Source organism: Micromonospora sp. NPDC048842 (assembly GCF_040649935.1).
Lineage (GTDB): Bacteria > Actinomycetota > Actinomycetes > Mycobacteriales > Micromonosporaceae > Micromonospora > Micromonospora hortensis.
Genome location: NZ_JBEZGK010000012.1, coordinates 113,069 through 167,478, shown reverse-complemented (window position 1 = coordinate 167,478; position 54,410 = coordinate 113,069). Strand labels below are relative to the sequence as shown.

59 protein-coding genes (1 of these 59 cut by a window edge) are annotated in these 54,410 nt (G+C 71.9%); 35 read left to right on the top strand and 24 right to left on the bottom strand.

Translation table 11 applies throughout. The features are described from left to right. Nucleotides 1–79: 79 nt before the first annotated feature. Nucleotides 80–670: a hypothetical protein gene (locus AB0C19_RS19095; RefSeq protein WP_357186880.1), complete on the top strand. Its 591-nt coding sequence runs from the start codon at nt 80–82 to the stop codon at nt 668–670. Between the two features lie 88 nt (nt 671–758). Here the strand turns inward: AB0C19_RS19095 and AB0C19_RS19090 are convergent, their stop codons facing one another. Both AB0C19_RS19090 and AB0C19_RS19085 read right to left on the bottom strand, forming a co-directional pair. Then, entirely contained in the window at nt 759–959 is a 201-nt protein-coding gene (locus AB0C19_RS19090) for a hypothetical protein (RefSeq protein WP_357186877.1), read from the bottom strand. A gap of 489 nt (nt 960–1,448) precedes the next feature. Continuing rightward, nucleotides 1,449–2,165: a carbonic anhydrase gene (locus AB0C19_RS19085; RefSeq protein ID WP_357186874.1), complete on the bottom strand. Its 717-nt coding sequence runs from the start codon at nt 2,163–2,165 to the stop codon at nt 1,449–1,451. A 259-nt stretch (nt 2,166–2,424) separates the two neighbouring features. Here AB0C19_RS19085 and AB0C19_RS19080 point away from each other — a divergent pair, with 259 nt between their 5' ends. The 3 genes from AB0C19_RS19080 to AB0C19_RS19070 all read left to right on the top strand — a co-directional run bounded on the left by AB0C19_RS19080 (nt 2,425) and on the right by AB0C19_RS19070 (nt 4,669). Then, on the top strand, nt 2,425–3,063 hold the full coding sequence (locus tag AB0C19_RS19080; protein WP_357187055.1) for a HEAT repeat domain-containing protein: 639 nt from the start codon (nt 2,425–2,427) through the stop codon (nt 3,061–3,063). Between the two features lie 6 nt (nt 3,064–3,069). Beyond that, nucleotides 3,070–4,080, top strand: a complete 1,011-nt coding sequence (locus AB0C19_RS19075; protein WP_357186871.1) for a HEAT repeat domain-containing protein — start codon at nt 3,070–3,072, stop codon at nt 4,078–4,080. Between the two features lie 109 nt (nt 4,081–4,189). Further along, the gene (locus AB0C19_RS19070) at nt 4,190–4,669 is read left to right on the top strand and encodes a hypothetical protein (RefSeq protein WP_357186868.1); all 480 of its coding nucleotides are present in this window, start codon (nt 4,190–4,192) and stop codon (nt 4,667–4,669) included. An 86-nt stretch (nt 4,670–4,755) separates the two neighbouring features. Here the strand turns inward: AB0C19_RS19070 and AB0C19_RS19065 are convergent, their stop codons facing one another. Beyond that, the gene (locus AB0C19_RS19065) at nt 4,756–6,270 is read right to left on the bottom strand and encodes a DUF1996 domain-containing protein (protein WP_357186865.1); all 1,515 of its coding nucleotides are present in this window, start codon (nt 6,268–6,270) and stop codon (nt 4,756–4,758) included. Between the two features lie 248 nt (nt 6,271–6,518). Continuing rightward, nucleotides 6,519–7,529 (bottom strand): saccharopine dehydrogenase NADP-binding domain-containing protein, encoded by a 1,011-nt coding sequence (locus AB0C19_RS19060; protein WP_357186862.1) that lies wholly within the window; start codon nt 7,527–7,529, stop codon nt 6,519–6,521. Between the two features lie 94 nt (nt 7,530–7,623). Between AB0C19_RS19060 and AB0C19_RS19055 the strand changes: the two genes are divergently transcribed. Continuing rightward, a complete protein-coding gene (locus AB0C19_RS19055) occupies nt 7,624–8,577 on the top strand; it encodes a helix-turn-helix domain-containing protein (protein WP_357186859.1) in 954 nt (317 codons plus the stop codon). A gap of 52 nt (nt 8,578–8,629) precedes the next feature. Continuing rightward, a complete protein-coding gene (locus AB0C19_RS19050; protein ID WP_357186856.1) occupies nt 8,630–9,187 on the top strand; it encodes a hypothetical protein in 558 nt (185 codons plus the stop codon). A gap of 8 nt (nt 9,188–9,195) precedes the next feature. Here the strand turns inward: AB0C19_RS19050 and AB0C19_RS19045 are convergent, their stop codons facing one another. From AB0C19_RS19045 to AB0C19_RS19020, 6 genes are all read right to left on the bottom strand, one after another. Beyond that, nucleotides 9,196–11,247 carry a glycogen debranching N-terminal domain-containing protein gene (locus AB0C19_RS19045; RefSeq protein ID WP_357186853.1) on the bottom strand — a complete coding sequence of 684 codons (2,052 nt, stop codon included), beginning with the start codon at nt 11,245–11,247 and terminating at the stop codon, nt 9,196–9,198. A 3-nt stretch (nt 11,248–11,250) separates the two neighbouring features. Beyond that, the gene (locus AB0C19_RS19040) at nt 11,251–11,613 is read right to left on the bottom strand and encodes an SCP2 sterol-binding domain-containing protein (protein WP_238685908.1); all 363 of its coding nucleotides are present in this window, start codon (nt 11,611–11,613) and stop codon (nt 11,251–11,253) included. 58 nt (nt 11,614–11,671) lie between these two features. Next, the gene (locus AB0C19_RS19035) at nt 11,672–12,904 is read right to left on the bottom strand and encodes a hypothetical protein (RefSeq protein ID WP_357186849.1); all 1,233 of its coding nucleotides are present in this window, start codon (nt 12,902–12,904) and stop codon (nt 11,672–11,674) included. Next, nucleotides 12,891–13,028, bottom strand: a complete 138-nt coding sequence (locus AB0C19_RS19030; protein ID WP_357186845.1) for a sigma factor-like helix-turn-helix DNA-binding protein — start codon at nt 13,026–13,028, stop codon at nt 12,891–12,893. The genes AB0C19_RS19035 and AB0C19_RS19030 overlap by 14 nt, the downstream gene beginning before the upstream one ends. A gap of 15 nt (nt 13,029–13,043) precedes the next feature. Beyond that, entirely contained in the window at nt 13,044–13,409 is a 366-nt protein-coding gene (locus AB0C19_RS19025; protein ID WP_357186842.1) for a sigma factor, read from the bottom strand. Between the two features lie 65 nt (nt 13,410–13,474). Beyond that, a complete protein-coding gene (locus tag AB0C19_RS19020; RefSeq protein WP_357186839.1) occupies nt 13,475–14,485 on the bottom strand; it encodes a carboxypeptidase regulatory-like domain-containing protein in 1,011 nt (336 codons plus the stop codon). Between the two features lie 242 nt (nt 14,486–14,727). Here AB0C19_RS19020 and AB0C19_RS19015 point away from each other — a divergent pair, with 242 nt between their 5' ends. Both AB0C19_RS19015 and AB0C19_RS19010 read left to right on the top strand, forming a co-directional pair. Beyond that, nucleotides 14,728–15,678, top strand: coding sequence for an SRPBCC family protein (locus AB0C19_RS19015; RefSeq protein ID WP_357186837.1), 951 nt, complete (start codon nt 14,728–14,730; stop codon nt 15,676–15,678). 28 nt (nt 15,679–15,706) lie between these two features. After that, entirely contained in the window at nt 15,707–16,879 is a 1,173-nt protein-coding gene (locus AB0C19_RS19010; RefSeq protein WP_357186834.1) for a zinc-dependent alcohol dehydrogenase, read from the top strand. 251 nt (nt 16,880–17,130) lie between these two features. Here the strand turns inward: AB0C19_RS19010 and AB0C19_RS19005 are convergent, their stop codons facing one another. Next, entirely contained in the window at nt 17,131–17,823 is a 693-nt protein-coding gene (locus AB0C19_RS19005) for a DUF6348 family protein (RefSeq protein ID WP_357186831.1), read from the bottom strand. A 64-nt stretch (nt 17,824–17,887) separates the two neighbouring features. Continuing rightward, the gene (locus AB0C19_RS19000) at nt 17,888–18,907 is read right to left on the bottom strand and encodes an LD-carboxypeptidase (RefSeq protein WP_357186828.1); all 1,020 of its coding nucleotides are present in this window, start codon (nt 18,905–18,907) and stop codon (nt 17,888–17,890) included. A gap of 335 nt (nt 18,908–19,242) precedes the next feature. Here AB0C19_RS19000 and AB0C19_RS18995 point away from each other — a divergent pair, with 335 nt between their 5' ends. Continuing rightward, a complete protein-coding gene (locus AB0C19_RS18995) occupies nt 19,243–19,629 on the top strand; it encodes a DUF2267 domain-containing protein (protein WP_357186825.1) in 387 nt (128 codons plus the stop codon). Nucleotides 19,630–19,663: 34 nt separating this feature from the next. Here the strand turns inward: AB0C19_RS18995 and AB0C19_RS18990 are convergent, their stop codons facing one another. Beyond that, the gene (locus AB0C19_RS18990) at nt 19,664–21,142 is read right to left on the bottom strand and encodes a glutamate--cysteine ligase (protein ID WP_357186822.1); all 1,479 of its coding nucleotides are present in this window, start codon (nt 21,140–21,142) and stop codon (nt 19,664–19,666) included. 153 nt (nt 21,143–21,295) lie between these two features. On the opposite strand from AB0C19_RS18990, the gene AB0C19_RS18985 reads away from it, so the two are divergent. Beyond that, on the top strand, nt 21,296–21,634 hold the full coding sequence (locus AB0C19_RS18985) for a DUF3817 domain-containing protein (RefSeq protein ID WP_357187052.1): 339 nt from the start codon (nt 21,296–21,298) through the stop codon (nt 21,632–21,634). A 48-nt stretch (nt 21,635–21,682) separates the two neighbouring features. On the opposite strand, the gene AB0C19_RS18980 is transcribed toward AB0C19_RS18985, so the two are convergent. Further along, a complete protein-coding gene (locus AB0C19_RS18980; RefSeq protein WP_357187049.1) occupies nt 21,683–22,231 on the bottom strand; it encodes a hypothetical protein in 549 nt (182 codons plus the stop codon). 142 nt (nt 22,232–22,373) lie between these two features. Here AB0C19_RS18980 and AB0C19_RS18975 point away from each other — a divergent pair, with 142 nt between their 5' ends. Genes AB0C19_RS18975 through AB0C19_RS18965 form a run of 3 tightly spaced genes read left to right on the top strand, consistent with a single transcriptional unit; the run spans nt 22,374 to nt 26,383 of the window. Further along, a complete protein-coding gene (locus AB0C19_RS18975; RefSeq protein ID WP_357186819.1) occupies nt 22,374–23,498 on the top strand; it encodes a Vms1/Ankzf1 family peptidyl-tRNA hydrolase in 1,125 nt (374 codons plus the stop codon). Further along, nucleotides 23,491–25,245, top strand: coding sequence for a thiamine pyrophosphate-binding protein (locus AB0C19_RS18970; protein ID WP_357186816.1), 1,755 nt, complete (start codon nt 23,491–23,493; stop codon nt 25,243–25,245). Before AB0C19_RS18975 ends, AB0C19_RS18970 begins: the two co-directional genes overlap by 8 nt. Nucleotides 25,246–25,294: 49 nt before the next feature. Further along, a complete protein-coding gene (locus AB0C19_RS18965) occupies nt 25,295–26,383 on the top strand; it encodes an iron-containing redox enzyme family protein (protein ID WP_357186813.1) in 1,089 nt (362 codons plus the stop codon). Nucleotides 26,384–26,520: 137 nt separating this feature from the next. Here AB0C19_RS18965 and AB0C19_RS18960 read toward each other — a convergent pair whose 3' ends face one another. Beyond that, entirely contained in the window at nt 26,521–26,751 is a 231-nt protein-coding gene (locus AB0C19_RS18960) for a CDGSH iron-sulfur domain-containing protein (protein ID WP_357186810.1), read from the bottom strand. Between the two features lie 145 nt (nt 26,752–26,896). Here AB0C19_RS18960 and AB0C19_RS18955 point away from each other — a divergent pair, with 145 nt between their 5' ends. After that, nucleotides 26,897–28,339: a hypothetical protein gene (locus AB0C19_RS18955; protein WP_357186806.1), complete on the top strand. Its 1,443-nt coding sequence runs from the start codon at nt 26,897–26,899 to the stop codon at nt 28,337–28,339. 222 nt (nt 28,340–28,561) lie between these two features. Continuing rightward, complete coding sequence (locus tag AB0C19_RS18950) at nt 28,562–29,710, top strand: SigB/SigF/SigG family RNA polymerase sigma factor (RefSeq protein ID WP_210784335.1); 1,149 nt, start codon at nt 28,562–28,564, stop codon at nt 29,708–29,710. Nucleotides 29,711–29,774: 64 nt separating this feature from the next. On the opposite strand, the gene ctaD is transcribed toward AB0C19_RS18950, so the two are convergent. From ctaD to AB0C19_RS18925, 5 genes are all read right to left on the bottom strand, one after another. Continuing rightward, nucleotides 29,775–31,766 carry a cytochrome c oxidase subunit I gene (ctaD, locus tag AB0C19_RS18945; RefSeq protein ID WP_357186803.1) on the bottom strand — a complete coding sequence of 664 codons (1,992 nt, stop codon included), beginning with the start codon at nt 31,764–31,766 and terminating at the stop codon, nt 29,775–29,777. 125 nt (nt 31,767–31,891) lie between these two features. Continuing rightward, a complete protein-coding gene (locus tag AB0C19_RS18940) occupies nt 31,892–32,620 on the bottom strand; it encodes an ATP-binding protein (RefSeq protein WP_357186800.1) in 729 nt (242 codons plus the stop codon). Nucleotides 32,621–32,767: 147 nt separating this feature from the next. Then, nucleotides 32,768–33,226: a DUF4383 domain-containing protein gene (locus AB0C19_RS18935; RefSeq protein ID WP_357186797.1), complete on the bottom strand. Its 459-nt coding sequence runs from the start codon at nt 33,224–33,226 to the stop codon at nt 32,768–32,770. An 84-nt stretch (nt 33,227–33,310) separates the two neighbouring features. After that, nucleotides 33,311–34,450 (bottom strand): glycosyltransferase, encoded by a 1,140-nt coding sequence (locus AB0C19_RS18930; protein WP_357187046.1) that lies wholly within the window; start codon nt 34,448–34,450, stop codon nt 33,311–33,313. A gap of 23 nt (nt 34,451–34,473) precedes the next feature. Beyond that, entirely contained in the window at nt 34,474–35,490 is a 1,017-nt protein-coding gene (locus AB0C19_RS18925; RefSeq protein ID WP_357186794.1) for a glucosyl-3-phosphoglycerate synthase, read from the bottom strand. Nucleotides 35,491–35,684: 194 nt separating this feature from the next. Between AB0C19_RS18925 and AB0C19_RS18920 the strand changes: the two genes are divergently transcribed. From AB0C19_RS18920 to AB0C19_RS18885, 8 genes are all read left to right on the top strand, one after another. Next, nucleotides 35,685–36,695, top strand: coding sequence for a Gfo/Idh/MocA family oxidoreductase (locus AB0C19_RS18920; protein ID WP_357186791.1), 1,011 nt, complete (start codon nt 35,685–35,687; stop codon nt 36,693–36,695). After that, nucleotides 36,688–37,776 carry a zinc-binding alcohol dehydrogenase gene (locus AB0C19_RS18915; RefSeq protein WP_357186788.1) on the top strand — a complete coding sequence of 363 codons (1,089 nt, stop codon included), beginning with the start codon at nt 36,688–36,690 and terminating at the stop codon, nt 37,774–37,776. Before AB0C19_RS18920 ends, AB0C19_RS18915 begins: the two co-directional genes overlap by 8 nt. A gap of 41 nt (nt 37,777–37,817) precedes the next feature. Continuing rightward, nucleotides 37,818–39,626 carry an ABC transporter ATP-binding protein gene (locus AB0C19_RS18910; RefSeq protein WP_357186785.1) on the top strand — a complete coding sequence of 603 codons (1,809 nt, stop codon included), beginning with the start codon at nt 37,818–37,820 and terminating at the stop codon, nt 39,624–39,626. Nucleotides 39,627–39,701: 75 nt separating this feature from the next. Further along, nucleotides 39,702–41,993, top strand: coding sequence for an accessory Sec system translocase SecA2 (secA2, locus tag AB0C19_RS18905; RefSeq protein WP_357186782.1), 2,292 nt, complete (start codon nt 39,702–39,704; stop codon nt 41,991–41,993). Nucleotides 41,994–42,174: 181 nt separating this feature from the next. Further along, nucleotides 42,175–42,915, top strand: a complete 741-nt coding sequence (locus tag AB0C19_RS18900; protein ID WP_357186779.1) for a GAF and ANTAR domain-containing protein — start codon at nt 42,175–42,177, stop codon at nt 42,913–42,915. Nucleotides 42,916–43,076: 161 nt separating this feature from the next. Next, nucleotides 43,077–43,562 (top strand): DUF2231 domain-containing protein, encoded by a 486-nt coding sequence (locus tag AB0C19_RS18895; protein WP_357186777.1) that lies wholly within the window; start codon nt 43,077–43,079, stop codon nt 43,560–43,562. 127 nt (nt 43,563–43,689) lie between these two features. After that, on the top strand, nt 43,690–43,884 hold the full coding sequence (locus AB0C19_RS18890) for a helix-hairpin-helix domain-containing protein (protein ID WP_357186774.1): 195 nt from the start codon (nt 43,690–43,692) through the stop codon (nt 43,882–43,884). A gap of 75 nt (nt 43,885–43,959) precedes the next feature. Continuing rightward, nucleotides 43,960–44,718: a class I SAM-dependent methyltransferase gene (locus AB0C19_RS18885; protein WP_357186771.1), complete on the top strand. Its 759-nt coding sequence runs from the start codon at nt 43,960–43,962 to the stop codon at nt 44,716–44,718. Between the two features lie 173 nt (nt 44,719–44,891). Here the strand turns inward: AB0C19_RS18885 and AB0C19_RS18880 are convergent, their stop codons facing one another. After that, entirely contained in the window at nt 44,892–45,842 is a 951-nt protein-coding gene (locus tag AB0C19_RS18880) for a DUF3500 domain-containing protein (protein ID WP_357186768.1), read from the bottom strand. Nucleotides 45,843–45,873: 31 nt separating this feature from the next. Continuing rightward, entirely contained in the window at nt 45,874–46,266 is a 393-nt protein-coding gene (locus AB0C19_RS18875) for an ankyrin repeat domain-containing protein (protein WP_357186766.1), read from the bottom strand. Between the two features lie 178 nt (nt 46,267–46,444). Here AB0C19_RS18875 and AB0C19_RS18870 point away from each other — a divergent pair, with 178 nt between their 5' ends. From AB0C19_RS18870 to AB0C19_RS18835, 8 genes are all read left to right on the top strand, one after another. Continuing rightward, the gene (locus tag AB0C19_RS18870) at nt 46,445–46,822 is read left to right on the top strand and encodes a signal peptidase I (RefSeq protein WP_357186763.1); all 378 of its coding nucleotides are present in this window, start codon (nt 46,445–46,447) and stop codon (nt 46,820–46,822) included. A 112-nt stretch (nt 46,823–46,934) separates the two neighbouring features. Beyond that, nucleotides 46,935–47,390: a cysteine dioxygenase family protein gene (locus AB0C19_RS18865; protein ID WP_357186760.1), complete on the top strand. Its 456-nt coding sequence runs from the start codon at nt 46,935–46,937 to the stop codon at nt 47,388–47,390. Between the two features lie 41 nt (nt 47,391–47,431). After that, nucleotides 47,432–47,920, top strand: a complete 489-nt coding sequence (locus AB0C19_RS18860) for a rhodanese-like domain-containing protein (protein WP_357186757.1) — start codon at nt 47,432–47,434, stop codon at nt 47,918–47,920. 50 nt (nt 47,921–47,970) lie between these two features. Further along, the gene (locus tag AB0C19_RS18855; RefSeq protein ID WP_357186754.1) at nt 47,971–48,516 is read left to right on the top strand and encodes a winged helix-turn-helix domain-containing protein; all 546 of its coding nucleotides are present in this window, start codon (nt 47,971–47,973) and stop codon (nt 48,514–48,516) included. A 247-nt stretch (nt 48,517–48,763) separates the two neighbouring features. Next, nucleotides 48,764–49,369: a winged helix-turn-helix domain-containing protein gene (locus tag AB0C19_RS18850; RefSeq protein WP_238685878.1), complete on the top strand. Its 606-nt coding sequence runs from the start codon at nt 48,764–48,766 to the stop codon at nt 49,367–49,369. A gap of 41 nt (nt 49,370–49,410) precedes the next feature. After that, complete coding sequence (locus tag AB0C19_RS18845) at nt 49,411–50,073, top strand: uridine kinase (protein ID WP_357186751.1); 663 nt, start codon at nt 49,411–49,413, stop codon at nt 50,071–50,073. A 164-nt stretch (nt 50,074–50,237) separates the two neighbouring features. Beyond that, nucleotides 50,238–50,636 carry a TraR/DksA C4-type zinc finger protein gene (locus AB0C19_RS18840; protein WP_124823205.1) on the top strand — a complete coding sequence of 133 codons (399 nt, stop codon included), beginning with the start codon at nt 50,238–50,240 and terminating at the stop codon, nt 50,634–50,636. 48 nt (nt 50,637–50,684) lie between these two features. Further along, entirely contained in the window at nt 50,685–51,557 is an 873-nt protein-coding gene (locus AB0C19_RS18835; protein ID WP_357186748.1) for a DUF72 domain-containing protein, read from the top strand. 21 nt (nt 51,558–51,578) lie between these two features. Here AB0C19_RS18835 and AB0C19_RS18830 read toward each other — a convergent pair whose 3' ends face one another. Beyond that, the gene (locus AB0C19_RS18830) at nt 51,579–52,097 is read right to left on the bottom strand and encodes a hypothetical protein (protein ID WP_357186746.1); all 519 of its coding nucleotides are present in this window, start codon (nt 52,095–52,097) and stop codon (nt 51,579–51,581) included. Nucleotides 52,098–52,203: 106 nt separating this feature from the next. On the opposite strand from AB0C19_RS18830, the gene AB0C19_RS18825 reads away from it, so the two are divergent. Together AB0C19_RS18825 and AB0C19_RS18820 are read left to right on the top strand one after the other, a co-directional pair. Further along, nucleotides 52,204–52,389, top strand: coding sequence for a hypothetical protein (locus AB0C19_RS18825; protein WP_238685875.1), 186 nt, complete (start codon nt 52,204–52,206; stop codon nt 52,387–52,389). Next, a complete protein-coding gene (locus tag AB0C19_RS18820; RefSeq protein WP_357186743.1) occupies nt 52,382–52,810 on the top strand; it encodes a DUF2267 domain-containing protein in 429 nt (142 codons plus the stop codon). The genes AB0C19_RS18825 and AB0C19_RS18820 overlap by 8 nt, the downstream gene beginning before the upstream one ends. A gap of 42 nt (nt 52,811–52,852) precedes the next feature. Here the strand turns inward: AB0C19_RS18820 and AB0C19_RS18815 are convergent, their stop codons facing one another. After that, nucleotides 52,853–53,239 carry a DUF72 domain-containing protein gene (locus tag AB0C19_RS18815; protein ID WP_357186740.1) on the bottom strand — a complete coding sequence of 129 codons (387 nt, stop codon included), beginning with the start codon at nt 53,237–53,239 and terminating at the stop codon, nt 52,853–52,855. A gap of 290 nt (nt 53,240–53,529) precedes the next feature. Here AB0C19_RS18815 and AB0C19_RS18810 point away from each other — a divergent pair, with 290 nt between their 5' ends. Continuing rightward, complete coding sequence (locus tag AB0C19_RS18810) at nt 53,530–53,835, top strand: hypothetical protein (RefSeq protein ID WP_357186737.1); 306 nt, start codon at nt 53,530–53,532, stop codon at nt 53,833–53,835. Nucleotides 53,836–53,844: 9 nt separating this feature from the next. Further along, nucleotides 53,845–54,410, top strand: the beginning of a protein-coding gene (locus AB0C19_RS18805) for a cupin domain-containing protein (protein WP_357186734.1). 712 nt of this gene lie beyond the right edge of the window; the window shows 566 of its 1,278 coding nt (coding positions 1–566); its start codon is at nt 53,845–53,847; its stop codon lies off the right edge, out of view.

The window sequence follows — 54,410 nt, the reverse complement described above, 5'->3', positions numbered from 1 at the left end:
CGCGGCGATCCGCTCGCCGCGCCGTTCGGCGACGGTGATCTCAGAGGTGCCAACGCCCGCCGCTGATGGAGACGACGCCGTGACTCGAACACCACACACGAACGCCATGCCCGCCCCGCCGCCGCCCTGGGCCCGCCGAGCCGGGCACGTGGCCTGGATCGCCCCCGTACTGGGGTTCATCCCGCTGCACGTGCCCTGGATCCTCGGCATCCCGCTGTTCGCCAACCCCGGTCCGTTCCGCGAGTGGTACCACGGTCGGGGGCCCGGGGTGGGGGACCACCCCGTCGACGGTTTCCTGGGGCTGCCGGCCGGCGCGTTCTACCTGGGCCTCCTGTGCGTGCTCGCCGGGCTCGGCGGCGTACTGGCGCTGGGGCTCATTCAGGACTGGGGCGTGGTCTTCCCCCGGTGGGTGCCGTGGCTGCGCGGACGTCGGGTGCCGCAGTGGTTGCCGCTGACGCCAACGGTGCTGGGATCCGCCCTGATGATCGGCTACTCGGCGACCCTGCCCTGGCAGTTCGCCGCGGACCTGCCGGAATCCAGCGCAGAGGACATCTTCACCCCGACCGGCGTCCTCATTGGTCTCCCGCTCCTGCTGGCCTGGGCGGTCGCGTTGCCGCTGGCCGGATGGTCCTACTACCGCCGTACCCGTGCACCGCGACGTGACAGGTGACGCTTGTCGGGCCCCATCCGCTGACCGGCCAGCGCCGCCGTCGGTGCGGCCGGGAATGGGTTGCCAACGGCTGGGCGCGGTCGTCACCTCAGAGGAGTAGGGCCACCCCGGTCAGCGCCAGTCCGATTACGGCCATCACGACTCCGGTGAGCCGATATTCTGAAGTCCTGGCTGGATCGTATTTGACCAGGCCGAAGTGGCCTACCAGGCGGGCCATTCCAATGGGTCGCCATGCCAACAGCGCGCCGGCCACCACGGAGAACAGTCCGACAATGAGCACGATGGTCATCGTCAGATGCTAGCGCGACCTACGCGGAACTTCAGTGCACGAAATGGTGCTGGACTCAACGGGCGTCGGCCTCTCGCCACTGCGTAGGGGCGTCTCAGCGCCGTCGGCTCCGGTGCCGAGTCACAGCCCCGGCCAGGGCCATGGACACCGCCACCACGGCGGCCACTGCCAGCACGATTGACGCTCCAGCCAGTGCCACAGGGACATCGTACGTCGACTCGCGTCGCCTGTCTCGTCTGGCGCCAATGCGTCCGCAGGGCCGCCCTGAACGGTCAGAAGAATGTTGTTTGAACGGTGGCGTAAAAGGCTTCTTCAACGTTGCAGTTTGGTCCGAGCACGCACGAGCAATTTCATAAGGGGTCCATACTCGGTGTCGCTGGTCGGTGAGCGTCGCCGACGCGATTCCAACCTCCCGACAGCTCGTGAGCCTCTGTACCAACCCGGTCGCCCCCGGCCACCAGACGAAGGGGTGGCCGGGGGAGATCCCGGTCAGGCCACCAGGGAGACCCGCCCGTTGTCCAGGTCGTAGCGGGCGCCCACCACCCGCAGCGCGCCCTCGTGCACCTTCTCGGCGATGATGGTGCTGCGTGCGCTGAGCGCCCGCACCTGGGCGGCGATGTTGGCGCGCACCCCGTTCTCCACCGGGTCGCCGGGCTGGTCCAGCACCGGCTCGACGACCGGACGCAGGGCGTCCACGATGGTGCCGATGTGCCCGGGGGCCGTACCGCCGGTGTGGATGGCGTCGATGGTGGCGGTGATCGCGCCACAGCGTTCGTGGCCGAGGACGACGATCAGCAGGCTGCCGAACTCCTCCACGGCGAACTCGACGCTGCCGAGCAGCAGGTCGTCGACGATGTTGCCGGCCACCCGGTTGTCGAAAAGGTCACCCAACCCCTGGTCGAAGAGCACCTCGGGGGCCACCCGGGAGTCCGCGCAGCCGACGGTGATGGCGAACGGGTGCTGGCCGGCGGCGAGCCGGTGCAGGTCGGTCAGGCCCTGGTGCGGGTGCCGGCCGTGGCCGGAGGTGAACCGCCGGTTGCCGGCCTGTAGCCGACGCAGCGCCTCCGTCGGCGTCTCGACCGGGTTGTCGGCTGGCGCGGCGGAGGCGGCGGACGGGCTGGGTGTGGCCGCGCCGAGCGCCACGGCGGCGGCGCCACCGGCGGTCAGCAGCGAACGGCGGGACAGGTGGGGACGTGCCACGATCATCTCCCTGAGGTGAGGCAACTCGCCTCTTCCTACCAGCCCGCTGTCCATATAGGTGGGTGCTGCCGGATGGTCATTAGATGAAGCTCACAGAGACCCGGCGCCACCGACCGCGATGAGCGGGCGACGATCCTGAGCGACGTGCGGGTGACCGCGCCCCGAGTAGCAGCGAGAACGGGTTGACCTTGACACAGTGACAAGGTCTTCACTGGGGCGGAAAGGGGTGATTCCGATGACCACGCCGCAACAGGACACGAACGCGATGAGGGCTCTGCATGGGCTGGGAAACAGCGACCCGTCGGTACGGCTGCGCGCGGCGCTGGCGGTCGGCACGGCTCCTGACCCGCAGCTCATCGACACGCTCATCGAGCGCTGCGCGGTCGAGCCCGAGTTCTCCGTACGCGAGATGCTCACCTGGGCACTCCTGCGCCACCCACCGGCACTGACCGTTGCCAAGCTCACCGATGAGCTCCGCTCGGAGCGCGCGCAGGCCCGAAGTCAGGCATTGCACACGCTGTCCAAGATCGGGGATCGGCGAGCCTGGCCGGCGATCACCCGGACGCTGCTGACCGACACCGACGACGAGGTGGCGCGCAGTGCCTGGCGCGCGGCAGTCGCGCTCGTACCCTCTGGCGGGGAGCCCGAGTTGGCCACGGTGTTGTCGACGCAGCTCGGGCGGGGCGGGCGTGAGATGCAGTTGAGCCTCAGCCGGGCGCTGATCGCGCTCGGCGAGGTGGTCATGCCGATCCTGCGCGCCGCGATGGGGGATCTCGACCCGCGCGTACGCGCCCACGCGGTCGCCACACAACGTCTGATGCAGGACCCGGATGCCGGGTTCGAGTTCGCGATCGAGGCGGCGAAGCGTGTCGTCGCCCTCGGCCCGACGCACGAGAAGGGATGACGCCAGGTGTTGATCGGTGAGGTGGCGCGACGGTCCGGGGTCAGCGCGCGCATGCTCAGGCATTACGACGCGCTCGGGCTGATCCGGCCTACTGGTCGTACCGGTTCCGGCTATCGCGAGTACACCAGCGAGGACATCCGGCTGATCTTCCACGTCGAGAGCCTGCGGTCGTTGGGCCTGTCGCTACGAGACGTCCGCCGTGCGCTCGACGATCCCGGCTTCACCCCCGCCGAACTCGTCAACGACCTCATCCGGCGGACACGACTCCGCATCGCGGATGAGATGGAGCTGCTCACCCGACTCCGTCGGATCGGTGCCACGGACCCGTCCGACTGGGAGGACGTCCTGCAGGTCGTCACACTCCTGCGGGCACTGGGCTCGGAAAGCGCGGGCACCCGTCAACGCGCCGCCCTGTCCTCGGTCGGTGAGGGGCCGGTGCCGGTGGAGGCACTTGTCGAGGCGGTGCTGAGTGAGTCGGACCCGAACGTCGCCGGAGCCCTGCGCTGGGCGCTGGCGCAGTCCGGCGACGGCGGGTTGGCGTTGCTGGCCGACGGCCTCGGCTCCCCGGAGGCCGAGGTACGCAGGCGCGCCGTTCAGTCCGTCGCCGAGATCCCGCACGCCGCTGCGACCGACGTGCTGCGGGACGCCCTCACGCACCCCGACATCGTGGTCCGCGGGTACGCGGCTCTGGCGCTCGGGGCGCGCGGAGTGGCGGACGCGCTTCCCACGCTGATCGACATGGTCATCGAGGAGAGCAAGGATGTCGACGCTGCCGACGCGCTGAGCCTGCTGGCGGCCGATCCCGCGCTGGCAGACGAGATTGCGACCCGGCTCGTTGCCTGCCTCCGGCAGGGCGGCGTCGCACCGTCCGCACGGCGACGGCTGACCGAGGCGTTGGCGGACATTCCGGGGAGCACGGCCGTAAGCGCCCTCACGGACCTGTCGCACGACGAGGACCGCGCCGTCGCACTGACGGCGACCTCCATCCTCGCGCTTCGTGCCGCGACTGCGCCATGATCGAACACTGTGGAGCCGCCGAGGATGGACGGGACGCCGAGCCGATTGATCATCGCCTGGGCTTCGACTATCGTCCGCGTCCGTGAAATCTTCCCGTCTTGCTTCCGCCATGTTGATCCTTGCCGTCTCGACGGCCCTCGCCGCGTGTGGCGACACCGATAAGGCGACGACCGCCGGATCCACCACGCCCGCTCCCACCTCCGCGGCCCCGTCCGCTGTGGCCACGTCCGCTGCCGCCACGCCGACCTCGTCTCCCGCGGCGGGCGCGGCGACCGACAAGCAGCTCTGCGAGGCGGTGAAGAAGGCCAGCGACGAGATGAGGACCGAGATGGTGAAGGTCGCCACGACTGGCGACGCGTCGGCGGCCGACTTCAAGAAGATCCTGACTGGGCTGGAGCAGAAGGTGACAACTGTCGCCTCGACCGGCGACGGCAAGTTGGCCGACGCCCTGCGGACGTTCGCCGCCGAGGCGGCCAAGGCTGCGGCCGCGGCGGACCCGGCGACCGCCGCCGACAACCCGGCCTTCGAGAAGGCCGGCAAGGATGTCAGCGCCGCGTGCAAGGCCAACGGGGTCAGCATGGTTCTCTGACCTCGTGGCCCGATCGGAGCGGGTGTGATGACGGACGGCCCCCACGCTCAGGCGTGGGGGCCGTCCGTCGACAGCGGTGGCGGTGGTCAGCCGCCGGCGAAGGTCGTGTCGACGCCACACTTGGCGTTCTGGTTGAGGCAGGACTTCACCAGGTCGCCGAGACGCTCCGGCTCCCAGGCGTTCATGAAGTCGCCGTGCATGGATGACGGCTTGCCGGAGGAGAGGCTGAGACCGTCACCGCCCAGCGACTCGTAGTTGACCATGAAGGAGAGATCCGGCACGGCCACCGGGTACTTGCCGGTGCAGACGCCGTTCACCGGGTCGCCCATGTGCGACTTGTGATCGGGCGAGTCGATGTTCTTGCCGTCCCAGCAGTCCTTGAACACGAGCTGGAAGATCAGGTTGCCGCCAGGGGCGCACTTCGGCCAGTTGCCGTCGGCGCTGCGGCCGATCTCGGCGCTGCCCGCGCACCAGAACTGGTTGCTGCCGGCGTTCTTCGGAGTGTCGACCTGCCGCTTGGCGTCGCCTTCGACCACCACCAGGCCCGGCGGGAAGGGCTTGACCGTCGACGGGTCCTTGACCCGCGAGCCGTAGTAGATGCGCATGCTCTTGATCGGCACGGCCTTGCCGTCCTTGCGCAGTTCCGGGGTCCAGTAGGCGCTCTTGTCCCCGGGGGCGTTGCAGGTGTTCGCCGCGGCGAACAGCTTGTCAGTAGTGGTGAAGGCGTCGATCTTCGGGCCGAAGAACGTGTGCATGTGCGAGGCGCCCGAGAGGCCCGGCAGGACGATCGGGTCGTCCGGGGCGGAGTTCGCGACGCCGCAGTCGGTGTGGAACTCCGGCACCCGGGTGGTGCCCGGCGGCACCGCCTTCGGCTTGATGGCGTTGAAGGCGGCGAGTTCCCTGCTCCACTTCGCCTGGTCGACGGGCACCCAGCCGCCGGCCGGCGCGCTCGGCGGGACGGACGTCGACGGAGACGCGGACGCGGACGCTGTGGAACTCGGTGTGGCCGAAGGGGCGGCCGACGTGCTCGGTGTGGCCGACGCGCTCGGCGACGTGCCCGTCGCGGGGCCGAACGTGAACCAGTTCAGGTTCACGAAATCCGACGTCGAGGCGCTCGTCATGACCGCGAAGACGGTCTGCGCGCCGGCCGGCACGGCGGACGCCTTCGCGGTGACGGTCGTCCACTTCTGCCAGCCGCCGGTCTGGGCGATCGGGAAGTTGGCCAGCAGCGGACCGTTCTGCGCGCCGAGGCGCAACTCGACAGCGCCGCCGGCGGCGTTGTGTGAGGCGACCCGGGCCGTCAGGTCGACGCCCGTTACCGACACACCGTCGAAGCGTAGCCAGTCGCCGCTGGCCAGCCAGCCAACGTTACGGCCGCCGTCGGCGTCGCCGGTGCCCTCGGTCTGCGCCCCGGACTGTGCCGCGAAGGCCTCTGCCTGCACCCGGCCGGGCACGGCGACCTCTTCGGCCTGGGCGCCGGCGATGTAGATGCCGCTGCCGGCCAGCGCGGCGACGACAGCGGAGGCGAGCGTGATACGAGTGAGGCGACGACGCTTTCGTGCCCGATCCGGTGGTGCGACGTGCGCGGGGGGAGTCCGCATTACCAGTGGTTTCCTTCGAGTCGACGATAAAGCTCTGTCGGAAGGAGTATGTGCACGTCAGGGGCCTGCATCAACTCGCGGGGAAAGAATTAAGGAGGCCGGTCGACGAGTGCCCTGGCAGCCAGCGTGGCCCCTCCGGATGACAATTTTTCGCTCGTACAGTCTTAAGTTTCATTTAAGTCCCGTCGCCCCGTTCTGGCTCGAAGATTACGAATTTCTCGTAACGAATTGTGGTCGAATTCTCCACCTCAGTCGCTGACCGGTTCGACACTGATGGCCGGCGAGAGCGCGCGCAGGAAGTCAACCGCGTCGAACATCTCGCCGGCGGAGGCGACGCCGCTGGTCCTCGTCCGACCATCGAGGACGCGCCCGACCGCTTCCACGGCCAGGGGAGCACTGACGGCGTAGATGTCCTGACCACTGGCCACGACACGACGGCCCGCGCCGCCGCGACGCACGATGACGTCGACAGTGAACGTCTGCGCTGACCGGCCCCGCCCGTCGACCGCTACCGGCGCCGCCGCGGCGGTCAGGTCGGTGGCGGCGTCGACGGTCATGTAGGTGCGGACCTCGGGGATGGCCAGGTGGCGGGGGATGGTGACGACGTCGGCCATGGTGAACTCCCCGAGAACGGTGCGCCGGCCCAGCGGCGCGGGAAAGTCCCAGTCCAGCCTCGGCAGCTCCCCGCCGGACCGGTACTCCAACCGGCCGCCGGTGTAGCGGACCCGGTCGCCGGCGCGGCGCTCGCGGGAGACGACACCCGCGGCGACCGTCCCGGCCGTCGGGTGCCAGCTGCTCAGTCCGTACGCGACGTGCGCCTCGTCGGCCGACGTCCAGTCGCCCATCGCCATCGTCGCGAGCAGGTCACCGAGCCCACCGAAGAAGGCCATCGCCGGGACTACCGCGACATCGGCCGCCCGCGCGCGCTCCGTGAAGTGGGTGAACGTATCGAGGTTGGCCTCGATCTCGGCCGCCACGTCCACGTACGGGATCCCGGCGCGCAGCGCGGCCTCGATCACACCGGCGGCGGTCGACGCGAACGGGCCGGCGCAGTTGATGACCGCGTCCACGCCGGTCAGCGCCGCGTCGAGCGACGCCGGATCGTCGGCCGACGCCACCCGGTAGCCGGGCCCGAACGCCGCCAACCGGCGCGGGTCGCGGCCCACCGGCACGGCACCGAACCCGCGCTCGCGCAGCTCCGTCATCACGAATCGTCCAGTGTGCCCGTACGCCCCGAACACCGCCACGATGTGGCCCATCACTGCCCCCTTGAAAGATCGACTAAGTCCAGCCTTCCGCAGCGACCGGCGACCGACCAGTGTCGGGAACGCCATCCCCCGTACAGTTTCGGACATGGCCCTTGTCGCGATCGCCGCCACCGACGGCATGTTGCACTTCGAGCTGGCCCTGGCCTGCGAGGTCTTCGCCCACGACCCCTCCGGCCTGGCCGACCCCTGGTACGACGTGGCGATCTGCGGCCCCGGCCCGGTCCGGATCGGCCGCTTCCTGCTGGCGCCTGACGACGGGTTGGACCGCCTCGCCCGCGCCGACACCGTGATCATCCCGTCGATCGAGGACGTCGACGGGGACGTGGACCCCGACCTGCTCGACGCGGTCCGCGCGGCCCACCGGGCGGGCGCCCGGATGGTCTCGCTGTGCACCGGCGCGTTCGTGCTGGCCGCCGCCGGGGTGCTCGACGGGCTGCGGGCCACCACGCACTGGGCGCACACCGAGGCGCTGACCGCCCGCTATCCCCGGGTACGGGTCGACCCGGACGTGCTCTACGTCGACAACGGCAGCGTGCTCGCCTCCGCCGGGAAGGCCGCCGCGATCGACCTGTGCCTGCACCTGATCCGCCGCGACCACGGCTCGACCGTCGCCAACGCCGTCGCCCGCCGCCTGGTCGTGCCTCCGCACCGCGCCGGTGGTCAGGCCCAGTACGTCACCACCCCGGTGCCCGCTCGTGACGACCACCCGCTGGCCACCCTGTTTCCCTGGGCGCTGGCCCGCCTGGACCGGCCGCTGACCGTCGAGGACCTGGCCCGGCAGGCGAACATGAGCTCACGCAACCTGGCCCGCCACTTCCGTTCGGTCACCGGCACCACACCACTGCTGTGGCTGTCGACGCAACGGATCCGCCACGCCCAGGAGCTGCTGGAACGGACCGACGACAGCATCGACGCCGTCGCCGAGGCGGCCGGCATGGGCACCGCCGCGACGTTGCGTCGACACTTCCACCGCACCGTCGGCGTGCCCCCGGACACGTACCGGCGTACCTTCCGGGCCACCGGGCCTGCCACCGGTTGATCCCGGACCGGGTACGCGCGGAAGGCGTCGGGCAGAATGCCAAGCTCGTGCGATGCCGGCGGTCGGGGGTCCGATGGGCTACAGCTTCGAACACGTCGATCTACCCGAGCCCGCCGCGAGCGCGCGCGCCCACGCCGAAGCGTGCATGGATCTGAACGGGTCGTGCGGCAACTGGCCACAGTGCTACGAGGAGTACTCGTCGCTCGCCGCCGCCTACCAATTCGCTCTCAACGTCGCCGGCATGGAGTTCTGTCGGGAACGCATGCGGTCGGCCGGCATGACCTACCAGGCGACACCGCAGCCCTTTCCGGACTGGCCGTTCGACGGCGTCGACGACTGGCGCAACGATCAGCGCCGACGCGACGCCTACAAAGAGGCCGAGCGGGCGGCATCCGCGCAGACCAGCCCCGGCAAGGTGGGGATCCCCGAGTTCAAGCTGACGAGCAACGGTCCCTGGGTGGTGGGCCAGACCGAGATCGAGCAGGCGTTGATTCTCTATGAGGCGTCGCCGACGAGCCCGCGCGCCGAGTGGGAGACCGACGAGCTGTGGTTGGCCTGGCTCGACTGGCTGCGGGAGACGCGGACCCACGGCGGCTTCACCGTCAGTTGAGCGTCCCGCTAGCGCTGGTCGGGGCGTTGGCGGGCGAACGCGTCGCGCTTGCCCCAACGGCCGGGGATGTCCAGGAGCGCGATCCGTCCGAAGGTGGCGGGTAGCGCGGGGTCCACGGCCAGGTGGTCTTCGTGCGGGTTGATACCGAGCATGGTGCGGATCAGCAGCATGGTGGCACCGCTGGACCACGCCTGCGGACTGCCGGCGGTCGGGTACCGGATCGGGAACCGGGTGGTGTCGCGGTCGAACCCGCCGAACGCCTCGGGTAGCCGACCCTCGAAGTAGGTGGCGGCGGAGAGGATGCCCTCGGCGATGCGGGCCGCCTCGTTGCCGAACCCGTAACGGCGCAGACCCCAGGCGATGAATGAGTTGTCGAACGGCCAGACCGTCCCGTTGTGGTAGCCGAGCGGGTTGTAGCGACGCTGCCCCTCGGCGAACGTCCGCACCCCCCAACCGGAGAAGAGCGCCGGCCCCATCAGGTGCTCGACCACCCGTTCAGCCCGCTCCGGAGGCACGATGCCGCTCCACAACAGGTGCCCGATGTTGGACGACAGGCTGTCCACGGGAGTGCCGTCGTGGTCGAGGGCGAGGGCGTAGAAGCCGCGGTCCTCAAGCCAGAAGTCCCGGTTGAACCGGTCGTACAGGGCCGCCGCCTCGCTCTCCAACCGCTCGGCGTAGGCAGTGTCGCCCCAGAAGGTACGGGCCAGTCGTGCCCCCCGGATCTTCGCGTCGTAGGCGTACCCCTGGGTTTCGCAGGTGGCCCTCGGGAAGCCCGGCAGCCGGCCGTCGGCGTAGGAGATGCTGTCCCAGGAGTCCTTCCAACACTGGTTGTCCAGGCCGGTGGCGCGGTTGCGTCGCTGGTACCAGACGTAGCCGGTGGAGGTGAGGTCCGCGTACCTGTCGATCCAGGCCAGGGCCGCGCGGACCTCCTGCTCCAACTCCATCACCAGCGCGGTGTCGCCGCTCCACCGCTCGTACTCGTCGAGCAGCACCACGAACAACGGTGATGCGTCCACGGTGCCGTAGTAGGGGGAGTGCGGCTGCTCCTCGAACGCGGCCGACTCCCCGTAGCGCAACTCGTGCAGGATCCGGCCCGGGTCCTCCTCCAGCACGTCGTCGGTCCGCACGCCCTGCAACGACGCGAGGATCCGCAGTGTCGGTGGGGTCAGCGACGGGGTGACGGGCAGGGTCTGCAAGCAGGTCAGAATGCTGTCGCGGCCGAACAGGGTCATGAACCAGGGCAACCCGGCCGCGGGTACGCTCGCGCCGCTGAGCGAGAGCGGGGCGAAGCGCAGCGCCGCCAGGTCCACCAGGCTGCGGTGGTAGACCTGCTGGAGGCCGACGCTCTCGGTGTCCAGGGTCGGGGCCGCCGCGACCCAGGCACGCACGCTCGCCGGCAGAGTGGAGTCGTCCGGCCGTTGGGCGCGCAGGGCGGCGCGCAGGTCGACGCCGTCCGGACGCAACGCCAGCATGACGGCCTGCAACCGGGTCGACCACTGCTGCTCGGGGCGTAGCCGGACCGCGAACCGGAGGCCGCCCGAGTCGAACTCCGCGGGCTCGCTCGCCGACACGACGACCTCACGTCGGTAGGTGCCGCGCCGGTAGCCCAGGCGCAACTCGTTCGGGCCGACGCGCGTGTAGTGCTCGCCGGACTTGTCGCCGACGTCGAACTTGATCTCGAAGATGTCGGCGAAGTCGGCAGCCACCTCCAGACGTACGTCGAGCGTCATGTCCCGCTCGCCGTAATTGAAGATCGTCAGCGACTCGGTGAGGTCCGGGCCGATGCGCCTGCGCCGAATGGCCGACACGTCGGCCTCCACGTAGTCCACCGCCGCGCCCGGAACCGCGAAGAACGTGACCTCGAAGTACTGGCTGTCGTCCACCGACAGCGCGGTCATGCACTCGCCGTTGACGGTGAGCCGCCAGCGGGACAGGAAGCGCGTGTCAGCGGCGAAGAGGCCGACCGGGGTGCTCGGGGACGACTGCACGTCGCCGCTGGCGTCGGACACCATGAAGGTGTTCCCGTCGATGCACGCCACCGTGCCCGCGATGTCCCTCATCGGTCACGTCCCACCGTCGGGATCCTCGCGCTGAAGCCGCCCGGGCTCTCGCGGAAACAGTCGCCCGATACGCAACGCCAGAGCGAGATCACCGTCGACCATGATCTCGCCACGGGTGATCGCCGCCAGCCCGTTGACCTCGCCCCGCGCCATCGCCTCCGCGAGCTGCGCGGACACCTGGATCACAGTGGTGGCGGGGCCACCGCTTCGGGTCACCCGCATCCGGCCATGATCGATGTCGAGCAGCCACTGCTCCAGGTTGCCGTCGTCGCGGATGTCGAATCGCACGCTGCCGCAGACCTTGCTGAACCGTGGATCCTGGCCAGCGACCGTCAACCGCTCGAAGAAGGCGCTGGTCTCCGACATCCCCACCTCCTCCGGGCGCTGGTAAGAGCGGATGCCGGCTACCCGCTGCCGCGCACTCCTAACGCCGGGTGGTGCCCCCTTGTTCACTTTCGAGCGAGAAGCGGGTCCAGCTGGTCGCGTCCGTGGTGACGAGGAAGTGGTCCGGCTCGCCCGTCGACCCGTCGTCACGCCCGAAGAGCCAGGCGTAGCCGGGCGCGACACTGACCGCGCCGACGAGCCGGCCGTGCTCCCGGGCGAGGGTGAAGGTCCGCCCGTCGTCCCGGCTGACCAACAGTTGCGCGCGGCGGTCGGCTTCGGTGCCCCCACCGGCGGTGATCGCCAGCAGGGACCGGTCCGACCCCACAGTGAGGTCGTAGTGCAGCTGATCCGGCAGGTCGACGCCGGTGTCCGTCCAGGTCTTCGCGCCGTCGGTGGTCCGCAGCAGCCGCACCTCGCCACCCGCCGCCGACGACTGGGTCAGCGCGTACCCTTCCCGGTCGTCGAGCCCGACCGCCGTGATCACGTCCCCGTCGTCGCCCGCCTTCCAGGCGGTCCAGGTCGCGCCTCGGTCGGCGCTGCGCGCGACGGTCGAACCCTCGCCGCCTCCCGTCCGGTACGTGGCCCAGATGCTGCCGTCCGCTGCCGGGTAGAGGCTGAACAGCGGAAGCAGGCTGGGTGCCGTGGCGGTGAGGCGGTACACCGTTCCGCTCGACGGGTCCACCGCCAGCGGCTCTAGCACCGGCGCACAGCCGAACCCGCACAGGACCGGTCGGGCCGTCGCCGGGAACGTGGGTACGGCGACGATCGCGGAGTCCGCGTCCCGCCAGGTGCGGCCGTAGTCGGTGGAGAGGTGAGCCAGCCCGGAGTCGGTGACCAGGTAGGACCGCTCACTGAGCACGGAGGAGCCCATGCCGCTGCCCGGTGTCCCGGCGGCGGTGTCGGCCGCACATCGAGTGCCCTGGAAGCGCGCCGCGTCCCAGTCCGACCAACTGCGGCCGCCGTCGCCTGTGTACGAGAAGCGCACCACGCAGCCGTCCCGCCGCACGTCGACTCCGGAGTTCGGCCCCGTCAGCGTGAACTGGCTGAACTGCGCACCCGACGGTGCCGGCGGGCCGGCCGGCGCGACCCGGTCCGGCTTTGCCAGCAGCGGTACGACCGCCAGCCCGGCCAGTGCGACCAGTGCGGTCGTCACCGCCGCGACCGACCGGCGCCGACGGGATCGGGCGGTGGTGCGCAGCTCGTCGAGGGGCGGCTGCGACACGGCCTCGGTGACGGTGTCGACGTCGAACCCGGAGAACTCACGACCGGACATCGATCCTCCCGGTTTCCGTGGCGTCGCTTTCGGCGAGCAGCGCCGCCAGAGCGACCCTGCCCCGCGACAACCGGGACTTCACCGTCCCGGACGAGACGCCCAGCGTGGCGGCGACCTCGTCCACCGGCAGGTCGACGAGCTAGTGCAGGGCCAGCGCTTGTCGCTGCCCCTCGGGCAGCAGGCGCAGCGCGGCGAGCAGGGCGAGGTGCTCCGGGGAGTGGTCGGCGACGGCCGGCGGCGGCCCGATGCGGCGCAGCAGCCCGTCGAGCACTCGACGGCGGCGGAACCGGCTGCGGGCCCAGTTCACCGCGACCCGACGCAACCAGGCCTCCGGGTTCTCCAGCCCGGCGAACCGCCCTGGCGCCATCAGTGCTCGGGTGAACGCCTCCTGGACCGCCTCCTGCGCCTCGGTCAGGTCGCCGGTCACCGCGTACAGCTGGACGACCAGGCGTCGGAAACAGCTGGCGTAGAGCTCGGAGATCGGATCGCCGTCGGACACCGTCACCCCCCTTCTCCACCACTCCCACCAACGGGCCGGGGAGAAGGTTCCGGTGACCGGCCAGAATCCGGTCAGTCGAGGTTGAAGTCCACCACGACCGGCGCCCGGCGGACCCGCACGGCAGTCGCGGCGTCGAAGCCGGCGGCGTCGTGGTGCCAGACCGACGGGGCGTACGCGCAGTCGCAGCGCAGCTTCACCCGCTGCCCGGGGAGCAGGCGCAGGGCGTAACCGTCACCCACGTCCGCCACGCCGGCCAGGTCCCCGGTGGCCGCGTCGAACGCGATCACCTGGCCGTAGGTGAGCAGCTCGTCGACCCGTACCGCCCCGGTGAGCGGTGTCCCGGCGGGCAGCGCCTGATTCAGCGTCGCCGTCTGCTGGGCGCGGACCCGCACCGGCCGCGCCTGCTGCCGACCGCCCACCCCACCGGACCACACAGTGGCCAGCCCGGCGGCGGCGAACTGCACGGGCCAGTGGTACGGGCCGAGGCCGGTGATCGTGTAACGGCCGTCCTCGTCGGTGGTCGGGCCGTGGTCGCCGTACTTCGGGTGCGGCACGTAGGGCACCACCATGACCAGCGCACGGGGGACCGGGGCGCCCGTCGCCGCGTTGGTCACCACTCCGACGACGGTGCCCGGCGGGTCGAGCCGGATGACCGGCGCGTTGGTCACCACGCCGGGCCGCACCTGAATCACCTGTGCCCGCTCGCGCTCACCGGTGCCGCCGTGCCGGCCGACCCACTGCCAGCCGTGCGCCGTCGTGTCGTAGGGGCGCACCAGCAGCCGGTACCTCCCCGGAGCGACGTCCCCAGCCACCAGTACGCCCTGCTCGTCGGCGCAACCCCCGTACCGTCCGAGCTGGTCCTCGCCGATGTTGACCGCTGACAACGCCGCGGCGTCCACCGGGACGAGCGCGGCGCAGGCCCGGGGGACCGGTGCGCCGGTCGCCGCGTCGCGCACCACGGTGCGGACACCGCCGGGCGCGGGCGACGCGGGGGTACGCGCGGCGGCCGGGGCGGCGGCCTCCCCGACGAGCAGTGCGACGGCGATGGTGGCGGTCAGGTGGCGCAGCAGAGAACGGCTCACGGAGGTGTCCTTCCGGCGACGCGGCGGGTCGGGCCGACCGTAACGGCGTTCAGGTGATCCAAATCGGTCAATGTCGCGATGCCGACCGTTGCCGCAGGCGTACCGGCCCACACCGACCGCAACGGACGTTCTGCCCCGAACCCGGCGCATGTGGCACCGGTACGACATAGCGTCACGGGGGCGGGGCCACCGCCGCCCCCGTCGACGAACCGGGCGGCGACGCCCACCAGAAGGGACCGGACATGAGTCGTGTCGACACTGTGCTCCTACCGGAGCTGGACGGTCCCGTGCCGGCGACGTTGCCGAGCGCGCTCGGCCTGCTGAGCCTGGCCCTGGGAGTGGGCGCGCTGGTCGCGCCCGGACCCATCGCCCGGATGACCGGGGTAGACGACTCCCCGGCCGCGCGGTCCGTGCTTCCGGCCATCGGCCTACGGGAGTTGGGCAGCGCCGCCGGCCTGCTCAGCGGCCGCCGCCCGGCCGGCTGGGTCTGGAGCCGGGTGGCCGGCGACGCCATGGACCTCACACTGCTCGGGCGGGCCCTCGCCGACCGCGGCGGTGAACGCCGTCGCCGGGTCGCGCTGACCACCCTCGCCATCGCCGGCATCACCGCGGTCGACGTGCTCGCCGCCGTACGGGTCGGGCGGGCTCGACGGGCCCGCGCCCGGGTGATCAGGATGCAGATCGCGGTGACGGTGAACCGGTCGCCCGCCGAGGCGTACCGGTTCTGGCGGGACGTCGAGAACCTGCCCCGGTTCATGGCGCACCTGGAATCCGTCCGCGCCGACGACCTGCGCCGCTCGCACTGGATCGCCCGTGGCCCGGCCGGGCACCGCGTCGAGTGGGACGCCGAGATCATCGACGACCAGCCAAACAAGTCGATCACCTGGCGGTCACTGCCGGGCACCCGCGTGCCCAACGTCGGCCGGGTCCGGTTCGTGCCCGCGCCCGGCGACCGGGGGACCGAGGTGCGGGTGGAACTGCGCTACGCGCCGCCGGCCGGCGCGCTCGGCCGAGCGGTGGCGAAGCTCTTCGGCGAGGAACCCGAGCAGCAGGTCCGCGACGACCTGCGCCGGTTCAAGCAGGTGCTGGAGACCGGCGAGGTCGTCCGCTCCGAGGGCAGCCCCAACGGCATCTCCGTACGCCAACAGGCCATGCAGCGACCCGCCCAACCGCTGCCGTCGTCCCGTCGCTGACCGCCCAGCTCTCCGAAAGGGACCGAGAATGAAGGCCACCGCCTGGATGGGCGCCGACAGCGTCAAGGTCATCGACGTACCCGACCCGAAGATCATGAACGCCCGGGACGCGATCGTCCGGATCAGCACCACAGCGATCTGCGGCTCCGACCTGCACCTCTACCACGGCTACATACCCGCGATGCGCAAGGGCGACATCCTCGGCCACGAGTTCATGGGCGAGGTGGTGGAGGTGGGCCCACAGGTTCGCAACCTCGCCGTTGGCGACCGGGTGGTGGTGCCCTTCCCGATCGCCTGCGGGCACTGCTCGTCCTGCCAGCGCGGCCTCTACTCGGTCTGCGAGAACTCCAACCCGAACGCCGGCATCGCCGAGAAGATCATGGGGCATTCGCCGGCCGGCATCTTCGGCTACTCGCACCTGCTCGGCGGCTACGCCGGCGGCCAGGCCGAGTACGCCCGGGTGCCGTTCGCCGACGTCGGCCCGGTCAAGGTGCCCGACGAGATCAGCGACGACCAGGCGGTCATGCTGGCCGACGTGTTCCCGACCGGCTACATGGGCGCCGAGATGTGCGACATCAAACCCGGGCAGGTGATCGCCGTCTGGGGCGCCGGGCCGGTCGGGCTGCTCGCCGCGGCCAGCGCCCGGCTGCTCGGCGCGGAGCGGGTGATCGTCATCGACCGGTTCCCGTACCGGCTGCGGCTGGCCGAGGAGCACATCGACGCCGAGACGATCAACTACGAGGAAGCCGACGTGCTGGACACCCTCAACGAGATGACCGCCGGCCGGGGCCCCGACGCGTGCATCGACGCGGTGGGCCTGGAGGGTCACCACGGCAACGCCGCCATGTACGCGTACGACCGGGCCAAGCAGGTCGCACGAGTCGAGACGGAACGACCGTTCGCCCTCCGGCAGGCGATCCTCGCCTGCCGCTCCGGTGGGGTGGTCTCGGTCGTCGGCGCGTACGGCGGTTTCGTCGACAAGTTCCCGATGGGCGCGTTCATGAACCGCTCGCTGGTCATGCGGACCGGTCAGTGCCACGTCCAGCGCTACACCCGGCCGCTACTGGAGCGCATCCAGCGCGGTGAGATCGACCCGAGCTTCATCGTCAGCCACCGGATGCCGCTGCGTGACGCACCGAAGGGCTACAAGATCTTCCAGAAGAAGCAGGACGACTGTACGAAGGTGCTGTTGAAGGTTTGAGTGGCGGCCAGGTATGCCGGCCGGGGGATGCCTCACGCGCTGCCTTTGGAGCTGATGTCGTGAACGATTCAGCTCCAAAGGAGCCGACCACCACTGCGGGTCGCTCTGCGCGCCCGCTGCCGCGAGCTCCAAACGGTTCCCCGTTGTCCGGCAGCTAGTGCTGTGACCACGAACGTTGGCCGCGCCTGGTGACACGCGGGACCCCGCCACGAGGGCGGCCTTACCAACCCGACCACCGTTGCGGTCAAGGCTTAGTCGGGGCCGACCAGGAGGACGAAGGTGCGTGCCAGGCCGAAACGGTCGGTACGCGGCCAGTCCAGGGCGGCGAGCGCCGCGGCGGACGGTTCGTGCCGCTGGCCGTTGATCCGGACCTCGCACTCGGTGGAGTCACCGCCCTGGCCGACAAGCATGCGAACGCCGTTGAGGTACGGGCGGTCGAGCCCGGCCGCGATCACCGGCGCCAGGGTCGACCACGGCATCGCCTCGGCGAACCACTCCTGCTTAGCCTGCGATCCGTCAACGGACCACCCGGTCGCACTGCCGACTATCGCGTGCCAGCCGGCGAACCCGCCCTGGTCGCCGGATCTGAAGTGGTTCGCCAGCCGTCCTTTCTGCTCGATCATCTCCAGGACCGTCACCAGGCAGGTCTCAATCCACGCCTGGATCGCCTGACGGGCCGCCTCGACCGGATCAGCCGCGAGGCCAAGCGTGCAGTCGACGACCGTTGGCACGTCCGGCCGGTCGACGTTCAGCAGGATCTCCAGGTCCAGGTGGCGGTAATCGTCGCTGTCCGACGGAAGAACCCGGACACCCAACGATCCCGACCGCAGCATCGGCCCTTCGGTCAGCAGCCACTGGCCACCGACCTCGGCAAGCATCGGCGCGGCAAGTTCCAGCACACGCTCGGCAGGGAGGGGCTGTGGGGTAGCCCGCTGGTCGATCATGGTGGTTCACAGTACCGGCATCGCTCAGTGCCGTGGGCCGAGCACCACCGTGAACGTCTGAGCCCTAGCGCGGGCGGACTCCCGGCTCCACAGTCAGGGTCCCTGCTGCGGCGTCGATCGTGGCGCGCGAGCCCAGCGGAACGGTGAGCTGACCGTTGCCATGCCCCAGCCGGAGCCCGCCCAGGACCGGCACGCCAAGGTCGTACAGGCGGTCCTTGAGCACGGCCGCCGCGTCCCACTCGCCCGGTTCACCGACACTGTTGGTGATCTGGCCGATGACCACACCGGCGACCCTGGGCAGCACGCCCACCCGGCGCAGCTCGGTCAGCATGCTGTCGATGCTGTACGGAGCCTCGTCCACGTCCTCGAAGAAGAGGATCGCGCCGTCGAACTTCGGGGAGTCCTCCGCGCCGAGCGAGGTGGAGATCAGCGTCAGGCAGCCGCCGAGCAGGGGCCCCGATGCCCGCCCCGGCACCACCACGGAAGCCGCTGTCTCGGCCGGGTCTCGGGAGATCGTGACCGGTGCGGTGGTCATCACCGCCCTGCGGAGCGCCTCGGCCGAGTCGGGGCCGGTGCGGTCGTCACTCCAGTTGACCATGGGGCCGTAGAAGGTGACCAGGCCGGTATCGCGCCACAGCTTGCCGTGGATGCTGGTGATGTCGCTGAAACCGACGACCACCCTGGGGTCCCGGCGCAGAGCGGAGACGTCGATCTGGTCGACGATCCGCTGGGTGCCGTAACCGCCACGGGCGGCGAAGACGGCACGGATTCCCGGGTCGGTGAGGGCGGCGTTCAGGTCGGCCAGCCGCTGTGCGTCGGTGCCGGCCAGATAGCCGTACTTGGTGAAGACATGCTTGCCCAGCTCGACCTCCAGGCCCCAGCTCCGCAGGATCTCGATGCCGCGAGCCATGTTCGTGGGGTCGGGCGTGCTGCCGGGCGAGACGACCCGGACCCGGTCACCGGGTGCCAGCGCCGGTGCCCGCAGGACGCGCTTCGCACCAGCCGGCGCGGCCTGCGCGGACGTGGACTGCGTCGAGCCGACGAGCACCGCGCCGCCGGCCGCCGCCGCTCCCATCCGCAGCATGTGTCGACGGGACAGGGGCAACCGCGCGGGCCCCTGGATCGCGGCTGGGTCTGTTCCAGAAGTGGCCACCGGCGTCCCCTCATCGTGATCAGACGATGCGTGCGAGCTGCCACAGCCTACGACAGTCCTCGATCCGGGTGGGGATCCACAAAGGACGCCTGGCTCAGCTGGCAACCCGAGTGACGCGACTGGCATGTTTTGTGAGGCCCCGGCCGCCGATGGCGGGGAGTCCGGATCCGCGCGTGACCCCGTTTGTGGCGAGGGAGCCTGGGAACTCGCCCCGTTCGTCAGCAGGCAGGCCTGACGGCATGCCGACGAGACCAGAGGAGCGGGGCATGGAGTACGAGCAGATGATCGCCACGGTACGACAGCGCGCGGGCCTCGGTGAGAACGAGGCAGTGCGGTCCATACAGGCCGTCCTGTCGGTGCTCGGTGAACGGCTCGCCGGACAGGAGGCGGACAACCTGGCGGCACAGCTACCGGAGCGGCTGAACGGGTCGGTCACGCGCAACGCGCAGGGCCGTCGGTGGGACGTAGGCGAGTTCCTGAAGCACGTCGGGGACCGCGAACAGGTCGCGAACGCGGACCATGTGCGCCAACACGCCCAGGCGGTGTTGCGTACCGTCGCCGAGGCACTGAACGACGACGAGCGTCATGACCTGCTCGCTCAGCTTCCCGGCGGCATCACCGACCTCTTCGGTGTTCCCACCCCGCGAGGCTGAGCCCCGCGCCGACCGGGCCACCCGTCCGGTGTGCTCACGGGATCGGCCACTCGTGCACCGGCCGGTTGCTGTGCATCAGGTCGACGTAGTGTCGGACCACCTCGCGCAGCGCCTCCGGCCGGTCCAGGTGGTCGGCCGACTCCAACCGGTGCAGCGTCTCCACCTGCCAGGTCGCGCCGTTGCGCCCAGTCAGGCAGCGCTGCTCGATGATGCCGAGCAACCGGTCACGCTCGGCCGGGTCCAGCCCCCACCGGTCCAGGCCGTGATGCGCCATCGGCAGCAACCGGCGCAACACCAACTCGGTGACGGGCAGGTAACCAAGACCGGGCCAGAAGACCTGCGCGTCGATGCCGTGCCGGGCGCAGCTGGTGAAGTTCTCCTCGGCGGCGCTGAACGACATCTGCGACCACAGTGGCCGGTCCGACTCGGCGAGGGCGCGCACCAACCCGAAGTAGAAGGCGCCGTTGGCGATGGTGTCCAGCACGGTCGGGCCGGCGGGCAGCACCCGATTCTCCACCCGCAGGTGCGGCCGGCCACGCGACACGTCGTACACCGGGCGGTTCCACCGGTAGACGGTGCCGTTGTGTAGGCGCAACTCGGCCAGACTGGGCACCTCACCGGCCGCCAGGGCCTGCGCCGGGTCCTCCGGATCGCAGACCGGCAGCAACGCCGGGAAGTAGCGCACGTTCTCCTCGAACAGGTCGAACACGCTGGTGATCCAGCGTTCGCCGAACCAGACCCGGGGGCGTACCCCCTGGGCTTTGATCTCCTCCGACCGGGTGTCGGTGGCCTGCTGGAACAGCGGAATGCGGGTCTCGCGCCACAACTCCCGGCCGAAGAACAGCGGCGAGTTCGCGCCGACCGCGACCTGGACGCCGGCCACCGCCTGGGCGGCGTTCCAGTAGTCGGCGAACTGGGCCGGGCTGACCTGGAGATGGAACTGGGTGCTGGTGCAGGCCGCCTCCGGGGTGATCGTGTCGGCGGTGACCGCCAGACGTTCCACCCCGCTGATGGCGATCGGCAGATCCTCGCCGCGGGCCGCGAAGATCTGCTCGTTGAGCAGCTTGTAACGGGGGTTGGCCGACAGCGTCTCGGCGGTCAGGTGCTCGGGGCGCAGCGTCGGCAGGATGCCGATCATGACCATGTGCGCGCCGATCGCCCGGGCCTTCACCTCGGCGGCGTTGAGGCTGGCCCGCACGTACTCCTCGAAGTCGGCGGTGCCGGTGCCGGTCAGCCGGCGCGGCGGCACGTTGATCTCGACGTTGAACTGGCCCAGCTCGGTCTGAAAGCTCGGGTCGGCGATGGCCGCCAGCACGTCGGCGTTGCGCATCGCCGGATTCGACGCCTCGTCGACCAGGTTCAGCTCGATCTCCACGCCGGTCATCGGCCGGTCGAGGTCGAAGCGGGACTCGCGCAGCATCTCGGCGAAGACATCCAGGCAGCGGCGGACCTTGTCGCGGTAGCGGGCCCGATCCTCTCGACTGAAGGTTCGTACGCCGACGTCCTCGCCCATGGTCACCACCCCGTCACCGCTGGTCCCCCTAACCTCGCACGTGATCGGCGGGCGGGGGAAGACCCGAGGGCCCTTTCCTACCCAACTGCCCGCCCCGTTAGCCCAGCCGGAGCGGACCGATAGCATTGCGGCCCGAGAGGTGGTGGCGTGCGGATGCGCGAGAAGGTGACCCGGCTGTTCGTCGCGGCGGCGATCGCCGAGGCCTGCTCCTGGCTGGCCCTGCTGGTCGGCATGCTGGTCAAGTACGGTCCGCCGGACAACGAGCTCGGCGTCAAGATCTTCGGGCCGATCCATGGCGGCCTGTTCGTCGCGTACGTCCTGCTGGTGCTCGCCGTGGCCCGGCTGCACCGGTGGAGCCTGCTGGCCACGGGGGTGGCCCTGGCCAGCGCGGTACCGCCGTTCGCCACCCTGGCCTTCGAGCGCTGGGCCCGCCGCCGGGGCATGCTCGGCGTCGATCGGCAGCCGGCCCGCGAGCCCGCCCCGGTCGGCTGAGCCGCCGACCCGCCCGCGCACCGCGCCGAGTCGAACCGCCGGGGCCGGTCAGGTCAGCGCGGAGCAGGCCGCGATGCCGGCCAGCAGCAGCGTGCCCAGGAACGCCTGCAACAGCAGTGGCGGCCCGAGGTGCGACCAGAGCGTCGCCGTACGCGGCGTCAGCAACTGCCCGGTGGTGAGGTTGACGATCCGCTCGATCCGGGGCGGCAACTCCGGGTCGCGTTGCGGGCGCAGTGTGAGCTGCACCTGATCCGCCGGGTGCAGGGCGCTCTGCGGCAGGTGACCGTGCAGCTCCACCTCGCAGAGCTGACCGGCGGCGTTGCGGAGCCGCACCGGGGTGACCAGGTATTCCGGACCCTGCTTCAGCTCTTTCCAACGACGGCGGGTGCCGCCGCCGCCGAACGAGAAGAGCGAGCGCAGCAGCAGGGCGGGCAGCCGGGCGAAGGCCGCCGCCGCGAGCACCGCCACCAGCACCGGCTGACCGATGCGCACCTCACGGGTGTAGCCGTCGAGCAGACGGATCAGCCGCCCGGTGACGATTCGTTCCGTCGGGTGCACGATCCGTCGGGTATCGAGTCCGCTGTCCATTCCCACCACCGAGAGTCCGCTTGTGTTCACAGATCGTATCGACGTCCTCGGTTGAACGACGTGAATGAAACCTGGTCACGGGCTCACGGCCGCGAGGTGACATCCCGGGCGACCCGGGTAAGCGGGGGGCCGAGCTGGAAAGGGGTCGAGCATGCAGCTGTCCTTCCTGCGCCCGCTCTACGACCGTCCCGGGCCGTGGTGCTCGGTGTATCTGGACGCCTCCGCGGACACGGAGGACGCCCATCCCGCGTTGGATCTGCGCTGGCGTGCCCTGGAGCGCAGCCTGGCCGAACAGGGGGCGGACGAGGCGAGCATCGCCGCGCTGGACCGGGTGGTCCGAGGTCATGATCCGATGGTCGGGGACTACGGCCTGGCGCTCTTCGCAAGCCGTGGCCAGGTGGTGCTCTCCGAGTACCTGTCCGCGCCGCCACTGCGGGACCTGGCCCACGTCGGCCCGTTGCCGCACGTGATGCCATTGCTCGCCCAGCGCGGCGAACAGGTGGCCTGGGTACGTGTGGTCGCCGACCGGCTCGGCGCCGACGCGATGGCGGTCAGCGCCGGCGGGGTGCCCCGACGAGCGCACGTCGCCGGCCGGGACGAGTACCCGCTGCGACGGGCGAAGCCCGGCGGCTGGTCCCAGTCGCGCTACCAGCGGGCGGCCATGGAGGCGTGGCACCAGAACGCCGGCGACGTCACCGCGGCGACAGTGCAACTGGCCGACCGCGTTGGCGCGGACGTGGTGGTGGTCGCCGGTGACGTCCGGGCCACCGGGATGATCGCCGCCCAGATGCCCGAGCGCTGGCAGGACCTGGTGGTCCGTACCGATGCCGGGTCACGGGCCGGCGGCGCCGACCAGACGATGCTGGACGACCTCACGGTGCAGACCATCGCGGAGATCGCCGACCAGCGGATCAGCGACGCGCTGGACAAGTTCGGCGTGCAGGAGGACGTGGGCGGCGGGCTCGACGCGGTCGTCTCGGCCCTGCAACGCAACCAGGTCGACATGATGCTCATCGTGGACGACCCGTCGGCCAACGGCGAGTTGTGGATCGGCGCGGAACCCACCGAGATCGCCGTCGACCCGGGGCAGCTGGCCGCCATGTCGGTGGCCGACCCGCAGCGGGTACGCGCCGACGCGGCGCTGGTCCGGGCGCTCGTCGGCACGGACGCGGCACTGACAGTGCTCGGCGCCGACGAGGCGCCCGACCTCACCGACGGGGTCGGCGCGGTACTGCGCTACGTCGACCCCAGCACACCGGGACGCGGCAATGGTTGACCGAACGGTTGCGGATGTCGTGGTGGAGCGGTTGCTGGCGTGGCGGGTACCCCGCGCCTTCGGGTACCCGGGCGAGGCGATCGCTCCACTTGTCGACGCGCTGGACCGCACCGGCGGCGAGCCGGCGTTCATCCCGGCCCGGCACGAGGAGACCGCCTCGTTCATGGCCACCGGGCACGCCAAGTTCACCGGCGGCATCGGGGTCTGCCTCGCCACCCAGGGGCCCAGCGCGGTCCAACTGCTCAACGGCCTCTACGACGCGAAGCTGGACAGCAAGCCGGTGGTGGCCATCGTCGGGGAGGACATCTCCGGGCCGCTCGGCGGCGCGCACCAGGAGATCGGGCTGAGCCGGCTCTTCGGGGACGTCTGCAACCAGTTCGTCCGGTACGGCCGCAGCCCGGACGAGGTGGGGGCGCTGCTGGACCAGGCGTTCCGCACGGCGGCGGCGACCCGCAGCCCGACGTGCGTGGTGCTGCCCCGACAGTTGCAGGAGGCGCTGGTGCCCGACCTGCAGTCGTACGGCGCCGGGGTGATCACGGCGACCCCCGGCGAACCGCTGGCCCGGGTCCTGCCGCACGACGCGGACCTGGACGCCGCCGCGCAGTTGCTCGGCGGCGGCCAGCGGACCGCGATCCTGGTGGGCCAGGGTGGTCGGGACGCGGCCGCCGAGATCATCGAGATCGCCGACCGGCTGGGCGCCGGGGTGGCCACCTCACTGCTCGGCAAGCCGGTGCTCGACGAGCGGCTGCCATTCCACACCGGGGTGCTCGGCGAGGTCGGCACCCCGGCGGCGGCCGAGCTGATGGGTGGTTGCGACACGCTGCTGATGGTCGGCACCAACGACCCGTGGACCGACTACTTTCCGATGCCCGAGCAGGCGCGCACCGTGCAGATCGACATCGACGGCCGCCGGATCGGCACCCGCTACCCGGCCGACGTGCCGCTGGTCGGTGATGCCGCCGAGACGCTGCGGGCGCTGCTGCGCCGATTGGGCGGCCGGCCCGAACAGCAGTGGCGCGCCACAGTGGAGAGTTCGGTGGACCGCTGGCGGGAGGTCGCCGCCGAACGGGTCGCCGCCGCCGCGGACCCGGTCAACCCGCAGCTCGTCCTGCAGGAGTTGTCCGCCCGGATGCCGAGCACCGGCGCTGTCGCCGTCGACGTCGGCTCGGTCCTCTACTGGTACGCCCGGCACCTCACCCTGCCACCGGGGGTCGACGCGCAGCTGTGCGGAACTCTCGGCTCGATGGGCTGCGCGCTGCCGTACGCGGTGGCGGCCAAGCTCGCCGCGCCCGACCAGCCGGTGGTAGCGCTGGTCGGTGACGGGGCGATGCAGCTCAACGGGCTCGCCGAACTGATCACCGTCTCGCACCTCTGGCAGCAGTGGCGCGACCCGCGGCTGGTGGTGCTGGTGCTCAACAACCGGGACCAGAACGGCATGGGCGGCGGGCGACAACCGTCGTCCGACCCGACCCACCGCCGCCCCGACGTGCCGTACGCCGGGTGGGCCCGGCTGCTCGGGCTGCACGGGGTGCGGGTGGACCGTCCGGAGCTGGTCGGCGCGGCCTGGGACGAGGCCCTCGCCGCGGACCGTCCCTGCGTACTGGAGGCGGTCGTCGACCCGGCGGTGTCGCTGGCGCCGCCGGAGCCCGCCTTCGCCGACCTGCGGGGCCTGTACGCCGAGGGCGCTCCGGCCCGGAAGGTCCGCGAGCAGGTGGAGGTCACCGCTAACGCCGACGACCTCGTTTAGCCACCCCGGACCAGGGCATGAGTAGCGGCCCAACGACGCTGGAGGTCCCATGTCCGAGTCCGCCGACCGCCGCTACGGTCCCGCGACAGTGCCGACGGCGCGAGGTCCGCTCTCCGCGGAGGTCGTGGAGGCTCTGCGGCACCCGCCGCACGACCTGCCGGCCAATCTCGGCGTCGACCTCTACCCTGCGGACCCGTTCACCGACGAGGACCTGCAGCTGACGCTGTTCCTCTGCTACGAGCTGCACTACCGGGGCTGGCGCGGGGTGGACGAGTCGTGGGAGTGGCAGCCGACGCTACTGGCGCTGCGCGCCCGCTGCGAACGGGTCTTCGAGGCGGCGCTGCGTCGGTTGGTCGGCGCGCCGTCGGTGCCCGCCGCCGGGGTGGCGGCCGGCCTGGCCGAACTGGTCGCGGCCGACGACGGGCCGTCGCTGGCCGCGACGCTGCAACGCCGCGCCGACCTCAACCAGTTCCGCGAGTTCGTCACCCACCGCTCCGTCTACCACCTGCGGGAGGCGGACCCGCACAGCTGGGCGCTGCCCCGCCTCGGTGGTCCGGCCAAGGCCGCGCTCGTGGAGATCCAGACCGACGAGTACGGCAACGGTCGGCTGGACCGGATGCACGCAGAGCTGTTCCGGAGCACCCTCGACCGGCTGGGCCTGGACACCGATTACGGCGCATACGTCGACGTGGCGCCGGCGGTGACGTTGGCGACAAACAACCTGATGTCGCTGTTCGGGCTGCACCGACGGTTGCGCGGCGCGCTGCTCGGGCACCTGGCCGCGTTCGAGATGACCTCCTCGCTGCCGAACCGCCGCTACGGCAACGGGTTGCGCCGGCTCGGCTTCGACGAGGTTGCCACCCGCTTCTACGACGAGCACGTCGAGGCCGACGCGGTGCACGAGCAGATCGCCGCTCACGACATGTGCGGCGGCCTGGTCCGCGCCGAGCCGGCCCTCGCCTCCGACGTGCTCTTCGGCGCTGCGGCTGGGCTCGCCGTGGACCGACTGTTCGCCGCGCACCTGCTGGACAGCTGGGCCGCCGGCCGTAGTTCGCTGCGCGCACCCGCCCCGCCGGCAGTGCCGCCCAAGGTCTCGCTTGTCGCGTCGCCCGAGGTGGCCCCGCCCGCGCTCGTCTGATCCGAGGGGCTCGTCGCATCCGGGAAGCCGACGGATCACGCGTGGGCCTGCGAGCTCAGACGACCGGCTGTTGGGTGGGACGTGCCTCTGGTGCGGCCCCTCCGCGTCCTTTCGCTGTCTGACGCGGCCACGCGGGGTCAGCCCTCACGGGTGCTTCCCGCGCGGAAGTCGATCGCCTTGTGGGTGCCGTCGCAGAAGGGCTTGAGCGCCGACTTTCCGCACCGGCACAACGCCACAGTGCCCCGCCGCGCGTCGATGCGCTCGCCGTCCGGGGTGACCAACTCGAAGTCGCCGCGGACCAGCAGCGGTCCGTCCTCGTACGGGGTGATCGTGGCGGCGGCTGGCTCGCTGGTGTCGTCGGTGCGCATGGCCCCGGAAGTGCCCGTCCTGGCCCTGGCGAAACCCGCGCCGCCGAACGCCGGTGATGACCGGGGCACCCCGCTGACCAGCGGAATGTGCCGCCGGGTGGGTGATGCCCCGTTTGAACCCCATCGGGACGGGAAGCCGGGCCGCGTGGTGAGCGAACGAGGCAAGGTGGGGCCGGTGCACAAGGTGCACAAGGGGCTCACGGCCGATGGTGCCGGTCTCGCCGGCGACCGGGTCGTGGCCGCGGGCAGCTCCGCCCGGGTGCTGGTCGCCGCCACCGCCCGGGCGCTGCGCGGGGTCGACTGCGCCGACCTCGGGCACACCGGGCCGACGTCGCGGTTCCCCGGCGCCCCCGAGCCGGTACGCCGTGCCGCGGTCACCCGCGCCGCCGGCCGGGTCGCGCTCACAGTGGCCCAGATCGACGAGGTGGACGCCGCGAGGGTGGCCCGCTGGTTCGTCGACCAGTACCCCCGTCGGCGCTATCCCGGAGTGCTGATCGGCTCTCCGCACGGCGCGGCCGCGCACCTCGCGGTGGCCCTCGGCGTGCCGTGGCTGCCGGCGGGCTTCGAGATGACAGTGCACTGGTCCGACGGCGCTGTGGACCGCCCGGCGGAGGCAGCGGAGCACGGCGCGGCACTCGCCACCCGGTTGCTCGCCGGCAACGCCGACCTGCACCTGCGCCAGGTGCACTGCCCGGCCAGCCGTGGCGCGCTGACCGGGGCGACCGTGTCGCTGACCGCCGCGTGGAGGGCCCTACCGGCCGCGTACGCGCGGTTTCTGGCCGACCGGCTGGTGCCGGGTGCCCCCGTGCTGCTGGTCCGCGACGCGCGCACCTGGCCGGTGCTGGAGCGCGGACCGGGGCACAGCTTCCAGGTGGGCTGCCCGGGCAGCGGGCTGGACCCGGTGGACTTCCACCCGGACAGCCACGCGTTGCGGCAGGTGCTGCGCTCCGTCGGCGGCGACGCGTCTCGGTGGGAGCCGCCGGAGGTGTCGGTGCCGTCGGCGTACGCCGAGCACGGCGTCGACTCGGGCTTCGAGGTGGCCGCGCGGGACTGGTCCACCGGGCACCAGCACCCACTGCACCGGGTGTTGGTGCCCCGGCCGGCGGCGCTGAGCGCGGGCGTGGCCGACCTGTACCGACGGTGGCTGCGGCGCGCCGGCAAGACCGGTGACCGGTTGGTGGTGGAGTGCGGTCGACTGCTCGACCCGTGGCAGGTGGTGCGGGCGGGGCTGGTGCCGTACTGGTGTGAGAACGCCACCCGCCGCAGCGTCGACGAGGCCGAGTGGTGGCTCGCCGGCAGCGAGGCGTTCAGCTCGGTGGACGTGTTGCCCGAGCCGCCGGGGGTGCGCTCACCCGCGCTGGCCGGGCTGCCGCAGTGGCTGGCCGTGGCCGGCTTCGGCCGGCGGCGTCGGGCGCTGGACCGCACCACCGCCCGGGGCTACCCGGTCACCTCGGTGCCCACCCGCCGGGCCACCGAGGTGCTGCGCGCCCAGCCGTACGACCTGCCCACGCCGCCCCCGCTGGGGGTCGCCGAGGCACTGGCAGTGCTCCGCGACAGCGGCGGCCACCAGGGGTTGTTGGTCTCCTGAGACGGAGCACGCCGAAACATCCTCGCGAACCCGGGGTCCCGTGATTGAGTACCTACGGAGCGGGAACATCGCTGGCTGCGACGGCCTGATTGCGCTGCGTAGAGGCGGTGTCGCCCGCTGGCATCCCAGTCACTGACCCACTTTCCGGCCCGGTGCGTGGCTCGACCACGCGCACGACCGGTTTCCCGATCCGGGCGGGGGACCTTCCTGAGGGAGGCGCGGATGTTCGGACAGACGAGCACGACCACGACCACGACCCCACCACCACCCAACGATCGAGGTCTGGAGGATCTCGACGCGGCGGCGATGGCGTACGCGGCCCGGATCGCCGGGCTGCCGCCGGAGCGGCGGGGGGAGGCCCGGGACGACCTGGTGCGCTTCGCGCTGCCGTTCGCCGGCCGGCTGGCACGCCGCTACCGGGGGCGGGGGGAGCCGCTGGAGGACCTGGAGCAGGTGGCCCGGCTGGGGCTGGTCAACGCCGTCGACCGCTATGACCCGGAACGGGGCTCCTTCACCGCGTACGCCGCGATCACCATCGTGGGCGAGATCAAACGGCACTTCCGGGACCGTACCTGGGGTGTACACGTGCCCCGCCGGCTGCGGGATTTGATCCTCGAGGTGGGGCAGGCCACCGCCGCGCTCACCAGCGAGCTGTCCCGGGCCCCGTCGGTGGCCGAGCTGTCGGCCCGGCTGGAGACACCGGAGGAGGAGATCCTCGCCGCACTGGAGTCGGCGGCCGGCTACAGCCCGGCCTCGCTGAACGCGCCGGTGGGTGGGGAGAGCTCCGCCGAGTTCGGTGACCTGGTCGGCGAGTCCGACAACGCGTTGGAGTCGGTCGACGACCGGGTGACGGTGAGCGGCCTGCTGCACCGACTGCCCTGGCGTGAGCGACGGATCCTCGCGATGCGCTTCTACGGCAACCAGACCCAGGCGGAGATCGCCGCCCGGTTCGGCATCTCGCAGATGCATGTGTCCCGGCTGCTGTCGCGGGCGCTCACCTGGCTGCGTCAGGCGATGCTCGCCGACGCGCCGCCGCCATGGCAGAACGGCGCCGCCGAACCCGACCCGGGCAAGACCCGGATCTCGGTCAAGCAGAACGGCGACTCGGTGGTGGTCGAGGTCGGCGGCGAGATCGACCGCGACGGCGCGGACCAGCTGCGCCGGGCCATGCTGGAGGCGGTCACCGGCCAGCCCAGCGAGGTGGTCGTCGACCTGGTCGGCGCGGGTGGCTTCGACGCCGGTGGGATCGCCGCGCTGATGGCCGGTCGGGACGCGGCGGAGCGGACCGGGGTGCCGCTGCGGCTGACCCGGGTCCAGCCCGCGGTACGCCGCTCGCTCACCGCCGCCGGCCTGTCGCCGGCCCGGGACTGACGCACACGGACACGCGAAGGGCCGACACCCCGCTGGGTGTCGGCCCTTCCGCGCGTACCCCTGGTCAGTGCTCTTCGGGGTTGCCGTCGCTGTGCGGGTGGCGCCAACGCTCGTGCGGCTTCGGCGCGTCCTCGGCGTCCTTCGGTGGGTCGCTCTGCTCGAAGCTCGGCCGGCGGACGCCCTCGGGCTCCGGCACGTCCACCGGCCGGGCGCCGGAGCGCGGCGCCGGCTGGTAGTCGACAGCGTCGCGGGCGCCGTGCGCGCCCTCGGCGGACGGCGACTCCGGGGCGTGGTGCTCCAACCGGAACTCCTCGGCGAACTGCTGCGGCGGCTTGGTGGTGCGCTGCGGCAGGTCGCGGCCCAGATCGGCGACGAGCGGGCCGTACTTCAGGTCGAAGGCGGGGCGCTCGGAGCGGATCCGGGGCATCCGGTCGAAGTTACGCAGCGGCGGCGGGCAACTGGTGGCCCATTCGAGGGAGTTGCCGAAGCCCCACGGGTCGTCCACCGTCACCACAGCCCCGTACCGCCAGGACTTCCAGGCGTTGTAGATGAAGAAGAGGGTGGACAGGCCGAGGATGAACGCGAAGATGCTGGAGATCGTGTTGAGAGTGGTGAAGCCGTCGGTGGGCAGGTAGTCGGCGTACCGGCGCGGCATGCCCTCGCTGCCCAGCCAGTGGTGCACCAGGAAGGTGCCGTGGAAGCCGATGAACATGGTCCAGAAGTGCGCCTTGCCGAGCCGCTCGTCGAGCAGGCGCCCGGTCATCTTCGGCCACCAGAAGTAGTAGCCGCCGAAGAGGGCGAAGACCACTGTGCCGAACACCACGTAGTGGAAGTGCGCCACCACGAAGTAGCTGTCGTGGGTGTGCCAGTCGACCGGCGGGCTGGCCAGCAGGACGCCGGTGAGGCCGCCGAGCAGGAAGGTGACCAGGAAGCCGATGGCGAACAGCATCGGCGTCTCGAAGGTGAGCTGGCCCTTCCACATGGTGCCGATCCAGTTGAAGAACTTCACACCGGTGGGCACCGCGATCAGGTAGCTCAGGATGCTGAAGAACGGCAGCAGCACCTGGCCGGTGGCGAACATGTGGTGCGCCCAGACCGTCATCGACAGCACGGTGATGGCGATGGTGGCCAGCACGATCCCCGTGTAGCCGAAGAGTGGCTTGCGGGAGAAGACCGGGATGATCTCGGTGATGATGCCGAAGAACGGCAACGCGATGATGTAGACCTCGGGATGGCCGAAGAACCAGAACAGGTGCTGCCAGAGCATCGGGCCGCCGGTGGCCGCGTCGTACACGTGCGCGTTGAGCAACCGGTCGGCCGAGAGCGCCAGCAGCGCGGCGGCCAGCAGCGGGAAGACGAGGATCACCAGCACGCTGGTGAACAGCATGTTCCAGGTGAAGATCGGCATCCGAAACATGGTCATGCCGGGCGCGCGCAGGGTGAGGATCGTGGTGATCAGGTTGACCGCGCCGAGGATGGTGCCGAGCCCGGAGACGACCAGGCCGAGCACCCACATGTTCGCGCCCACGCCGGGGCTGTTCTCGACGCTGCTCAGCGGGACGTAGGCGGTCCAGCCGAAGTCCGCCGAGCCGCCCGGGGCGAGGAACCCGCCGACCACCATGAGGCCGCCGAAGAGGTAGAGCCAGTAGGCGAGCGCGTTGAGACGGGGGAACGACACGTCCGGTGCGCCGATCTGGATCGGCACGATGTAGTTGGCGAACCCGAACGCCGCCGGCGTGGCGAACAGCAGCAGCATCACCGCGCCGTGCGAGGTGAAGAGCTGGTTGTACTGCTCGGAGGAGAGGAACTGCATCCCCGGGCGGGCCAGTTCGGCCCGGATCAGCATCGCCTCCAGGCCGGCCAGCAGGAAGAACCCGAAGGAGGTCAGCAGATACAGCAGGCCGATCTGCTTGTGGTCGGTAGTGGCGAGGAACTTGATCAGAGAGTTGCCGGGGATCGGCGCCCGTACCGCTCCCGGGAAGCCCCCGAAACGTGCCGGTGCCAGGATCGCCGGGCCCCGATCGCGACCGGGTTCCGTGGTTACCCGCTTGGGCATGGCTGCTCACCCCGTCGTGACGGTAGAAAGGACGGGCGTGCCTACCCGACCCTCGCACCATGTAACCAGGCCAGAGCGGTAAATTCGGTCAGAACGCTGGTACCGGGCGCAAGCGCCTCGAACCCTCAGGTTGCCGGCAGCATCGCCCAGACGGCCTTGCCCTGACCGGCAGGCACGCTGCCCCACCGCTGGGTCAGCTCCCGGACCAGCATCAATCCTCGCCCACCCTCGGCGTGCAGGTCCGTCCCGCCCGCACGGGCCTCGGCGCTGCTGCCGTCCACCACCGCCAGGTGCAGATACGGCCGGCGCAGGGTCACCGTCACCTGCATCGGCGTGCCGGCGTGGCGCACCACGTTGCCCACCAGCTCGCTCAGCACCAACGCGGCCGGGCCGGACGCGTCGGGCAGGTTCCACCGCGCACACGCCTCGGTGACCAACTCGCGGGCCCGCCGGCAGGCCCCGGCGACCGGCTCCAGCCGGGCCCGCATCCGCAACGTGGACGTCGTGCCGGCCAACCGGGTCGCCTCCGCGCAGTCCGCGGAGACCGGGAGCACCCGGCACGTGGTCGACTCGGCCAGCCATCGCGCGGCGATCGGCGACGGGGAGCAGAGCAGCACCGGCACCGCCGGCCACTCCTCGGCCCGGCGGGCGGTCGCGGCGAACACTGACAGCGCCAACCGGTCCTCCACGCTCACCCCGGCCATGTCGACAACCAGCGCCTCCGGCTGGTCGACCAGCGCGTCGCTGAGCGCCTTGTGCACCGAGCGCATCGTGCCCAGGTGCAGGGGACCGGTGAGCCGGACGACCGCCACCGGTGCAGTGGTACGCACCTCGCAGGTGATCCCGCTCGACATCGGCGCCTCAATTCGCTGCTGGGTCGGGATCTGCCAACTACCCGAGGTCGTTCCCGATCAAACCGGACCGACGGCGGGGCGACGCACGTCACGCCCCGCAACCCCAGGTCAGGGGCGGGGCCGGCCGGTCAGGACGGGGATCGGCGGTCAGCGACGGGGCCGGCCGGTCAGGACGCCCAGTGCGATCATGCCGACGCCGAGCCCCAGGTGCAGCCAGTCGTCGGCGTCGTTGACCGGCAGCACGTTCGCCCCGGTGTCGTGATCCACTGCCAGCCCGTAGAGCCAGAGCACCAGGTAGACCGCGCCACCGCCGATCAGGAACGCCCGAGCGCCGGTGACCGTCCGGGCCAACAGCAGACCCACCACCCCGTACGCCAGGTGCACCAGGTTGTGCAGCACCGACACCTGGAAGACGCCGAACAGGTACGCGCCCGAGTCGTGGCCGGCGAAGCGCAGCGCGTCCATCCCGGTGGTGACCCCCGGCACGAAGCCGAGCACGCCGACCAGCAGGAACAGCACCCCCACCGTTGCCGCCGCGCGCCGGACCGGCGGTTTGCCGTCGGCCGGGTTCGGTCGGGCCCGGGAGTGCGCCATCGGTCCGACCATTCCCGGCTCCTCGTCGCGCGGCGGGCATGAGCGCTGCCGGCTACCCGCTGGCGCGACAGGCAAACCGGCCGGCCCCGCCGTCGGTCAGGCCGGCAGCAACCGCGGCGCGCTCGCCGACTGTCGGACCCGCTCGTACAGCTCGACGTAACGCTGCGCCATCACCGCGGGCGTGAAGCGCCGCGCTGCCACCCGCCGGCACTCGTCGGGGTCGAGCAACTCGGCGGCGAGGACGAGGTCGCCCAACTCCTCCTCGTCGGTGGTGAGCAGCCCGGTGCGGCCGTGCTCGATCAGCTCCGGCAGGCAGCCCCGGGCGGTGGCCACCACCGGCGTACCCAGAGCGAGCGACTCCACGACCGCAGTGCCGCCCGGCTCCTCCCACCGCAGCGGGAACAGCGACGCGCGGGCGCTGGCGAGCAGGTCGTCACGCTCCTGGCCGGCCACTGTGCCGACCCAGCGGACCAGGTCACCGTCGACGTGCGGTGCCACCTCGTCGAGGAAGAACCGTACGTCCGGGTTCTGCCGGGCCTCGTCGCCGGCCGCGGCCAGGTCGGCCGGCCGGTGGTACGGGCCGACGGGGCCGGCCAGCACCAGCGGAATACCGACCCGGTGCGCGAGCCGGGCGCCCACGTCCTGCCCCTTACCCGGGTTGATCCGGCCCAGGATGAGCAGGTGCTCGCCCTTGTCCGGTCGGGGCCGCCGGTCGGCGTCGACGGCGAGCGGCGTGGACAGGTGCACGTGCCCCACCGAGTGCTCCCGCAGCGCCAGCGGGGCGCGGGCCAGCTGCGACGCGGAGACGCCGTTGACCCGGACCCGGTCGCCGCCGTCCAGGCTGCCGTAGAGCGCCGGGTGCTTGGCCAGGTCCCAGTGCAGGGTGTGCAGGGTCGGCGGTCCGGCCGGCCCCATCGCGGCGAGGGTGGCCAGCCCGACCGCCTCGACGTGATCGTGCACCAGGTCGATGTCGTCGCGGGAGTGCAGCTCCCGGACGACCCCGGCGAGGTGGGCCTGGGCGATCCCGCAAACCTGGTTGTACGGCCGCTGCAACGCGGCGAACTGTCCGTCGGCGAAGACCGAGAGCTGCTCGTCCACCGGCAGGGTGCTGCTGCCCACCGAGGCGAGCACCACCCGGACGCCGAGTCGCCGCAGCTCCGGCACCAGCGTGGCGATGACGTTCTCGATGCCGCCGTAGCCGGGCGGTGGCACCGACAGCCACGGGCCGGCGTTCATCAGCACGGTGAGGCTCGTCGCGCTCACGCGGCGGCCACCCGGCGGCGGGGCACCCGGTGGCGCAGTTCGGCCAACGGCGGGCGTTCCTCGATGGAGACGTCGCTGACCACGATCTCGCGGTCCAGGTTGGGCAGGGTGTCCGAACCACCGCGACGGAACTGGGTCAGCATCGCCTCGGGCGCCAGACCGGGGGTGGCCCAGCCGCGCCGTTGCAACCGGGACCAGGCGGTCAACATGATCTGCGCGGACATCCGGCCGAGGGCCGCGGTGTCCTGGTGGCGGTGCTTGCGCTCACCGAGGTCGACCTGCGCCAGCGCGTCCAGGCCGACCAGGTCGAGCAGATCGATCATCATGGCCGTCTCCACCCCGTACCCGGAGACGAACGGCACCTGGGCCAGCACGTCCCGGCGGCCCGCGTACTCGCCGGCGAGCGGCTGCACGAAGCCGGCCAGCTCGGGCCAGAAGAGGTTGAGCAGCGGCCGGGCCATCAACTCGGTCACCCGGCCCCCGCCGTCCTGCTCCACGCTGGCGGTGCCCACCAGGGGCCGGTGGTAGAAGCCCTTCACGAAGTCGACCGACGGGTCGGTCAACAGCGGACCGAGCAGCCCGCTCACGAAGTGCGGCCGGAACTCCCGCAGGTCGGCGTCGATGAACGCCACCACGTCTCCCTCGGCGGCGGCCAGCCCGGCCCAGAGCGCGTCGCCCTTGCCGGTGAGCCGGGGCAACCCCCGGGTCATCGCGTCCTGACTCACCACCTCCGCGCCGGCGGCGCGGGCCACCTGGGCGGTCCGGTCCGTCGAGCGGGAATCCACCACGATCAGCTCGTCGACCAGGGCCACCCGATCCATCAGGTGCTCCCTGATGGTCGACACGATCGCGCCGACGGTGGCCTCCTCGTTGCGTGCCGGCAGCACCACGCTGACCCGGGTCTCACCCTTGGCGCGCATCAGCCGACGGGTCGGCCAGTCGGCCGCCGACGTCGTCCGGTACGTGGCCCATGCCTCCACCACCGGCGACACGCTCGATGTCATATCCCGCACGGGCACCCCTCCGTTCGTGCGTGGAAAAACCGAATTTGGTTGTTCCCATTCCTCATCACGCGCTAACCGCATTCTCGGCAACAGCTTGATCACAGAGGTGACGACAATTCGTTCCCGGGGGATGAACGTTTGATTGCGCACACCCCAGGGGACTGCTCCCATCGCACATGAAACGTCTTCGAAGGGGTGTCGGGATGCGGAACTGCCGGGTGGGTCTGGTCGGAGCCGGCGGCGTGGCACAGCGTCACGCGCGGGTACTGGCCGGGTTCGACGACGTCGAGCTGGTCGGCGTCACCGACGTCGCGCCGGAGGCCGCGTCCGCGCTGGTCGCACAGCACGGCGGGCGGGTCCACGCCGACGTCGCCGAGCTGCTGGCCGCCGATCTGGACGCCGTGTACGTCTGCGTGCCACCGTTCGCGCACGGCCCCGCCGAGGAGGCGGTGATCGAGGCCGGGGTGCCGATGTTCGTGGAGAAGCCCGTCGCTGTCGACCTGAGCACCGCCGAGCGGATCGCCGACCTGGTCGCGCGGCGTGGGCTGCGCACCGCCGTCGGTCACCACTGGCGCTATCTGAGCGTGCTCGACCAGGCCCGCGACCTGCTCGCCGACCGTCCGGTGCGGATGGTCAGCGGCGCCTGGCTGGACAAGGTGCCCCCGGTGGCGTGGTGGTCGCGGCGGGACCGCTCCGGCGGGCCGGTGGTCGAGCAGGCCGCCCACGTGCTCGACCTGATCCGGGTGCTGGCCGGCGATGTCACCGAGGTCACCGCGTACGGCAACGGCACCCCACCGCCGGTCGACGGCGCCGACATCGACTCGGTGACCACCGCCACGCTGCGCTTCGCCGACGGCGCGGTCGGCACGCTCAGCGCCGCCTGCGTCCTCGGCTGGAAGCACCGCGCCGGCCTGGAGATCCTCGCCGACGGGCTGGCCCTCGCGCTCACCGAGGACGGGCTGTCGATCCGCGACGCCGACGGCGAACGACACGTCCCCGCCGACCCGGAAGCCGCCCGGGTGGCGGTGGACCGCGCCTTCGTCGACGCCGTCCGCGGCATCGGCGACGACGTGCGCGTCCCGTACGCCGAGGCCCTCGCGACCCAGCGCCTGGCCCTCGCGGTGGCCGACTCGGCCCGTACCGGCGCCACAGTGCGGCTCGCCACCGCGACCGCGCCCGCGGTGCTCGCCACCGGGGTGACGGTCGATGCGTGACAAGGTCGTGGTGGTCACCGGTCCCGGCCGGGTCGACCTCGTCGAGCAGGACGCCGCCCCGCTGCGCCCCGGCACGTTCCGGGTCGAGACGCTGTTCAGCGGTGTCTCCGCCGGCACCGAGCTGAGCTACGTCAAGGGCACGAACCCCTACCTGAACGTCACCTGGAACGCCGACCTGGGCCTGTTCCAGCCGGGCGCGGCCAGCACGCCCTACCCGGTGACCCGACTCGGCTACATGCAGGTCGGCAGGGTGGTGGAGAGCGAGACCCCGGCCGTCGCGGTGGGCACGGTCGGCGCGATGACGTACGGGCACCGCACCGGCTGGCTGGCCGACCCGGTCGCCGAACGGTTCGTGGCGCTGCCCGACGACCTGGACCCGCTGCTCGGTGTGTACGTCGCGCACATGGGCCCGATCTGCGCCAACGGTCTGCTGCACGCCGCCGCCGACCTGCACGGCACCGACGTCCGCGCGCTCGGCGACGGGGTACGCGGCCGACGGGTCGCCGTCGTCGGCGCCGGTGTCGTGGCGCTGCTGACGGCGTTGTTCGCCCGCCGCAACGGCGCCGCGTCGGTGGTGGTGCTCGACCCCACCCCGCAGCGCCGCCAGGTGGCCGAGGCGCTCGGCCTGGAAACCCTCGACCCCGAGGCGGACGACCCGGCGGTGGTGCTCAAGACCCGCTGGGCGCACACCGCCGGCGACCGGGGCGCCGACGTGGTGTTCCAGTGCCGGGGGCAGGCGTGGGCGCTGCACCTCGCCCTGCGGCTGCTGCGGCCCCAGGGCACCGTCATCGACCTCGCCTTCTACCAGGGCGGCGCGGACGCGGTCCGCCTCGGTGAGGAGTTCCACCACAACGGGCTGTCGCTGCGCTGCGCCCAGATCGGCCGGGTGCCGCGCGGGCTCGCGCCCACCTGGGACCGGGAGCGGCTCTCCGCTGAGACCGTCGACCTGCTCAGGGCGTACGGCGACGCGATCCGCAAGCACCTCGTCTCGGCGGTGGTGCCGTTCGACGAGGCGCCCGCCCTCCTCACCGACCTGGCCGACCGTCGCCGCCAGGAGCTTCAGGTGGTGCTCGCCTCCTGACCCGCCGTCGCCGCGTGCCGGGGGCGGCTACCGTTCGCGACATGAGCACCGTGCAGGACCGGCCGGTTCCCGGCGACACCTCGACCGACCGGCCGGCCGGCGACAACCCCGCCGGCCGGTCGGTCGGCCTGTCAGCGTTGCTGCCGTACCTGCGGGAGCACCGCGGCACCCTGGTGGTGGTGGGCGCGCTGTCGCTTGTCGGCTCGGCGGCGTCGTTGGCGCAGCCGCTGCTCACCCGGTCGGTGCTCGAGCGGATCGGCGCCGAGCAGGGCGTGTCCCGGCTGGTGGCGGTGCTGGTGGCCCTCGTGGTGCTCGGCGCGGCGATCGGCGGGCTGCGTGACTACCTGCTGCAACGCACCGCCGAAGGAGTGGTTCTGGGCACCCGGCGCCGGCTCGCCGGCCACCTGCTGCGGCTGCCCATCGCCGAGTATGACCGTCGACGCACCGGCGACCTGCTCTCCCGGGTCGGCTCGGACACCACACTGCTGCGCGCGGTCGTCACCTCCGGGCTGTTCGAGACGGTCACCGGGGCGGTGACGGTGGTCGGCGCCGGCACGGCCATGGTGCTGCTCGACCCGCTGCTGTTCGGCGTCACCCTGCTCGGGGTGGCGCTGGGGCTGGTCTTCGCCGCCACCTTCGCCCGCCGGGTCCGGGCGCTGGCCCGGGCCGCCCAGGAACGGATCGGCGAGATGACCTCGGCGGTGGAGCGGGCCATCTCGGCGGCCCGGACCATCCGGGCCAGCCGCGCCGAAACCCGGGAGACGGAGGCCGTCACCGGCAGCGCGCGGGAGGCGTACGCGGCGGGGCTGCGGGTGGCCCGGGTACAGGCGTTGGTCGGCCCGATCGGCTCGGTCACCGTGCAGGGCGCTTTCCTGCTGGTGCTCGGCATCGGTGGGGCGCGGGTCGCCGCCGGGGCGATCTCCGTCGGCGACCTGGTCGCGTTCGTCATGTACCTGTTCCTACTGGCGCTGCCGTTGGGTCAGGTGCTGCGGGCGTACACCCAGTTGCAGTCCGGCCTGGGCGCCCTCCAGCGGATCGAGGAGATCCTGGCGGTGCCCGCCGAGGGCGCTGACGACCGGCCGGTGTCCGCCGTCGCGACGGCGACCCCGCGCCGCCCGACCCCGATGATCGAGTTCGACCGGGTCGGCTTCGGCTACCCGGGCGGCGAGCCGGTGTTGAACGAGGTCAGCTTCGCGGTCCCCGCCGGCACCCGGACCGCCCTGGTCGGTCCCTCCGGCGCCGGCAAGTCCACACTGCTGGCCCTGGTCGAGCGCTTCTACGAGGTGAGCGCCGGCGCGGTCCGACTCGACGGCACCGACGTACGGGACCTGCCCCGCGACGCGCTGCGGGCCCGCCTCGGCTACGTCGAGCAGGAGGCTCCCGTGCTGGCCGGCACGCTGCGGGAGAACCTACTGATCACCACCCCGGACGCCACCGACGACCGGTTACGTGACGTCCTCGACGAGGTCAACCTGGGCCACCTGGCGCACCGCACCCCGCTGGGCCTCGACGTGCAGGTGGGCGAGGGCGGCGTGCTGCTCTCCGGAGGTGAGCGGCAGCGCCTGGCCATCGCCCGCGCGCTGCTCGCCGGCCCGCCGGTGCTGCTGCTCGACGAGCCGACCAGCAACCTCGACTCCCGCAACGAGGTCGCGCTGCGCCGCGCCATCGACGCCGTGGCCGTCCGCCGGACCCTGTTGATCGTGGCGCACCGGCTCGCCACAGTCGTCGACGCCGACCAGATCGTCGTCCTCGACGGCGGCCGGGTGGTGGCAGTGGGCACCCACTCCGAACTGACCGCCACCGACCCGTTGTACCGGGAACTCGCCAGCCACCAGCTGCTGGTCGGCTGACCGCGCCCCAGGAAGGCCGACTTGCCGGGCGGCCGGGCCGCGCGCGCCGCCCGGAATCGCGTACCGTTGCCGCTCATGGGTGTGTCGCAACGGTTCAAGAGCAAGTTCCGGCGGTTCCTCCAGCGCCCCGGCTCGACCGTGGATCTTGCTCCGCTGGAAAAACTGCTCCCGGCGATCGAGGCGCGCGAGGCTGAGCTCACCGCGCTCGACGACGCCGAGCTGACCGCGGCCGCGGGTGCCGCCGCCGGTTACGAGGAGATCTGCGCCGTCGGCCGTGAGGCCGCCCGCCGTGGCCTCGACCAGCGGCCGTACGACGTGCAGCTGCTCGGCGCGATGTCGCTGCTCTCCGGCAAGGTCGCCGAGATGGCCACCGGTGAGGGCAAGACACTGACCGCCACTGTCGCCGCGTACGGGCACGTCCGGCTCGGCAACGGCCCGGTGCACGTGCTCACCATCAACGACTACCTGGCTCGCCGCGACGCCCAGTGGATGGAGCCGGTCTACACCCTGCTCGGCCTCACCGTCGGCTGGGTCAACGAGGCCTCCACCCCGCAGGAGCGGCGCGACGCGTACGCCTGCGACGTCACCTACGTCTCGGTCAGCGAGGCGGGCTTCGACTACCTGCGCGACCAGCTGGTCACCGACGTGGAAGATCGGGTGCAGCCCGCGCTGACCACCGCCATCGTCGACGAGGCCGACTCGATCATGATCGACGAGGCCCGGGTGCCGATGGTCCTGGCCGGCGCTGTGCCGGGCGAGCAGGACCCGGTGCACGCCGCCGCCGCGCTGGTGCGTGGCCTGCGCAAGGACAAGCACTACACGGTCGCCGAGGACGGGCGCAGCGTGGCGTTCACCTCCGCCGGCCTGGCCGCCATGGAGGCCAAGCTCGGCATCGACCTGTACGACGAGGAGCACGTCGCGCAGCTCTCCGCTGTCAACGTGGCGCTGCACGCGCACGCCCTGCTGCACCGTGACGTGGATTACATCGTCCGGGACGGCTCCGTCGAGCTGGTCGACGAGATGCGCGGCCGGGTGGCCCAGCGCCGCCGCTGGCCGGACGGTCTCCAGGCCGCGGTCGAGGCCAAGGAGGGGCTGGACGCCACCGCCGAGGGCGAGGTGCTCGGCACCATCGCCATGCAGGCGTACATCGCGCTCTACCCGAAGGTCTGCGGGATGACCGCCACCGCGGTGCTGGTCGGCGACCAGTTGCGGGAGTTCTTCGACCTCGAGGTCGCGGTCATCCCGCCGAACACCCCGTGCATCCGCGAGGACGAGCCGGACCGCATCTACGCCACCCGGGCGGAGAAGGACGAGGCGCTGATCGACGAGATCCAGCGCTGGCACGCCAAGGGGCGGCCGGTGCTGGTCGGCACCCTGGACGTCAAGGAGTCCGAGGGGCTGGCCGCCGGGCTGAACGCCGCCGGGGTGCCCTGCGTCGTGCTGAACGCCAAGAACGACGACGAAGAAGCCGCGATCATCGCCGAGGCCGGCGCGTACGGCGCGGTGACCGTCTCCACCCAGATGGCCGGCCGGGGCGTCGACATCCGCCTCGGCGGCAGCGACCAGACCGACCAGGAGCGCGTCGCCGAGTTGGGCGGGCTCTACGTGATCGGCAGCGGCCGGCACGACAGCCGCCGGGTGGACGACCAGCTGCGCGGTCGGGCCGGCCGGCAGGGCGACCCGGGCGGCTCGGTCTTCTTCGTCAGCCTGGAGGACGACCTCGTCGTCCGGCACGCCGCCGACTCGGTGCCGGCCTCGCCGCGGATGAACGCCGACGGTCTGGTGACCGACGAGCAGGTCGACTACGCGGTGGAGCACGCCCAGCGGGTCGCCGAGGGCGTCAACCACGAGATCCACCGCAACACCTGGCGCTACAGCGTGGTGATCGAGCAGCAGCGCAAGGCCCTCGCGGCGCGCCGGGAGCGGCTGCTGACCAGCGACGTGGCCGCGGTGATGCTGCTGGAGAAGGAGCCCGAGAAGGCCGGCGAGATGGACGAGGACCTGCTCGCCCGAGCCGCCCGGTCGATCGCGCTCTACCACCTGGACCGGCTCTGGGCCGAGCACCTGGCCGAGCTGTCGGAGGTCCGCGAGGGCGTGCACCTGCGCGCGCTGGGCCGGCTCGACCCGTTGGACGAGTTCCACCGGGCTGCGGTGCCGGCGTTCAACGACCTGATCCCGGAGATCGAGGCCCGCACCATCGCCACCTTCACCGAGACCGAATTCGATGAGGACTGGCAGCCCGACGACGGCACCCTGGTCCGGCCCACCGCCACCTGGACGTACCTGGTGCACGACAACCCGTTCGGCTCCGAGCTCGACCGTCTGATCGCGTCGATCGGGCGGCGGCTCAGCGGCGCCTCGCGCTGACGTATCGACAGTCGGGGCCCCGATCGCGCCTCCGCGCACGACCGGGGCTCCGATTTACGCCGTTTCGACCCAGGTTTCCCAGGGTAGTAGGGCTGGTCGGTCGAGTCGGGAGAGAGCAGACGATGACACAGGTGACGATGCGTGCCGGGCAGGCGCGAGACGGCACGGAGGCTGCGAACCGGTGAATCTCGACACGCGGGAACCGGTGGTGCACACCCTCGGCGTCCTGGAAGCAGCCGCACTCTTACGGGAGCTGACCGCCGGGCTGATCGCCCTGACCGACTTTGACGAGGCGCTGCTGGCCCTGGTCCGGGTCACCCGGGACGCCGTCGCCGGGGTGCGCTGGTGCGGGTTCACCGCCCTGCGGGCCGGCGAGCCGGCCGGGGTGGCCGCCTCCGACGAGGGGCTGGCCGGGCTGGACGACCTGCGACACGGGCCGGACACGCCGGCGATGAGCGCGATCCACCGCCGCGAGATGATCCTCGCCGCCGACCTGACCGGTGAACCCCGCTGGCCGGCCTGGACGGCACACGCCCGCGACCTCGGCGTACGCGGGGTGATCTCCGCACCGGTCGACATCGACGACCAGGTGATCGGGGCCATCAACCTGTACGCCGCCGCGCCGGACCTGCTGACCCCGCAACACCAGTTGACCGCGATGCTGCTCGCCGAACACGCCGGTCTGCTGCTCGCCGCCGTCCGCGACCGCGGCCGACAGCTCACCCTCGCCGGTGAGCGGGACGCCTCACTCCTGCACGACGGGGTGGTGGGCCAGGCCATCGGCGTGATCATGACGCAGCGTGGATGCCCGCCGGCCGAGGCCCTCGACGTCCTGCGGACCGCCGCCTCGTCGCTGGACATCCCGCTGCGCGAGGTCGCCGAGCGCCTGGTCCGGACGGTCTCCCGCCCACGCGACAACTGACCCCTGCGGGTGGGCGGCTGTGCCGCGTGGGCGGCTGTGCCGCGCGGCGGCTGCGGTGCCCGTTCTCCCTGCCGGCGGCGAGTCGGGCGGCATCGTTTCGCCTGAACCGGCCCCGGGTAGCACTCTGGTCAGGTGAGCTGCGCCGACCCGGGGGAGGACCGATGCAGAGCCGGCTGCGAGTGCAGGGGCACCCGATCCAACCGATGCTGGTGACGTTCCCGCTCGGGCTCTTCGTCAGCGCCACCGTCTTCGACCTCACCGACGTGATCGGAGGGCCCGCGTTCCTCGGCGAGGTCGGCTACTGGACCGGTGTCGCCGCTCTCGTCGCCGCCGCGCTGACCGCCGTGGCCGGCATGGTCGACCTGTGGGACGTGCCGGGCGACCGTACCCGCCGCACCGCGGTCGCCTTCAACCTCGTGAACGCGGTGATGGCCGCGATGTTCCTGCTCACCTGCCTGGTCCGGTCACACTCCCCACAGCGCGGCGCGTCGGTGGCGATCCTGGTCACCGAACTGGTCGCGCTGGCCGTCGGCGGGGTCGGCGTGCACCTGGGCGCCCGACTGATGCGTCAGTTCGACAGCAGCCGTGCCGAGGCCGGCGGCCTGGAAGCGCTGGCCGGCTCCACCGGCGAGATCGCCCGCCCCTGACCCTCCGCGCCCTACCCTGACCCGACCCGCCGGACGCGCCCGACCCACGGGGCCGGGTGCTCGGCCGGCCGGCGGGCCTGGTGCGCGGGGCCGGTATCCGTGCGACTGGTCGGTCTACCATCCCCGGATGACCTCCTCTCTGGACACGCTTCCGAAGATCGGCGCGCCCGCCGCCCGGGCCCTGCACGGCGCCGGCTACACCGCGCTGCGGCAGCTCGCGGGCGTCCCCCGGGCGGACCTGGCCAAGCTGCACGGCATGGGCCCGAAGGCGCTCGGGATCCTCCAGGCAGCTCTCGAGGAACACGGGCTCGGCCTCGGCTAGATACACCCGGGACACCCCGACCGGGCGGCGGCAAATGGGTTGCCGGCCGGATGACCGGCCGCGAGGCTGGCCACCATGACCGCTGAGCGTGACGCCGAGGACTTGATCGCGGAGGCCGCCGCCGCGCCCGTCGATGGTTGGGGCTTCGGCTGGCTGGCCGGCCGGGCCACCGAGGAGCGTCCACCCTGGGGGTACGTCCGGCTGGTTGCCGACCGGATGGCGCGGGCCGACGCGGCGCTGGACGTGGACACCGGCGGCGGGGAGGTGCTCGCCGAGGTGCCGCGTCCGCCGAAGCTGTTGACGGCGACCGAGGCGTGGCCGCCGAACGTGGAGGTCGCCCGCCGGACCCTGCGTCGGGTCGGCGCGTCGGTGGTCGCTGTCGCGCCGGACGGGCCGCTGCCGTTTCGCGACGCCTCGTTCGACCTGGTGGTCAGTCGGCATCCGGTGCGTACCGACTGGGTTCAGACGGCGCGGGTGCTGCGGCCGGGCGGGACGTTCCTGTCGCAGCAGATCGGGGCCGGCACGATGCGGGAGCTGAGTGAGGCGATCCTCGGGCCGTTGCCGCCGCCGACCCACCGGCACCCCGAGCACGCGGTCGCCGCCGCCGAAGCTGCCGGCCTGCGGGTGGTCGACCTGCGTCGGGCCACGCTGCGGGCGACCTTCGCCGACATCGGCGCGGTCGTCTGGTTCCTGCGCAAGGTGATCTGGACGGTGCCAGGGTTCACTGTCGACCGTTACCGCGCACCACTGCGCGACCTCCACCACCGCATCGCCAACGAGGGCCCCTTCGTCGCCCACGCCCAACGCTTCCTCATCGAGGCCACCCGCCCCTGACGGCCACTCGCCCCCGTCGATCTTGCACTTTCGGTACTCGCGAAAGCCGCCTACCTAGGCAATTCGACCACCGAAACTGCAAGATCGGCGGGGCGAGGGCGCGGGGCGCGAGGGCGCGGGGCGCGAGGGCGCGGGGCGCGAGGGCGCGGGGCGCGAGGGCGCGGGGCGGGGGATTAGTGGGGGTGGGTTTGGTGGTGGGTTGCTAGGACGTCGGCGCCGAAGTCGCTGGCGGGGCGGCGCAGCACTGTGTGGGCGTGGTTGCCGTCGGCGGTGGTGTTGTCGTACTCGATCAGCAGGTCGTCGCCCTGCACCCGGTAGTAGTGCCGTCGCCCGGGGTGGGTCGGGCCGGCCCAGGCGAAGTGCAGTGGGCCGGCGTCCAGTCGGGTCGCCTCCCGGATGGCCAGCTCGGGCGGCAGCCGGTCGAGGTAGAGGGCCACCACCTGGTCGAGTAGCGCGCGGCCGGTCGGTCCCAGGCGCTCCGCCGGTACGCCGAGGGGCTCCAGCGGCGCGTCGACCCGCCCACGGGTGGCGCTGATGATGTCGGCGGGGGCCTCGTCGGCGATGATCGCGGCGGCCCGCTCGGCGGGGCCCAGCGCGTCGAGCAGGGCGCGGGCCAGGTCCTCCTCGACTCCGAGTGGGCGGGAGACCGGACGGCCGGCGTAGCGGACCGCGGCCGGGTTGGCGCCGAAGAAGATCGGCGCGGGGGAGACCTGACCGTCCACCACTGTCATGTTCACCGACAGGTGGTGCCCTTCGAGTCGCCACGCCCAACGGTCGTCGCGCGCCGGGTCACCGAACACGGCCACCCAGTAGTCGCCGCTGTGTCGCCCGCGCTGCCAGCCCTCGGCCCGGTCCAGCACCTCCTCCAGCGAGATGATCGCCATCGCCTGTGCGTACGCCGAGGGGCTGAGCGCGGTGGCCAGCAACCGGTGCGCGGCCTTGCGAGCGGTGACGTCGAGTTCGGCGAGGCACACGCCCGGTCGGGGTCGGGGCCGGTACTCCAGCCAGCGTCGTGCCGCCTCGTCGTCGAACGAGTGCACGGCGCTCTCGCGGGCGGCGGGGTCGAGCGCGGTCAGCAGCGCGGTCGCGGCGGCCCGCATCTGCTCCGGCAGAGGATCTTCCACCGACCCTGTATACCGGCCGACCGTGCCGGTGTCAGCCGACGCGCAGCAGCTCTGTCATCTCCGGCAGGTCGAAGAAGCGTGCGGTCTCGACGGCCGACGGGTCGCCGTGTGCCGGATCCGCGCCGGCGGCGAGGAGCGCGCGGACCGCTTCGGTGCTGCTGCGGAAGACCGCCGCTGCCAACGCCGTCTGACCTCGGTCGTTGGCTCGGGTGTGGTCGGCGCCGCGGCTGAGCAGGGCGGCCACCGTGTCCGGGTGGGAGTGGTACGCGGCCAGGATGAGCAGCGTGTCGCCCTTGTCGTTGGTGAGGTTGACCGGCAGGCCCGCGTCGATCTGTGCCGCCAGCTCGTCGGTGGCGCCGGCTCGGGCCAGGTCGAACATCCGGTGCGCGAACGCCAGCGTCTCGGCGTCGAGGTTCTCGGTCACCGGTCCAGGATAGGGCGTGTCCGCCGGATCTTCGCCGGCCTACGCCGGGCCCGGACGTCCAGCCGCCTTGCCAGATCGCCGCCGGGGCCCCGTCTCGGCTCGACGAGATCCGGGAGACGCGCCCTGGCCACACCGGTCCTGATAGGTTGCTCGGCCGGCGCGCTGGGGGAGGGGTCCGATGGGTGAGACGGTGTACGTGGGCAACGCGGGCGTCGACGGCGCTACCAACGCTGGTTGGCTGCTCGGGCACTTCGCGCCGCCGGGGGAGATCCGGCACAGCACCGACGTCGAGGTGAAGTGGGGCGTGCATCCCCCCGGGCAGGCTCGGTCGCGGTGGGCGACCGGCGAGGTGCGCACCACTCTGCTCGTACTCGTCGAGGGGTGTTTCCGGGTGGAGTTGCCGGACCGGACGGTACGCCTGTCCGCGCCGGGCGACTACGTGGTGTGGGCCCGTGGGGTGGACCACTCCTGGTTCGCCGAGCGCGCGTCGGTGGTGTTGACAGTGCGCTGGCCCTCGTTGCCGGGCTACCGCGCGGACCCGCCGGTGCTGCGCTGATTCACCCGAGCGGATGAGCTGCGTCCCACTAGACGAAATTACCTACTAAACCTATAGGCTTTGCCGTCTAGAGTACGGGAGCACCCCGCCGAACGACCCGCGAGGAACCGCCATGACGCACCACCGTCCGGAGCCCGACCTGCTCACCGTTGCCGCCGGATGGGCCGACCCGGCCGGCTGGCCGGTCGCCCTGCGGTTCGATCCCGCCGAGCGCTGGTACGCGCGCCTCGCCGTCAGCGACGAACACGAGGTGTGGGCGCTGAGCTGGCTGCCCGGGCAGGGCACCGACCTGCACGACCACGGCGGCTCCTCCGGAGCGTTCCGGGTGGTCAGCGGCGCGCTCACGGAGGAGACGGTCAGCGCCGGTCGACTGCGCCCCCGACTGCTGCCGGCCGACGCGGGCCGCCGCTTCGGCCCCCGGCACGTGCACCGGGTGACCAACCGAGGCGTCGATCCGGCGGTCAGCGTGCACGTCTACCGCCCGGCGCTGCTGCGGATGACCCGCTATCACCTCCTCGACGGGCGGCTGCGGGTCGCCGAGGTCGCCGAGGCCGGTCGGTCCTGGTAGCCGCGCACACCGAGAACCCCTGTCACCGGAAGGAACCGATAATGCAGATAACCGCCGAGCACTGTCCCGCCCCAGTGCCGCCGCCGGGCTCCCGGGGCATCGACGAGATCCTGGCCGCCGCGCGGGCCCGGCTGCGCCGGCTGGACCCGGAGCGGGCGCACCTGGCGTACCGGAGCGGAGCGCTGCTGGTCGACATCCGCCCGGCCGCGCAACGGGCGGCGCACGGCGTGGTCCCGGGCTCGCTCATCGTCGAACGCAACGTGCTGGAGTGGCGCTTCGACCCACGCTGCGCGGCCCGGCTGCCGCAGGCCGTCGGCTATGACGTTCCGGTGGTGATCCTCTGCCAGGAGGGCTACACCTCGTCGTTGGCCGCCGCCGCGTTGCAGGACGTCGGCCTGCACCGGGCCACCGATGTGGTCGGTGGGTTCGCGGCCTGGCGGATCGCCGGCCTGCCGGCCCTCGGCCCGACCCCCCTGCACCACCCCTCTCCCCTCGCGTCCCCGGTCAACGCCGGCCGGACGCGCCGCTGACCGTCACGCCACACCCGGCGTGGCGCGCGTACCGCCACTCAGGAGGCACCATGTCCGTCGTCGCCATCCCCACGCGCCGCCACCCCGGCGTGCGCCCGCCGGCCCGTCCGCGCACCAGCCCGACCCTGACCATCACCCTCGATCTTGTCCCCGGGCCGCTGAGCCCCCGGCTGGCCCGGCTGGTGCAGCTGCTCGGCGAGCTGGCCGAGTCGGGGGAGGGCCAACTGCGTGCCGTGGAGGAGCCCGCGTCGGGGCCGCGACCGACCCCTCGCCCCGCCGCGCCGTCCGCCGCACCGGACCACGTCCGCATCCTGGCCGGCTCGCGGATGGTCCGCCAGGGCGACCGGGTCATTGCGCTGACCCGCATCGAGTACGAGCTGCTGCTCTTCCTGGCCGAGCGGCCCCGCCGGGTCTTCACCCGCCTGCAACTGCTCTCCAGCGTCTGGGGCTACGAGCACGCGGTGGCCCGGACGGTGGACGTGCACGTCCGTCGGCTGCGTGCCAAGCTGGCCGGCTCGGAGGTGGTCACCACCGTCTACGGCGTCGGCTACCGGCTGGCCGACGAGGCCCCGATCAGCGTGGATCACAGCAGCTGAGCCCTGGTCCGGCGGCGATGTGACCGCCTGGTGAACCGGTCGGGGACCCCCGTAACGGGGCATCTCGACGACTCTGCTGTAATCATCAGGCCTCGTACGCAGAGCGAGCATTCGGCTCCGATGTGTTCGTCAATTGTCACATTCATGCAACGCAGCCGCCTCTTGACCCTCGCCCAGGCGCCGGGAAGCATCGATGAAGCGGCGTCCCGGGCCGTGGGGAGATACCCGGACCAGCCCAAGGAGGACCATGTCGGTCAGCCCCGCCTCGTCGCGTGCCGGATGGCATACGTCCCAACCCGCGGTGCCCGGTCGACCTCCCGGCGGCCAGCGTCGCCCGGCGAACACCGCCGCGCCCGTGCTCACAGTGACGCTGTCCATCCCACTGGCCTGTGAGGAGTCGCTGACCCCGGCGGCGCGCCGGTTGTTGGAGGCCGCTCGCGAGATGCTGGAGCGGGGCGAAGGCGTGATCATCGGCTCGGTCCCGGCCGAACGCCGCCCCGACCAGGCACCCGCCAACCGGTCGCCGTCCCGCCCGATCAGCCCGACCATTCCCGCCCTGCACATCCTCGCCTCGTCGCGCTCGGTGCTGCGTGACGAGGAGCCGCTGCCGCTGACCCGGCTGGAGTTCGACCTGCTGCTGCACCTGGTCGCCCACCCGCGCCGGGTGTTCACCCGGCTGCAACTGCTCAACGCCGTCTGGGGCTACGAGCACGCCGGCGTGCGTACCGTCGACGTGCACGTGCGTCGGCTGCGCGGCAAGGTCGGCGTGGACGTCCCGCTGGTCACCACCGTCTACGGCGTGGGCTACCGGCTGGCCGACGACGCCCGGGTCACCATCGACCGCAGCGGCTGACCGGCGGCACCGCCGTACCCGGGTCGGGGCAGGATGGTCCGGTGCGCATCCGTCCCATCTCGCCCGACCTGCTCGTCACCGAGCTGACCGGCCGGCTGGCCGACGCGGCGACAGGCGCCGCGAGCGCCGCCGCCGGGCCCGCCCGGCTGCGGGTGGCAGTGGACGGCGCCCCCGCCGCCGGCGTCGACGACCTGGCCGCGGCGCTGGTCGACCCGCTGCGCGCCCAGGGTCACCCGGTGCTGCACGTCCGCGCCACCGACTTCCTGCGCCCCGCGTCGCTGCGCTTCGAGTTGGGGCGCACCAACCCGGACTCCTTCTACGAGGCATGGGTCGACGAGGCCGGGCTGCGCCGGGAAGTGCTCGACCCGGCCGGTCCGGGCGGCAGCGGCCGGCTGCTTCCGTCGCTCTGGGACGCTGACGCCGACCGGGCCAGCCGCGCCCGCTACGTCGACCTGGCACCCGGCGGTGTCGTCCTGGTCAGCGGTTCGCTGCTGCTCGGCGGCGGCCTGCCCTTCGACGTGACAGTCCACCTGGAGGCGTCTCCGGCGGCGCTGCGCCGGCGCACCGAAGCGGGCCAGCAGTGGGCGTTGCCGGCCTTCGACCGGTACGCCGAGGAGGTCGTCCCGGCGAGCTTCGCCGACGTGGTCGTACGCGTCGACGACCCCCGCCGACCGGCGCTCGTGGAGCCCGGCGGCAACGACTGACAACAACCGAGAATTTGTCGGTTTGCACTGCTGATTCGGCGGGTACTCGCCCGGCTCACAGAGCGCGGGTGATCGCTCGCGCACCGAATGCGACAGTGACCGGGGCCCCGCGCCGCCGGCACCCGGTTCACCTTGAGCCACAGGCCCAGGAAAGGCAGGCAGCGATGCTCGTCCACGACACGGTCGGTACGGCCCGGTCCCAGACGGAGATCGATCAGATCCGACAGTCGCTCCAGGCGCGCTACGACGAGCTGACCGCGGAGTACGACCAGGCGGTGCTCCAGAGCCAGGTGCTGCGGCTGGTGGAGGTCGGCGACACCGCCGGCGACGACCAGGCCGACAGCGGCACCAAGACTGCCGAGCGGGACACCGCCCAGTCCCTGTTGCGCACCATCCTCGACCGCCGCGCCCAGTACGAGCACGCCCTCGGCCGGCTGGAGGAGGGCACCTACGGCTGGTGCGAGGGCTGCTCGGCGGCGATCCCGGTGGAGCGGCTGGAGATCTTCCCGTCCGCCACCACCTGTGTGACGTGCAAGCAGACTCGCGAGCGGCGGGCGGCCTGAGCCACCCCAGCGGTTGCCGGTCGGTCCGCGACGCGATGGACTTCCACAATGGGTGACATCCTCGTGGGCACCGCGTCCTGGACCGACCGCACACTGCTCGACTCGGGGTGGTATCCGCAGACCGCCGACACCCCCGAGAAGCGGCTGGCCTACTACGCCAAGCAGTTCCCGCTGGTCGAAGTGGACGCCACCTACTACTCGCCGCCCGCCGAGGCGACCGCGCGGCTGTGGGCCGAACGCACCCCGGCCGGCTTCACCTTCAACATCAAGGCGTTCAGCCTGCTGACCGGGCACCCCACCCGGGTCAGCGCGCTCTACAAGGACCTGCGCCCGGAGACCGACAAGAAGAACGTCTACCCCGACGACCTGCCCGCGCAGTCGTACGAGGAGGTGTGGACGCGCTTCCTGTCGGCGCTGGACCCGCTGGTCGAGGCCGGCAAGCTGGGCGCGTTGCTGTTCCAGTTCCCACCGTGGTTCACCATCAAGCGGGCCAACAAACAGTACCTGCTGGAGGTGGCGAAGCGCTGCGCGCCGCTGCGCCCGGTGTACGAGTTCCGGCACGCCTCCTGGTTCGACGGCGACAACGCCGCCGAGACACTGGCCTTTCTGCGCGAGCACAAACTGCCGTACGTCTGCGTGGACATGCCGCAGGGCCACCGCTCGTCGCTGCCTCCGGTGCTGGCCGCCACAGCGGACCTCGCGGTCATGCGCTTCCACGGGCACAGCGACAAGTGGACCAGCAAGGACATCCACGAGAAGTTCGGCTACCACTACTCCAAGCGGGAGTTGGCCGACTGGGCGCCGAAGCTGCGGGAGCTGGCCGACCAGGCCGGGCAGACCCACGTGCTCATGAACAACTGCTACCGGGACTACGCGCAGACCAACGCGAAAACCCTCGCGAATCTCCTCGACGCCGGCTGACCGGCGGCGGTGTGTCGACGCCTACTCGATCTCCAGACGCTCCGCGTCGTCGGGGACCCAGGGGAAGGGGACGTCCGGCCAGCGGGCGGCCGCCCAGGCGTCGAGGTCCACGGCCAGGACAGCGTCGACGAAGATCGGAGGCGGCCGGTAGTGATGCGCCGCGACGTAGTGACTGATCAGGAACGGTGCGGCGTACGCAACGCCGGGTGCCCCCGGGATGCGGATCTCCCCGGTCCCCTCGTGCATCTCGTCGGACGGGCACAGGTCGCACTCGTGCATCCCCAGACAGACGTTCATCCACTGCACGGCCTGAACATCGCGCAGCTTCTTGACGAAGGCAGCCGCGACCGGCCCTGTCCGGTACGGCCTGCCGGCCTCCAGCCACCCCACGTTCAGCCGCGCGTACCAGGGACGGAAGCTGAGGCTGCGAAGGTCGGACGCCCGGTCGGTGAATTCGTCGTCGTCCAGGTACTCGTACGTGGTGAGGTCCCGGTAGAACATCCGCGCATTATGGCCGGGCTGCGCGGCGCGCCCGCTCACCCGATCAGGGTGGGGCCGCCTCACCCGCTCGGAGGGCACGGTGGACGCGGTGAATACGGCCGTCCGGTGGACGGCCGACGCCGGAGACGACACGGAGGTGACGGGGATGACGGCTCGAGTGGTGACGGATCGACGGCGTGGTGCCGTCCTGCACGTGGTCGGCACTGCCGACAACGCCCGGCGCGCCCCGCAGGGCAGCCCGGTGCGGGCCCGCCGTGGCCCGGTGGGGCCGCCGCGCCGCGCCGACGACCGACGGTGGGACACCACGGAACGGGGGTCGACCGATGGCTGACGCGATGATCTCAGCGTTCGAGTCCTCGCTGGACAAGACGAACCTCATTCTCAAGGACATCGAGAACGCGTACGGCTGGCCGAAGGACCGGCGCAACCAGTCGTACGCGGCCCTGCGCACGGTGCTGCACCTGCTGCGTGACCGGTTGCCGGTGGACGAGAGCGTGGAGTTCGCCCAGCAGTTGCCGGTGCTGGTGCGGGGCATCTACTTCGACGGCTGGATGCCGTCCGACGTGCCGATCAAGCTCAACCGTGACGACTTCCTGTACGAGGTGCGGCAGGGCTTTCCGTACGACGCGGAGGGTGGCCCGGAGCGGGTGACGCAGGTGGTGCTCGACACCCTGCGCCGCCACGTCACCCAGGGCGAGTGGCAGGACGTGAAGGACACCATGCCCAAGGACCTCGCCACGATGATGCCGTGACGGCCTGATATCGCGAGCCCGCCCGACCGTCGTCGGGCGGGTTCAGTCGTCGTCGGCGGCGGCGGGCACCCGCGGCACCGGGTGCCCGGCCTGCCGGGCCAGCGCGGCGAACGCCACGGCGTCCACGATCGCGGCCCCGCCCGGGTCGTTGTTGAAATAGACGTACGCTGGCTCGTCCGCGCCGAAGGCGTCGGTCAGCCGACCCACCCAGGACCGCAGCGCGGCCCGACGCCGCTCCAGCACCGCCCGAGTGGCGTCGGTCCACCAGGAGGGGTGCCGGGGCTCGACCGCCACCCGCACCTGCGCCGGGAACAGTCGCAGCGTCGCGTCCAGCGCCTCGACGTCCGCCCGTAGGTTCGGTGGCAGTTGCAGCAGCACCGGGCCGAGCCGGTCACCGAGCGCGGTGGCGCGGCCGAGGAACCGGGCCACCGGCTCCTCCGGGTCACGCAGACGCTTGATGTGGGTGAGGGTGCTCCAGCCAGAGCCGCTGCGGCAGCCCCTGCGGATAGAAGCGGCCGCGCCAGTCCCGGTACTGCCAGCCGGACGTGCCCACCAGTATCACCACCCCATCCTGGCACTCTCCGCCGCCGCTCGCGAACTGCCCGTGTCGCCCCGGTTCGGCGTCTACGGTGAGGGTTAGAGAAGATCGCGCGTGGGGTACCACCCGCAGCACGACGGACCCCGGCGTACGGCGGGGCGGCACACCCGAGGGAGTACCGATGGCACTCAACGATGACGACATGCAGACCTCCGGCGGCGGCGGCGCGGAGGGCCCGGCCGACGGCGGCGCGACCCCCGGTCAGCACGACGGTGGCGCCGATGGTGGCGCGGAGGGTCCCGCCGACGGTGGTGCCACTCCGGGCCAGCACGACGGTGGCGCCGACGGCAGCGCGGAGGGTCCCGCCGACGGCGGTGCCACTCCCGGTCAGCACGATGGTGGCGCCGATGGTGGCGCGGAGGGTCCCGCCGACGGTGGTGCCACCCCGGGCCAGCAGGACGGCGGCGCTGACGGCAGCGCCCGGTAGCGGCTCGCCATGACCTACCTCGACCCGCCGGGCGGCCACCACGGCCGCCCGGCGGTTCCGTCTCCCGAGGCCACCGCGGCGCTGGCCCGCTGCGTCTCGGTCGAACCGGCCAAGTTCGCCGCCGCGCACTGGGGGCACACCCCGCTGCTGTCCCGGGCCGCCGAACTGCCCGACCCGGCCGGCTTCACCGACCTGCTCAGCCCCGTCGACGCCGACGAGTTGCTGAGCCGGCGCGGCCTGCGTACCCCGTTCCTGCGCGTCGCCAAGGACGGCCAGTTGGTTGCGGCGTCGCGCTGGACCGGCGGCGGCGGCGCGGGAGCCGAGATCGGCGACCAGGTGCTCGACGAGCGGGTTCTGGAGCAGTACGCGTCCGGGGCGACCCTGGTGTTGCAGGGACTGCACCGGATCTGGCCGCCGCTCGTCGACTTCGCCCGCGACCTGGGCCTCGCGCTCAACCAGCCGTTGCAGATCAACGCCTATCTGACCCCTGCCGGCAGCCAGGGCTTCGCCACCCACTACGACACCCACGACGTGTTCGTGCTCCAGGTCGACGGCCGCAAGCACTGGCGGATCCA

What these genes read in the sequence shown, in the direction of transcription:
- AB0C19_RS19015 (WP_357186837.1), top strand. Translation starts at nt 14,728, where the DNA reads ATGAGTCGTGTCGACACTGTGCTCCTACCGGAGCTGGACGGTCCCGTG.
- AB0C19_RS18990 (WP_357186822.1), bottom strand. Translation starts at nt 21,142, where the DNA reads ATGGGCGAGGACGTCGGCGTACGAACCTTCAGTCGAGAGGATCGGGCC.
- AB0C19_RS18865 (WP_357186760.1), top strand. Translation starts at nt 46,935, where the DNA reads ATGACGCACCACCGTCCGGAGCCCGACCTGCTCACCGTTGCCGCCGGA.
- AB0C19_RS18885 (WP_357186771.1), top strand. Translation starts at nt 43,960, where the DNA reads ATGACCGCTGAGCGTGACGCCGAGGACTTGATCGCGGAGGCCGCCGCC.
- AB0C19_RS18820 (WP_357186743.1), top strand. Translation starts at nt 52,382, where the DNA reads ATGGCTGACGCGATGATCTCAGCGTTCGAGTCCTCGCTGGACAAGACG.
- AB0C19_RS19045 (WP_357186853.1), bottom strand. Translation starts at nt 11,247, where the DNA reads ATGAGGGACATCGCGGGCACGGTGGCGTGCATCGACGGGAACACCTTC.
- ctaD (WP_357186803.1), bottom strand. Translation starts at nt 31,766, where the DNA reads ATGCCCAAGCGGGTAACCACGGAACCCGGTCGCGATCGGGGCCCGGCG.
- AB0C19_RS18860 (WP_357186757.1), top strand. Translation starts at nt 47,432, where the DNA reads ATGCAGATAACCGCCGAGCACTGTCCCGCCCCAGTGCCGCCGCCGGGC.
- AB0C19_RS18855 (WP_357186754.1), top strand. Translation starts at nt 47,971, where the DNA reads ATGTCCGTCGTCGCCATCCCCACGCGCCGCCACCCCGGCGTGCGCCCG.
- AB0C19_RS19085 (WP_357186874.1), bottom strand. Translation starts at nt 2,165, where the DNA reads ATGATCGTGGCACGTCCCCACCTGTCCCGCCGTTCGCTGCTGACCGCC.
- AB0C19_RS19090 (WP_357186877.1), bottom strand. Translation starts at nt 959, where the DNA reads ATGACCATCGTGCTCATTGTCGGACTGTTCTCCGTGGTGGCCGGCGCG.
- AB0C19_RS18965 (WP_357186813.1), top strand. Translation starts at nt 25,295, where the DNA reads ATGTCCGAGTCCGCCGACCGCCGCTACGGTCCCGCGACAGTGCCGACG.
- AB0C19_RS19080 (WP_357187055.1), top strand. Translation starts at nt 2,425, where the DNA reads ATGAGGGCTCTGCATGGGCTGGGAAACAGCGACCCGTCGGTACGGCTG.
- AB0C19_RS18975 (WP_357186819.1), top strand. Translation starts at nt 22,374, where the DNA reads ATGCAGCTGTCCTTCCTGCGCCCGCTCTACGACCGTCCCGGGCCGTGG.
- AB0C19_RS18920 (WP_357186791.1), top strand. Translation starts at nt 35,685, where the DNA reads ATGCGGAACTGCCGGGTGGGTCTGGTCGGAGCCGGCGGCGTGGCACAG.
- AB0C19_RS19040 (WP_238685908.1), bottom strand. Translation starts at nt 11,613, where the DNA reads ATGTCGGAGACCAGCGCCTTCTTCGAGCGGTTGACGGTCGCTGGCCAG.
- AB0C19_RS19070 (WP_357186868.1), top strand. Translation starts at nt 4,190, where the DNA reads ATGTTGATCCTTGCCGTCTCGACGGCCCTCGCCGCGTGTGGCGACACC.
- secA2 (WP_357186782.1), top strand. Translation starts at nt 39,702, where the DNA reads ATGGGTGTGTCGCAACGGTTCAAGAGCAAGTTCCGGCGGTTCCTCCAG.
- AB0C19_RS19035 (WP_357186849.1), bottom strand. Translation starts at nt 12,904, where the DNA reads ATGTCCGGTCGTGAGTTCTCCGGGTTCGACGTCGACACCGTCACCGAG.
- AB0C19_RS19060 (WP_357186862.1), bottom strand. Translation starts at nt 7,529, where the DNA reads ATGGGCCACATCGTGGCGGTGTTCGGGGCGTACGGGCACACTGGACGA.
- AB0C19_RS19005 (WP_357186831.1), bottom strand. Translation starts at nt 17,823, where the DNA reads ATGATCGACCAGCGGGCTACCCCACAGCCCCTCCCTGCCGAGCGTGTG.
- AB0C19_RS19010 (WP_357186834.1), top strand. Translation starts at nt 15,707, where the DNA reads ATGAAGGCCACCGCCTGGATGGGCGCCGACAGCGTCAAGGTCATCGAC.
- AB0C19_RS18970 (WP_357186816.1), top strand. Translation starts at nt 23,491, where the DNA reads ATGGTTGACCGAACGGTTGCGGATGTCGTGGTGGAGCGGTTGCTGGCG.
- AB0C19_RS19065 (WP_357186865.1), bottom strand. Translation starts at nt 6,270, where the DNA reads ATGCGGACTCCCCCCGCGCACGTCGCACCACCGGATCGGGCACGAAAG.
- AB0C19_RS18940 (WP_357186800.1), bottom strand. Translation starts at nt 32,620, where the DNA reads ATGTCGAGCGGGATCACCTGCGAGGTGCGTACCACTGCACCGGTGGCG.
- AB0C19_RS19055 (WP_357186859.1), top strand. Translation starts at nt 7,624, where the DNA reads ATGGCCCTTGTCGCGATCGCCGCCACCGACGGCATGTTGCACTTCGAG.
- AB0C19_RS18895 (WP_357186777.1), top strand. Translation starts at nt 43,077, where the DNA reads ATGCAGAGCCGGCTGCGAGTGCAGGGGCACCCGATCCAACCGATGCTG.
- AB0C19_RS18995 (WP_357186825.1), top strand. Translation starts at nt 19,243, where the DNA reads ATGGAGTACGAGCAGATGATCGCCACGGTACGACAGCGCGCGGGCCTC.
- AB0C19_RS18850 (WP_238685878.1), top strand. Translation starts at nt 48,764, where the DNA reads ATGTCGGTCAGCCCCGCCTCGTCGCGTGCCGGATGGCATACGTCCCAA.
- AB0C19_RS18985 (WP_357187052.1), top strand. Translation starts at nt 21,296, where the DNA reads ATGCGCGAGAAGGTGACCCGGCTGTTCGTCGCGGCGGCGATCGCCGAG.
- AB0C19_RS19050 (WP_357186856.1), top strand. Translation starts at nt 8,630, where the DNA reads ATGCCGGCGGTCGGGGGTCCGATGGGCTACAGCTTCGAACACGTCGAT.
- AB0C19_RS18890 (WP_357186774.1), top strand. Translation starts at nt 43,690, where the DNA reads ATGACCTCCTCTCTGGACACGCTTCCGAAGATCGGCGCGCCCGCCGCC.
- AB0C19_RS18960 (WP_357186810.1), bottom strand. Translation starts at nt 26,751, where the DNA reads ATGCGCACCGACGACACCAGCGAGCCAGCCGCCGCCACGATCACCCCG.
- AB0C19_RS18870 (WP_357186763.1), top strand. Translation starts at nt 46,445, where the DNA reads ATGGGTGAGACGGTGTACGTGGGCAACGCGGGCGTCGACGGCGCTACC.
- AB0C19_RS18950 (WP_210784335.1), top strand. Translation starts at nt 28,562, where the DNA reads ATGTTCGGACAGACGAGCACGACCACGACCACGACCCCACCACCACCC.
- AB0C19_RS18810 (WP_357186737.1), top strand. Translation starts at nt 53,530, where the DNA reads ATGGCACTCAACGATGACGACATGCAGACCTCCGGCGGCGGCGGCGCG.
- AB0C19_RS18930 (WP_357187046.1), bottom strand. Translation starts at nt 34,450, where the DNA reads ATGAACGCCGGCCCGTGGCTGTCGGTGCCACCGCCCGGCTACGGCGGC.
- AB0C19_RS19000 (WP_357186828.1), bottom strand. Translation starts at nt 18,907, where the DNA reads ATGCTGCGGATGGGAGCGGCGGCGGCCGGCGGCGCGGTGCTCGTCGGC.
- AB0C19_RS18935 (WP_357186797.1), bottom strand. Translation starts at nt 33,226, where the DNA reads ATGGTCGGACCGATGGCGCACTCCCGGGCCCGACCGAACCCGGCCGAC.
- AB0C19_RS18910 (WP_357186785.1), top strand. Translation starts at nt 37,818, where the DNA reads ATGAGCACCGTGCAGGACCGGCCGGTTCCCGGCGACACCTCGACCGAC.
- AB0C19_RS18835 (WP_357186748.1), top strand. Translation starts at nt 50,685, where the DNA reads ATGGGTGACATCCTCGTGGGCACCGCGTCCTGGACCGACCGCACACTG.
- AB0C19_RS18915 (WP_357186788.1), top strand. Translation starts at nt 36,688, where the DNA reads ATGCGTGACAAGGTCGTGGTGGTCACCGGTCCCGGCCGGGTCGACCTC.
- AB0C19_RS18825 (WP_238685875.1), top strand. Translation starts at nt 52,204, where the DNA reads ATGACGGCTCGAGTGGTGACGGATCGACGGCGTGGTGCCGTCCTGCAC.
- AB0C19_RS18840 (WP_124823205.1), top strand. Translation starts at nt 50,238, where the DNA reads ATGCTCGTCCACGACACGGTCGGTACGGCCCGGTCCCAGACGGAGATC.